The sequence below is a fragment of the Streptococcus marmotae genome (assembly GCF_001623565.1).
Taxonomy (GTDB): Bacteria; Bacillota; Bacilli; order Lactobacillales; family Streptococcaceae; genus Streptococcus; species Streptococcus marmotae.
On sequence record NZ_CP015196.1, the window covers coordinates 403699 to 459988 of the forward strand.

Annotated in this window: 65 protein-coding genes and 3 pseudogenes (1 of these 68 cut by a window edge); 15 read left to right on the plus strand and 53 right to left on the minus strand. The window is 41.4% G+C overall.

Features of this window, described 5'->3' with window-relative positions; all coding sequences use genetic code 11:
• From A4H00_RS02035 to truA, 5 genes are all read right to left on the minus strand, one after another.
• Window positions 1–860: the 5' portion of an ATP-binding cassette domain-containing protein gene (locus tag A4H00_RS02035; protein ID WP_067086685.1), read on the minus strand. Its footprint begins 757 nt before the window's first position; the window shows 860 of its 1617 coding nt (coding positions 1–860); it begins with the start codon at window positions 858–860; the stop codon falls past the left edge of the window.
• 238 nt (window positions 861–1098) lie between these two features.
• Window positions 1099–1662 carry a TIGR01440 family protein gene (locus A4H00_RS02040; protein ID WP_067091388.1) on the minus strand — a complete coding sequence of 188 codons (564 nt, stop codon included), beginning with the start codon at window positions 1660–1662 and terminating at the stop codon, window positions 1099–1101.
• Between the two features lie 3 nt (window positions 1663–1665).
• Window positions 1666–2136 (minus strand): ECF transporter S component, encoded by a 471-nt coding sequence (locus tag A4H00_RS02045; protein WP_067086688.1) that lies wholly within the window; start codon window positions 2134–2136, stop codon window positions 1666–1668.
• The gene (locus A4H00_RS02050; RefSeq protein WP_067086691.1) at window positions 2126–2887 is read right to left on the minus strand and encodes a bifunctional hydroxymethylpyrimidine kinase/phosphomethylpyrimidine kinase; all 762 of its coding nucleotides are present in this window, start codon (window positions 2885–2887) and stop codon (window positions 2126–2128) included. The genes A4H00_RS02045 and A4H00_RS02050 overlap by 11 nt, the downstream gene beginning before the upstream one ends.
• Entirely contained in the window at window positions 2877–3626 is a 750-nt protein-coding gene (gene truA, locus A4H00_RS02055) for a tRNA pseudouridine(38-40) synthase TruA (protein ID WP_067086693.1), read from the minus strand. Before truA ends, A4H00_RS02050 begins: the two co-directional genes overlap by 11 nt.
• Before the next feature lie 145 nt (window positions 3627–3771).
• Here truA and A4H00_RS02060 point away from each other — a divergent pair, with 145 nt between their 5' ends.
• The gene (locus tag A4H00_RS02060) at window positions 3772–4221 is read left to right on the plus strand and encodes a Fur family transcriptional regulator (RefSeq protein WP_067086696.1); all 450 of its coding nucleotides are present in this window, start codon (window positions 3772–3774) and stop codon (window positions 4219–4221) included.
• A 48-nt stretch (window positions 4222–4269) separates the two neighbouring features.
• Here the strand turns inward: A4H00_RS02060 and A4H00_RS02065 are convergent, their stop codons facing one another.
• The 4 genes from A4H00_RS02065 to A4H00_RS02085 all read right to left on the minus strand — a co-directional run bounded on the left by A4H00_RS02065 (window position 4270) and on the right by A4H00_RS02085 (window position 8601).
• Window positions 4270–4578 carry a hypothetical protein gene (locus tag A4H00_RS02065; RefSeq protein ID WP_067086698.1) on the minus strand — a complete coding sequence of 103 codons (309 nt, stop codon included), beginning with the start codon at window positions 4576–4578 and terminating at the stop codon, window positions 4270–4272.
• A gap of 824 nt (window positions 4579–5402) precedes the next feature.
• Window positions 5403–6068 (minus strand): amino acid ABC transporter permease, encoded by a 666-nt coding sequence (locus A4H00_RS02075; protein ID WP_067086704.1) that lies wholly within the window; start codon window positions 6066–6068, stop codon window positions 5403–5405.
• 92 nt (window positions 6069–6160) lie between these two features.
• On the minus strand, window positions 6161–7039 hold the full coding sequence (locus A4H00_RS02080; RefSeq protein WP_067086708.1) for a transporter substrate-binding domain-containing protein: 879 nt from the start codon (window positions 7037–7039) through the stop codon (window positions 6161–6163).
• Window positions 7040–7146: 107 nt separating this feature from the next.
• Window positions 7147–8601, minus strand: a complete 1455-nt coding sequence (locus A4H00_RS02085) for an amidase (protein WP_067086710.1) — start codon at window positions 8599–8601, stop codon at window positions 7147–7149.
• A 687-nt stretch (window positions 8602–9288) separates the two neighbouring features.
• Between A4H00_RS02085 and A4H00_RS02090 the strand changes: the two genes are divergently transcribed.
• Together A4H00_RS02090 and A4H00_RS11375 are read left to right on the plus strand one after the other, a co-directional pair.
• Entirely contained in the window at window positions 9289–9498 is a 210-nt protein-coding gene (locus A4H00_RS02090; RefSeq protein ID WP_067086713.1) for a helix-turn-helix domain-containing protein, read from the plus strand.
• A gap of 104 nt (window positions 9499–9602) precedes the next feature.
• A pseudogene (locus A4H00_RS11375) lies at window positions 9603–9791 on the plus strand (IS30 family transposase); the annotation flags it as partial.
• A gap of 129 nt (window positions 9792–9920) precedes the next feature.
• Here the strand turns inward: A4H00_RS11375 and A4H00_RS02095 are convergent.
• The 15 genes and pseudogenes from A4H00_RS02095 to A4H00_RS02170 form a co-directional block, all read right to left on the minus strand.
• Window positions 9921–10181 carry a hypothetical protein gene (locus A4H00_RS02095; protein ID WP_067086715.1) on the minus strand — a complete coding sequence of 87 codons (261 nt, stop codon included), beginning with the start codon at window positions 10179–10181 and terminating at the stop codon, window positions 9921–9923.
• An 18-nt stretch (window positions 10182–10199) separates the two neighbouring features.
• A complete protein-coding gene (locus A4H00_RS02100; RefSeq protein WP_067086718.1) occupies window positions 10200–10568 on the minus strand; it encodes a hypothetical protein in 369 nt (122 codons plus the stop codon).
• 1243 nt (window positions 10569–11811) lie between these two features.
• Window positions 11812–12942, minus strand: coding sequence for a molecular chaperone DnaJ (gene dnaJ / locus A4H00_RS02110; protein WP_067086723.1), 1131 nt, complete (start codon window positions 12940–12942; stop codon window positions 11812–11814).
• Window positions 12943–13612: 670 nt separating this feature from the next.
• A complete protein-coding gene (dnaK, locus tag A4H00_RS02115) occupies window positions 13613–15436 on the minus strand; it encodes a molecular chaperone DnaK (RefSeq protein WP_067086726.1) in 1824 nt (607 codons plus the stop codon).
• 361 nt (window positions 15437–15797) lie between these two features.
• Window positions 15798–16182 (minus strand): annotated as a pseudogene (gene grpE, locus A4H00_RS02120) (nucleotide exchange factor GrpE); the annotation flags it as partial.
• A complete protein-coding gene (hrcA, locus tag A4H00_RS02125) occupies window positions 16173–17156 on the minus strand; it encodes a heat-inducible transcriptional repressor HrcA (protein WP_067086728.1) in 984 nt (327 codons plus the stop codon). The pseudogene grpE and the gene hrcA, both read right to left, overlap by 10 nt.
• A gap of 185 nt (window positions 17157–17341) precedes the next feature.
• On the minus strand, window positions 17342–17542 hold the full coding sequence (locus A4H00_RS02130) for a hypothetical protein (protein WP_067086731.1): 201 nt from the start codon (window positions 17540–17542) through the stop codon (window positions 17342–17344).
• Complete coding sequence (locus tag A4H00_RS02135) at window positions 17539–18072, minus strand: DUF2812 domain-containing protein (RefSeq protein WP_067086734.1); 534 nt, start codon at window positions 18070–18072, stop codon at window positions 17539–17541. Before A4H00_RS02135 ends, A4H00_RS02130 begins: the two co-directional genes overlap by 4 nt.
• A gap of 131 nt (window positions 18073–18203) precedes the next feature.
• Window positions 18204–18620, minus strand: coding sequence for a DUF2812 domain-containing protein (locus tag A4H00_RS02140; RefSeq protein WP_067086737.1), 417 nt, complete (start codon window positions 18618–18620; stop codon window positions 18204–18206).
• The gene (locus tag A4H00_RS02145; RefSeq protein ID WP_067086740.1) at window positions 18601–18933 is read right to left on the minus strand and encodes a PadR family transcriptional regulator; all 333 of its coding nucleotides are present in this window, start codon (window positions 18931–18933) and stop codon (window positions 18601–18603) included. The genes A4H00_RS02140 and A4H00_RS02145 overlap by 20 nt, the downstream gene beginning before the upstream one ends.
• Window positions 18934–19101: 168 nt before the next feature.
• Entirely contained in the window at window positions 19102–19797 is a 696-nt protein-coding gene (locus A4H00_RS02150) for a histidine phosphatase family protein (protein ID WP_067086742.1), read from the minus strand.
• A 72-nt stretch (window positions 19798–19869) separates the two neighbouring features.
• A pseudogene (locus A4H00_RS02155) lies at window positions 19870–21206 on the minus strand (PFL family protein).
• 11 nt (window positions 21207–21217) lie between these two features.
• Window positions 21218–21484, minus strand: a complete 267-nt coding sequence (locus tag A4H00_RS02160) for an ACT domain-containing protein (protein WP_067086745.1) — start codon at window positions 21482–21484, stop codon at window positions 21218–21220.
• A gap of 23 nt (window positions 21485–21507) precedes the next feature.
• Window positions 21508–21774 carry a hypothetical protein gene (locus tag A4H00_RS02165; protein WP_067086748.1) on the minus strand — a complete coding sequence of 89 codons (267 nt, stop codon included), beginning with the start codon at window positions 21772–21774 and terminating at the stop codon, window positions 21508–21510.
• Between the two features lie 189 nt (window positions 21775–21963).
• Window positions 21964–22998, minus strand: coding sequence for an NAD(P)H-dependent amine dehydrogenase family protein (locus A4H00_RS02170; RefSeq protein ID WP_067086751.1), 1035 nt, complete (start codon window positions 22996–22998; stop codon window positions 21964–21966).
• A gap of 90 nt (window positions 22999–23088) precedes the next feature.
• Between A4H00_RS02170 and A4H00_RS02175 the strand changes: the two genes are divergently transcribed.
• The gene (locus A4H00_RS02175) at window positions 23089–23925 is read left to right on the plus strand and encodes a MerR family transcriptional regulator (protein WP_067086753.1); all 837 of its coding nucleotides are present in this window, start codon (window positions 23089–23091) and stop codon (window positions 23923–23925) included.
• 198 nt (window positions 23926–24123) lie between these two features.
• On the opposite strand, the gene fni is transcribed toward A4H00_RS02175, so the two are convergent.
• The 4 genes from fni to mvk are packed head-to-tail and all read right to left on the minus strand — an operon-like array spanning window position 24124 to window position 28256.
• The gene (gene fni / locus A4H00_RS02180) at window positions 24124–25215 is read right to left on the minus strand and encodes a type 2 isopentenyl-diphosphate Delta-isomerase (protein ID WP_067086756.1); all 1092 of its coding nucleotides are present in this window, start codon (window positions 25213–25215) and stop codon (window positions 24124–24126) included.
• A gap of 9 nt (window positions 25216–25224) precedes the next feature.
• Window positions 25225–26301 carry a phosphomevalonate kinase gene (locus A4H00_RS02185; protein WP_067086759.1) on the minus strand — a complete coding sequence of 359 codons (1077 nt, stop codon included), beginning with the start codon at window positions 26299–26301 and terminating at the stop codon, window positions 25225–25227.
• The gene (gene mvaD, locus A4H00_RS02190; RefSeq protein ID WP_067086761.1) at window positions 26294–27328 is read right to left on the minus strand and encodes a diphosphomevalonate decarboxylase; all 1035 of its coding nucleotides are present in this window, start codon (window positions 27326–27328) and stop codon (window positions 26294–26296) included. The genes A4H00_RS02185 and mvaD overlap by 8 nt, the downstream gene beginning before the upstream one ends.
• Window positions 27321–28256, minus strand: coding sequence for a mevalonate kinase (mvk, locus tag A4H00_RS02195; RefSeq protein ID WP_067086764.1), 936 nt, complete (start codon window positions 28254–28256; stop codon window positions 27321–27323). The genes mvaD and mvk overlap by 8 nt, the downstream gene beginning before the upstream one ends.
• Window positions 28257–28416: 160 nt before the next feature.
• Between mvk and gshAB the strand changes: the two genes are divergently transcribed.
• From gshAB to dusB, 3 genes are all read left to right on the plus strand, one after another.
• Entirely contained in the window at window positions 28417–30672 is a 2256-nt protein-coding gene (gshAB, locus tag A4H00_RS02200) for a bifunctional glutamate--cysteine ligase GshA/glutathione synthetase GshB (RefSeq protein WP_067086767.1), read from the plus strand.
• Between the two features lie 84 nt (window positions 30673–30756).
• Complete coding sequence (hslO, locus tag A4H00_RS02205) at window positions 30757–31623, plus strand: Hsp33 family molecular chaperone HslO (RefSeq protein ID WP_067086770.1); 867 nt, start codon at window positions 30757–30759, stop codon at window positions 31621–31623.
• Entirely contained in the window at window positions 31616–32608 is a 993-nt protein-coding gene (gene dusB / locus A4H00_RS02210) for a tRNA dihydrouridine synthase DusB (RefSeq protein WP_067086772.1), read from the plus strand. The genes hslO and dusB overlap by 8 nt, the downstream gene beginning before the upstream one ends.
• Window positions 32609–32809: 201 nt before the next feature.
• Here the strand turns inward: dusB and A4H00_RS02215 are convergent, their stop codons facing one another.
• From A4H00_RS02215 to A4H00_RS02310, 20 genes are all read right to left on the minus strand, one after another.
• The gene (locus A4H00_RS02215; protein ID WP_067086775.1) at window positions 32810–35260 is read right to left on the minus strand and encodes an ATP-dependent Clp protease ATP-binding subunit; all 2451 of its coding nucleotides are present in this window, start codon (window positions 35258–35260) and stop codon (window positions 32810–32812) included.
• Window position 35261: 1 nt separating this feature from the next.
• Entirely contained in the window at window positions 35262–35720 is a 459-nt protein-coding gene (locus A4H00_RS02220) for a CtsR family transcriptional regulator (RefSeq protein ID WP_067086778.1), read from the minus strand.
• Between the two features lie 278 nt (window positions 35721–35998).
• The gene (locus tag A4H00_RS02225) at window positions 35999–36376 is read right to left on the minus strand and encodes a type II toxin-antitoxin system HicB family antitoxin (protein ID WP_067086781.1); all 378 of its coding nucleotides are present in this window, start codon (window positions 36374–36376) and stop codon (window positions 35999–36001) included.
• Between the two features lie 34 nt (window positions 36377–36410).
• Entirely contained in the window at window positions 36411–36602 is a 192-nt protein-coding gene (locus A4H00_RS02230) for a type II toxin-antitoxin system HicA family toxin (RefSeq protein ID WP_067086783.1), read from the minus strand.
• 184 nt (window positions 36603–36786) lie between these two features.
• Window positions 36787–37200: an ArpU family phage packaging/lysis transcriptional regulator gene (locus A4H00_RS02235; protein ID WP_067086786.1), complete on the minus strand. Its 414-nt coding sequence runs from the start codon at window positions 37198–37200 to the stop codon at window positions 36787–36789.
• Window positions 37193–37504: a hypothetical protein gene (locus tag A4H00_RS02240; protein ID WP_067086789.1), complete on the minus strand. Its 312-nt coding sequence runs from the start codon at window positions 37502–37504 to the stop codon at window positions 37193–37195. The genes A4H00_RS02235 and A4H00_RS02240 overlap by 8 nt, the downstream gene beginning before the upstream one ends.
• 134 nt (window positions 37505–37638) lie before the next feature.
• Window positions 37639–37992: a replication protein gene (locus A4H00_RS02245; RefSeq protein ID WP_067086791.1), complete on the minus strand. Its 354-nt coding sequence runs from the start codon at window positions 37990–37992 to the stop codon at window positions 37639–37641.
• A 54-nt stretch (window positions 37993–38046) separates the two neighbouring features.
• Complete coding sequence (locus A4H00_RS02250) at window positions 38047–38667, minus strand: hypothetical protein (protein ID WP_067086793.1); 621 nt, start codon at window positions 38665–38667, stop codon at window positions 38047–38049.
• A gap of 40 nt (window positions 38668–38707) precedes the next feature.
• Entirely contained in the window at window positions 38708–39064 is a 357-nt protein-coding gene (locus A4H00_RS02255) for a minor capsid protein (RefSeq protein ID WP_067086796.1), read from the minus strand.
• A gap of 86 nt (window positions 39065–39150) precedes the next feature.
• Window positions 39151–39318 carry a DUF2292 domain-containing protein gene (locus A4H00_RS02260; RefSeq protein ID WP_082815654.1) on the minus strand — a complete coding sequence of 56 codons (168 nt, stop codon included), beginning with the start codon at window positions 39316–39318 and terminating at the stop codon, window positions 39151–39153.
• A gap of 8 nt (window positions 39319–39326) precedes the next feature.
• The gene (locus A4H00_RS02265) at window positions 39327–39578 is read right to left on the minus strand and encodes a hypothetical protein (RefSeq protein ID WP_067086800.1); all 252 of its coding nucleotides are present in this window, start codon (window positions 39576–39578) and stop codon (window positions 39327–39329) included.
• Complete coding sequence (locus tag A4H00_RS02270) at window positions 39575–39826, minus strand: hypothetical protein (protein ID WP_067086803.1); 252 nt, start codon at window positions 39824–39826, stop codon at window positions 39575–39577. The genes A4H00_RS02265 and A4H00_RS02270 overlap by 4 nt, the downstream gene beginning before the upstream one ends.
• A gap of 306 nt (window positions 39827–40132) precedes the next feature.
• Entirely contained in the window at window positions 40133–41557 is a 1425-nt protein-coding gene (locus A4H00_RS02275) for a virulence-associated E family protein (protein WP_237334203.1), read from the minus strand.
• Entirely contained in the window at window positions 41550–42065 is a 516-nt protein-coding gene (locus tag A4H00_RS02280; RefSeq protein ID WP_067085974.1) for a hypothetical protein, read from the minus strand. The genes A4H00_RS02275 and A4H00_RS02280 overlap by 8 nt, the downstream gene beginning before the upstream one ends.
• Window positions 42058–42339, minus strand: coding sequence for a MerR family transcriptional regulator (locus A4H00_RS02285; protein WP_067085977.1), 282 nt, complete (start codon window positions 42337–42339; stop codon window positions 42058–42060). The genes A4H00_RS02280 and A4H00_RS02285 overlap by 8 nt, the downstream gene beginning before the upstream one ends.
• Window positions 42340–42348: 9 nt before the next feature.
• Complete coding sequence (locus tag A4H00_RS02290) at window positions 42349–42567, minus strand: hypothetical protein (RefSeq protein WP_067085980.1); 219 nt, start codon at window positions 42565–42567, stop codon at window positions 42349–42351.
• Between the two features lie 174 nt (window positions 42568–42741).
• Complete coding sequence (locus A4H00_RS02300; RefSeq protein ID WP_067085985.1) at window positions 42742–42981, minus strand: hypothetical protein; 240 nt, start codon at window positions 42979–42981, stop codon at window positions 42742–42744.
• 255 nt (window positions 42982–43236) lie between these two features.
• Window positions 43237–43401: a hypothetical protein gene (locus A4H00_RS11780; RefSeq protein ID WP_157770961.1), complete on the minus strand. Its 165-nt coding sequence runs from the start codon at window positions 43399–43401 to the stop codon at window positions 43237–43239.
• Window positions 43394–43858: a hypothetical protein gene (locus A4H00_RS02305; RefSeq protein ID WP_067085987.1), complete on the minus strand. Its 465-nt coding sequence runs from the start codon at window positions 43856–43858 to the stop codon at window positions 43394–43396. Before A4H00_RS02305 ends, A4H00_RS11780 begins: the two co-directional genes overlap by 8 nt.
• 59 nt (window positions 43859–43917) lie before the next feature.
• The gene (locus A4H00_RS02310; RefSeq protein WP_067085989.1) at window positions 43918–44118 is read right to left on the minus strand and encodes a helix-turn-helix transcriptional regulator; all 201 of its coding nucleotides are present in this window, start codon (window positions 44116–44118) and stop codon (window positions 43918–43920) included.
• A 156-nt stretch (window positions 44119–44274) separates the two neighbouring features.
• Between A4H00_RS02310 and A4H00_RS02315 the strand changes: the two genes are divergently transcribed.
• The 4 genes from A4H00_RS02315 to A4H00_RS02330 all read left to right on the plus strand — a co-directional run bounded on the left by A4H00_RS02315 (window position 44275) and on the right by A4H00_RS02330 (window position 47334).
• A complete protein-coding gene (locus A4H00_RS02315; RefSeq protein WP_067085991.1) occupies window positions 44275–45039 on the plus strand; it encodes an XRE family transcriptional regulator in 765 nt (254 codons plus the stop codon).
• Window positions 45040–45081: 42 nt separating this feature from the next.
• Window positions 45082–45903, plus strand: a complete 822-nt coding sequence (locus A4H00_RS02320; protein WP_067085994.1) for an EbhA — start codon at window positions 45082–45084, stop codon at window positions 45901–45903.
• Window positions 45904–45945: 42 nt separating this feature from the next.
• The gene (locus A4H00_RS02325; protein WP_067085997.1) at window positions 45946–46503 is read left to right on the plus strand and encodes a nucleotidyltransferase family protein; all 558 of its coding nucleotides are present in this window, start codon (window positions 45946–45948) and stop codon (window positions 46501–46503) included.
• Between the two features lie 162 nt (window positions 46504–46665).
• Window positions 46666–47334 carry a Fic family protein gene (locus A4H00_RS02330; protein WP_067086806.1) on the plus strand — a complete coding sequence of 223 codons (669 nt, stop codon included), beginning with the start codon at window positions 46666–46668 and terminating at the stop codon, window positions 47332–47334.
• Window positions 47335–48013: 679 nt separating this feature from the next.
• Here the strand turns inward: A4H00_RS02330 and A4H00_RS12410 are convergent.
• The gene (locus tag A4H00_RS12410) at window positions 48014–48106 is read right to left on the minus strand and encodes a type I toxin-antitoxin system Fst family toxin (RefSeq protein ID WP_157770972.1); all 93 of its coding nucleotides are present in this window, start codon (window positions 48104–48106) and stop codon (window positions 48014–48016) included.
• Between the two features lie 231 nt (window positions 48107–48337).
• Here A4H00_RS12410 and A4H00_RS02335 point away from each other — a divergent pair, with 231 nt between their 5' ends.
• The 3 genes from A4H00_RS02335 (at window position 48338) to A4H00_RS02345 (ending at window position 50838) form a co-directional block, all read left to right on the plus strand.
• A complete protein-coding gene (locus A4H00_RS02335; protein WP_067086808.1) occupies window positions 48338–49504 on the plus strand; it encodes a tyrosine-type recombinase/integrase in 1167 nt (388 codons plus the stop codon).
• A 265-nt stretch (window positions 49505–49769) separates the two neighbouring features.
• Window positions 49770–50120, plus strand: coding sequence for a DUF6568 family protein (locus A4H00_RS02340; RefSeq protein ID WP_067086811.1), 351 nt, complete (start codon window positions 49770–49772; stop codon window positions 50118–50120).
• Window position 50121: 1 nt separating this feature from the next.
• Window positions 50122–50838 (plus strand): hypothetical protein, encoded by a 717-nt coding sequence (locus A4H00_RS02345; protein WP_067086814.1) that lies wholly within the window; start codon window positions 50122–50124, stop codon window positions 50836–50838.
• A gap of 43 nt (window positions 50839–50881) precedes the next feature.
• Here the strand turns inward: A4H00_RS02345 and tsf are convergent, their stop codons facing one another.
• Together tsf and rpsB are read right to left on the minus strand one after the other, a co-directional pair.
• The gene (gene tsf, locus A4H00_RS02350) at window positions 50882–51922 is read right to left on the minus strand and encodes a translation elongation factor Ts (protein ID WP_067086816.1); all 1041 of its coding nucleotides are present in this window, start codon (window positions 51920–51922) and stop codon (window positions 50882–50884) included.
• A gap of 82 nt (window positions 51923–52004) precedes the next feature.
• Entirely contained in the window at window positions 52005–52787 is a 783-nt protein-coding gene (gene rpsB, locus A4H00_RS02355) for a 30S ribosomal protein S2 (RefSeq protein WP_067086819.1), read from the minus strand.
• Between the two features lie 292 nt (window positions 52788–53079).
• Here rpsB and A4H00_RS02360 point away from each other — a divergent pair, with 292 nt between their 5' ends.
• A complete protein-coding gene (locus tag A4H00_RS02360; RefSeq protein WP_067086822.1) occupies window positions 53080–54033 on the plus strand; it encodes an IS30 family transposase in 954 nt (317 codons plus the stop codon).
• A 442-nt stretch (window positions 54034–54475) separates the two neighbouring features.
• Here A4H00_RS02360 and A4H00_RS02365 read toward each other — a convergent pair whose 3' ends face one another.
• Entirely contained in the window at window positions 54476–55339 is an 864-nt protein-coding gene (locus tag A4H00_RS02365) for a DegV family protein (protein WP_067086824.1), read from the minus strand.
• Window positions 55340–55369: 30 nt separating this feature from the next.
• Window positions 55370–56107: a 23S rRNA (guanosine(2251)-2'-O)-methyltransferase RlmB gene (rlmB, locus tag A4H00_RS02370; RefSeq protein ID WP_067086825.1), complete on the minus strand. Its 738-nt coding sequence runs from the start codon at window positions 56105–56107 to the stop codon at window positions 55370–55372.
• Between the last annotated feature and the right edge of the window lie 183 nt (window positions 56108–56290).

A 56290-nucleotide genomic window follows, 5' to 3' on the forward strand; every position in this document is an offset into this window, starting at 1 on the left:
ACCGACACATTCCGGAAAGGGTAAATCACACGGTCACTCGCTAGAAAGAGAGCAATGATAACCGTGATGGTCAATTGACCGTTTAGTACAAAGAAAAGACCGACTGCTGTTGGAATAATATAGCCAACCCATGAAGCCATTGCTCCGATAAACATAACCATCGCATGTTTATTATTGAGATTCAATCCCCTTGTTTCCATTTGCGCAAGGCTCTTATCCGAACGTGTAAAGAAAGTTGAAAAAGCCTGATAGGTCGATACAACTGCATAACCTTGAAAAAAATCCTTGGTATTTTTTATAAAGGCTTCATTTGCCTTCGTAAACTGCTCCGTTGCCCGCCCTAGCATATTGGCAAAAAGCATGGACGGTAGCATGGCTAAAAGAGCAAATACCAAATAAACCATTGAAATAAAGGGATTTAAATAGATGAGGTAAACGAGGGAAATCAACCCCATCACACCATGAAAGATACACTCAAAAATAACTCTAAAATACTTATCTTCAATCAGTTTTAAATCAACGGTTAGTAGAGAAATGGTGTTGCCAACATCAGATTGATCTTCCTTAGCCAAGGCTAAGGAGCGAATCAATTCTTGCTTATAATGCTGATTGAGACCTTTTATCAACTGATTTTTCAGATAATCTTGTAACCAAGTAGCTAACTGGATCATCAATACTCCACCCAGACCAACTCCCACAAAGAGAAGTAAATCCTCTACAGTTGAGCTTTTTGAAAAGAGCGTTACGCGAGATACAATCTGAGACAATACAATCCCATCAAAACTAGATACCAACATAGCTAAGCCACAAACAAGGACAATTCCTTTCGGTAAAACTTTCCATAACTGATGTATATTCATCTTTAGTTCCTCCTTTTATCTACCCTTAGTTTAGCAAGATACAAGGAAAAAACAAGGGTATTTCAGTAAGAGGACAGCCGTGAGCTGTAAGTGGTAAAAATCTGGATGTAAGATACAAAGGAAGTGACTGCTGATATTCAAAAAACAAGGATAAGCTAGTGGATTAGTTTAGCCTGAGTCTAAAAATAAAAGAGTGAACTCAATCGGTTTCTGAAAAATCACGATTGAGTCCTACTCCCTATCTCTTGCGAATGCTATCTTCTTGATACAAAGCCCTAGCTCCGCCAATCAATTTTGGCCGACTAGCAAGCGCTGTGACATGAGCCTGTCCAATCTGGCGTAAGGTCGGTCGCAGAGGCACCTGAACATGTTTGACATGCATACCAATCGAGGTATCTCCGATGTCAAGACCCGCATAGGCTGTGACAAATTCAACTTCAATAGGATCTGTCATATACTCAAAAGCTGCTAACTGACCTGAACCCCCTGCATGTAAGCTCGGTAGTACATTCACCATTTCTAAATCCTTAGCAAGCGCAAATTCTCTTTCCACTACCAAGGCGCGATTTAAATGTTCACAACCTTGAACGGCAAGGTATATTCCTTTCTCCGTAAGAGTGTCTAATATAGTCTTAACAATCACTTGGCCGACTTCAAGACTAGAGTGCTTGCCGATAGAACCTCCCAAAACCTCACTGGAAGAAAGACCCAAGACAAACAACTGCCCTTTTTGAATTTGGCTGAGTTCTAGCACCTCTTCTAAGACCGTCAAGGTTTCCTGTCTGATTATTTCCATATCCATCATCTACGCTGCCACCTTTCTGACCTTGGTCATTGCAGCTGCAAGGATTGACCCAAGAATGATTCCGACTGCATTTTGAATGAGATTTCCGGCAAGACCATCTAAGGCACTGGCAGCGTTATACAAGAACACACTCGCTATAAAATAGCCACCAACCATGGCAATTGAAGCCAGAAATAAGCCGAGAATCCGACCCTTTCCTGACCAACCAGCTGCATAACCTTGCAGACCATGAAAGAGCAGACTGAAGAAGGCCCATTGTGGATAACCTAGTAAGAGATCAAGCAACAGACCCGATAAACCACCAACAATTGCTCCCTCTTTTGCTCCAAGATAAAAGGCTGTAAAGAAGATTCCGACATCTAATAATGTAATAAAGCCTGTTAAAGTAGGAACGTGTATGTAGCCCAAAACAACTGTCAAAGCCGTCAAAATGGACAATAACACGATTCGTTGCGTTTGATTAATTTTCATATTGTACTACTCCATATTCGTCTGCTGCTTGAATGGCACGGTAGACAAAATCCTTAGCTTCTGTCACCGCCTCTGCTACCTTGCTGCCTAGAACCAAATGACTGGCAATGCTTGAGGCAAATGTACAACCAGCACCTGTATTATTATTGTTCAAAACCTGCGAATCTAGCACTTGAACCGTCTTTCCGTCATAGTAAACATCTAGTGCATGTTCGTGATTGAGGCGATTACCACCTTTGATAACCACATGTCTAGCTCCTAAATCGTATAAAGCCTGAGCAGCTTCTTTCATCTCATCAAGCGTTTGGATTTTTCTTTGGGTCAATAGCTCCGCTTCTGCCACATTCGGAGTGACAATCGTAACATAGGGGAAAAATGCTAGCAACTCCTCACGCAGATTACTCACTTCTACATCATGTGTTTCCTTACAAACTAAGACCGGATCAAGGACAATCGGAATGTCTTGGTGAGAACGCACAAAGGCGAGTACCTGCTTAGCAATGGCTACATTGGGTAGTAATCCTAATTTTATGCCCGCAAAAGGAATATCTTTTAAACTAGCCAACTGTTTCGCAAAGACTGCTTCATCAGTCGGTATAACTTCAAATCCTTTTTCTGTCATAGCAGTTAAACAAGTCACCGCCACAAAACCATGCAAGCCATTGACCGTATAGGTTGTCAAGTCTGCATGCAGTCCACCACCACTAAAAATATCATTCCCTGAAAGGGCTACGATGTATTTACTCTTCATACCAAATCTCCTTTAAGTATAGACCATTGGGTGCAGCTGTAGGACCTGCTAACTGCCTGTCTTTTTCTTTCAAAATGCGCTCTATCTGCTCAATCGGCATTCGATGATTGCCAATTTTCAACAAGGTCCCCACCATATTGCGCACCTGTTTATAGAGAAAGCCATTTCCTGTAAAGGTGAAGACCAGTAAATTCCGATCTGTGTCTACTTCCACACGAGCTTCTGTAATCGTCCGTACCTTGTCCTCTACTGCTGTACCAGAGGCTGTAAAACCTGTGAAATCATGAGTCCCAACTAAAGACCGAATCGCTTCTGTCATACGGGACAACTCCAAATCATAGGGAAAATGAGTCGCATAGCGCCGCATCATCGGATTCTTCGGCCGACCAATATCCACTAAAAACTCATAGGTTTTCTGGTGTTTAGCATAACGGCAATGAAAATCGTCTGCCACTTGCGCAACAGCTACTACATCAATATCTTCCGGACTTTGGGTATCCAATGCAAACCGCAACTTTTCAACATCACGGGTGCCTGGCAAGTCAAAATGAATGACTTGTCCATAAGCATGTACCCCACTGTCTGTCCGCCCCGCTCCGTGTACCACTACTTCTTGTCCTCTATTTAAACGCCGCAAGGTCTTTTCCAATTCCTCCTGAACGGTCCGTGCATGGGGTTGGCGCTGAAAACCTGAAAAGTCGTGTCCATCATAGGAAATTATCGCTTTATATCTTGTCATAGCATGATTGTACCACAGTCCAAAACTCTCTTGCAAGATTGTCAAATCCCATCTGTCCTATGACAGATCGAGAGAGGGAATTTTATTCGCTCTTTTGCCCTAAATAAGGTATAATAAAGAAAACGATTAGAAAGAGAGGCGTGCCATGTCTATCCCTATCCACCATACTGATCACCAAGAAGCCTATGCGCACGTCGTCAATCACCTAAAAGAAAAAGGAGTACGGATGACTGAAACCAGAAAAGCAGTCATTCGCTATCTTATTGACAGCTCCGAACATCCAAGCGCCGAGATGATTTACAAAGACCTACGCCCAGCTTATCCCAATATGAGCTTGGCCACTGTCTATAACAATCTCAAGGTCTTAGTCGAAGAAGGATTCGTCACTGAATTAAAACGCAATAACGATACAACCACCTACTACGACTTCATGGGCCACGATCATTTAAATGTCATCTGTGAACGCTGCGGAAAAATCACTGATTTGATCGCTGAAAATATGCCCAGCCTCGAACATCAGGTAGAGGCTCAGACAGGCTATCAAATTACAAAAGAACTCTTAACCGTTTATGGTATTTGTCCAGATTGCCAGTAAATAAAAAGAACTATCCTAACTAGGATAAGTCCTTTTGTGATTAAAAAATCAATTTCTTTCTTCTCCAAGAGGGCTTTTTGCTTTTTCTAATTTCACTAACTTCTCTGTATGGTGCGATTTTGCCCAATCCAACTTTTCTTGAAGTGTGGTTTCTCGCCAATAAAAAGCAGTTTCTCCCATGATTGGAAGCATTCCCTCTTGAAAAACCTCCCAGGATTTCTGATATTCTTCTTGGCTGACGAACTCCCTCTCATGATTGATATTATATTCAGGAGCTTGAAAGTTTTTAATGAGCCTCGCATATAATTCTCGTTCTAGCTCTTTTGTTTCGCTAACAAGTCTTTTATATTCGCGCATGTCTTCGATGCCATTAGTGCCTACTAATTTTCGCTCGCTCTGAAGATCTTGCAGAAAGTCAATATAGACAAAAAACTTTTAGTATAGTAAATCATTTTCCACAGAATTGATATATTTTTGTATATCATATTCCCCATAGAATATATACCTATTCTTCATTTATTAATAAATGATTGATATAGAGATTTACCTAAAAAGAATAACTGTCCTAAAATATAAAAAACTAAAAGAAAAAATGAGAACCAGAAAATCCATACAATAAGTGATACATTCCAAATTAGAGGTTGTACTATGAAATTGAGTATGAGCACTACTATCCAACGTTGGCCCCAGGTCATTTTTCTTTGGATGAACCAATATAAAAAGTCCTCTCCTGGATGAAGTCTCGTTTCTAAATATTCATCTCGTAATCTTTTTATCCATACCGGCATTGCAACTATTTCCTTGTTGAACTTAAATTAATTAGAATGCTTATAAATAAAAAGGCGATTAAGCGCCTTTTTATTTACCAAAAACGATAGTAAAGAAGATACTGAATAAGTGCATTCATTATGAGTTCTCTGCTTTATTCTTGATTAGATATATTATACAATAAATACTGGGTAAAGTCAATAAAATTCTGAAAATTGTGTATTTTTCGACTTTTATCTAACCTGAACAATTAGATTATAACAGGAAAAAGAAATGGAAGCTCAAAACCTTGTCAGCCACCAGCATAGCTGGTGGTTTTCTTTTTTTCTCTTCGAGAAAAACTGGCTCGAAGCCATAATATAAAAAAGCCTAAAACAGAAATGATCGTTCCTGTTCTAGGCTTTTTTCGTTTTTCAATAGGTTGCCAAGCGTTTTTCCAGATGAACTTGTCCTAGTGCATAGAGGGTACAAATCATCCAGTAAATCAAGGCTACACAGATATAGACTGTCATATAATCTGACTTAGCTCCACCGATAATTTTAGCCTTATTAAATAATTCTGGCACAGTAATCATAGCAGTCAGCGAGGTACTTTTTACCATATCTAACAAAACATTGCTAAGCGGTGGCACTGCAATCCGAAAGGCTTGGGGAATAATCACTTTCCGATAGATAATCGAGGTCTTTAATCCAAGAGAACGAGCCGCCTCCCATTGCCCATGATCAATCGCAGAAAGCGATGAACGAATAATCTCTGAAATATAAGCACTTGACATGAGGGTAAACGCAATGATACTAGCACTAATCGCATCTAACTCCAATCCCATAAAAGGTAAGCCAAAATAGATAAAAAAGAGCAAGACCATCAGCGGAATCCCCCGCATCAAGGAAATATGAAGCATGGCTAAATGACGAAAAACAGCTAGGCGTGACATCCGACAAAGGGCTACAAAAAAGCCAAAAACAGTTCCCAAGGCAAAACCAATGAGGGATAAGGAAAGAGTATAAGGCAAACCTTCTAAAATCTTAGGAATCGCCTCTCTTGCTAGCTCTAGATTAAAAATAGCCTGCCAATTCATGTTTTCTCCTCCACCATCGAAAAGGGAGCAGAAGTTCCCAGTACAACTCAAACTGGTTCTTCGTCACTCCCATTTATTCTCTTGCTATAAAGCTATTTAACATCTGATGTATCAATAACTGGTAAGCTTTCTACTCCTTTTTCAGGCTCTGTCAAGTCTTGTCCAGCATAGTATTTTTCAGAAATTGCCTTGAGCGTTCCATCTTCTTTCATCGCTTTAAGGGCTTCATCTAGCTTTTCTTTTAGGCTCGTATCAATCTTACTCATCACAATTCCTTGCTCAGTCGGATTGTATTTAGCCGTTCCCATTTTTACCTTAATATCTGGGAATTGTTGCGTAATGTATTTCACCGCAATCACTTGAGTATAATAATCATTTGGAATAAAGTCTGTGCGACCTGTGGACACATCGCGCAAGTAGACATCATTCGTAACATTATCATAGATTACAGGCTCTGCACCTAATTTCTCTGCGATTTTCATGTACTGAGTACCAGCACCGCCTCCAGCTTTTTTACCTTTCCAATCGCTCAAATCAGCCGCTTCAATACCTGATGAACCATCTTCACGAACAATCATACCGCCAATAGAGTATTTATATGGAATAGAGAAATTGTATTTTTCTAACCGTTCTTTTGTCGTATCAAAGTTATTCACAGCGATATCAACTTTTCCACTATCGACAGATGTAAAGGCTTCCGCAACACCAATTTCTTGGTATTCAACTTTAATGTCTAATCGCTTGCCAATTTCATTGAGCATATCAATTTCATATCCAACTAACTCATTGTCATCATTATGATAAGACGTTGGATAAAGCGTTCCTGGGGTTGCAACTTTCAACACTCCTGCCTCTTTAATACGATCCCACTCTGTCTGATTTGCAGAAGATGTTTTTTCTGTATTTCCAGAACACGCAGCTAATGCCAACGAGGATACTAGTAGGGCTGAGGCAAGTAATTTTTTCAACATAAAAATCTCCTTTTTATTGCTTGAATAACCTCTATCTCAAGGTCAAAAAACAGACAAGAAAATGGTAACACAACAGCATATTTTTAGCAATTATTTTAACCGAAAATTTAAAGCGCTTTACCAAAGCATGTTCCCTCATTTTCAAGTTCTTCTGCTAGTGACAAAAGAATATCCTCACGCCCTTTAGTGGCTGTTAGTTGGACGCCAATAGGTAGACCTTGAGCTGTTTGATAGACCGGTAAACTGATAGAGGGTTGACCTGTCAAATTTGCCTGTGCAGTAAATGGGGTCCAAGCCAAAGCATCTTCAAACATTTGCCAAATCAATTCTTGCTGCTCCTCCATCTCATAGTCATCCATATTCCGTAGCTTTTCTTCTATGTCTTTGCCTAATGCAAATTGACCATGTTTGGGAGCAGCATTTGCTACCGTAGGAGTCAACAAGACATCATACTGTTGATGAAAAGCTGCCATTTTGGCACTGTATTGATCCCAGTCCTGTAAAATCTGACTATAACGATAGGCTGGAATCGTTAATCCACTACGATAAATCGCCCAGGTCATCAACTCCATGTCATCAATTGTCGCCTTACGCCCCAAACTACGTTCAATTTCCACAAACATCTGTGCCGTTTCAACACTATTCATCATGTAATACGAACGCATCGCTTCTATCCCATCTAGCGGATCTCTCGTCAATTCAACCACTTGATGCCCCAGTTGCTCCAAGAGGGGCAATATACTTAAAACAGCCTCCTGCGCTTCTTTTTCTACCTGTGTTCCAATGGGGGATTTGAGCGAAAAGGCAATTTTGAGCGATCTTTTTTCTGGAGCGAACAGACAATCCCAAGATAGGGTTTGCAAAGGGAAAGGTGCCTCCACTTGATAGGTCTGCAAATGATAGAGTAGTCGCTTGGTATCTCGAATTGATTTGGTCAAGGCAAAATGGACAGAAGCCCCTTGCCAACCGCGGTAAGAGGAAGGTCCAACTGGTATCCGTCCTCGACTAGTCTTTAAACCAATTAAACCATTGAAACTAGCAGGAATACGGATAGAACCACCACCATCTGAGGCACCCGCTAGAGGCACCATACCAGAAGCGACAGCAGCTGCCGAACCACCACTTGATCCACCTGCATTTCGCGTCACATCCATCGGTAAATTCACAGGCCCATGCAATTGGCTATCTGAAATGTTCTTAAAACCGAATTCTGGAGTATTAGTCCGCCCTAAGACGATAAATCCCAGCGCTTCCATCCGCTGCGTATAAAGGTCACTCTTTTGTGCCCTATAACGAGCGAACAAGCGAGAGCCAGATGTCGATAATTCCCCTGCCTGTTCTTGGCCTAAATCTTTTAACAGAATCGGAACACCTGCAAAGGGCTGACTATCTTTTTTCACATTTCTAGCTTGCTCCAACGCTCGCTCATATTGAGTGCTTACTACTGCATTCAGAACTGGGTTCAATTCCTCAATCTTATCAATACTTGCTTTAACACATTCTTCCGCTGACACCACGCCGCTTCTAATAGCCTCTGCCATAGCTGTCGCATCTTGGTACATTTCTCTTCTCCTTTTTAAACCTCATTTAGCCATTCTGTCCTTTGAATGCTAGCCTATCACGAAATAGAAAATTCAGCAAGTCCGACTTGCTGAATAAAAAAGAAATAAACTATAGTGAATCGAATAAAAATTAGGAGATCGTTATACTCTATAAAAATCAACATCTGACTAGGCAACAAAATCGTAGCTAGAACTGAAGTTCAGCAAGGTGAGTTAACGACGTCAGACTTTGATTTTTGACGAGTATAAGTCGCTTTGCTTCAATAGTCCAGTGGACTGTTGAAGGTTGGAAATAGGGATTATGGAGTAATCCTCAATTAATGCCTAGTTCTATCTGCAGCTCCTTGCCTTATCCTATTCCTTCATAAGATACAAAGGACGTCAAGAGCAAAGTATACCCATAGGGCATCCGTATCTGTAGAACGAGCAGGCTCGTAACAGCTACGGTAAGATAGGAGATTGACGATGTGTTCGATGAACACAAGGAAATCTATCCCTAAAGGGAGCCTCAACTGTAACCAGCTAAAGCTGGAACATCTGCGTCTCTTTTTTACACAGCTCTTAGTCCGTGTTCAGTTCTCAATCCACTATATGTTTAAAAACGTTTAAGTTGCATCTACAATAATTCCTACACGTTAAAATTTTGGTATAATGAAAAATATACTAAATACAGGAGAAGCCTTAATAATGAGTGATATTAAGATTGAAATCGGAAAAAGAATCCGTTCGGCACGACTAAACAAAGGTCTTACGCAAATAGATATTTGTGATGACGAATCAGAGTTAACCATACGACAATTGGCTCGGATAGAGAACGGCCAAGCAATGGTAACGTTACCTAAAATAATTTTTCTATCCTTGAATTTACAATATGAGTGCACAATAAAAAAAACATAAGATTTTCTCGTAAAATAGGCGTTTACAAGGCATGAAATCATATGTTTATAGGTGGTTCTGCCTTTTTATGTTGACTATGATTTGTCGTGGTTACACTAATGATACTCAATGAACACTCAAATGGCCTACTACGAAGACACGGACTTCCGAAGCAGACAGACTTCAATGAGATTTCCCAAGAAGTGTTATCAGCTATCGCTGATAAAAGAAACAACATTCCTCGCAAGTCATTAAACTACCAAACTCCCCTCCAAGTTTTTCTGAGTTATGTTAAAGTGTCTAACTTAATTTGACAAATAGGGGACATAAAAAGAATCGGATACTTAAATATAAAAAGCGAACAAAACTAGTTTTCTGCCCTCAGAATTCTGTCTTGTTCGTTTTTTATGGATAATTATAATTAGTATGTTGAGGTTAAATTTCTAGAAATCCAAATAAGAAGTTTTGGTTTCTACGTAACCGGTATAATCTGAATTTTTGCACCATTCAGTTACAAATTTCCATTTTCTTTGTGCTACATGAATATAAGTTGTCGTAATATAGTATGGATATGGTGATTGACTTTGTAGCCAGCTGCTATAAGCTTGAATAGCACTGAAAGAAAATCCAATAACCGCCCCCCAAGATCCACCTAAAGCAGCTCCTATACGACCAAGTATTCCTCCTATCTCCCAATTTATCATTGTATTTCTAAAGTCATCCTATAATACATTTCCTCGTACTGTTTGAACGTAATTCCAAACATTAGGGTTATAGCGAAAACCCGAACCATGTTCTAGATGAGTATATTCACTAAAAAATTCTCCATTAAGATAACTTCCATCGGGGCGTTGTTCTAATAGTTCGGCATGTCCGTCAGGATATTGAATTTCTAATATCTGATCACTAATTATGTTAAAGTTTACATTTGCCATTTGGGATTTTAAGCTAGTCAGTTCTTCTTGAGATAAAGCTATTATCTCAGAAGAATCGCCAATTTCATTTGCATAAGCTATAACAGAGGGAAGGAAACAAGTAGTTGTTATCATTGCCAAGGCTATAACTGAGTATACTTTTTTTCGATTTAACATAAGACCAACTCCTTTTTGCTTTATTCATAATTTTATTATACAATGACTAGTAAACAAAGGAAAGCGGTTATACAAAATGAAAAAAAATCTCTTTTAGTATAGTTTTTATCTTTTTAATGGTTAGTGAATCTTTGTTACTTATGACGTTTAAAAAGGGGCTGCAACAGAATGTCCTACAAATTGATGATATAAATAAAATAATCGGATTCTTTATCTTTATTAATATTATAAGTGCTACGACTTTATATACATTGTTATATAAAAATTTTAGAAAAGAGGAATAGGCTATAATCCCTTAGATGTGTCCCTTTACCAAACCACTACAAAGACTGATTTTTAGGCGTTATCATGGTATAAGAAAAACATAAAGACATGTTTCATTTGACATTTCAATAATTAAATGTCATCTGTCCTTATCCCTCCCATTATTGTTACAATTGTTACTATGATTGTGTTTCCCATTTTAACAGAATCAAATATGGACGGGTTGTATGTAACGTATTCCGTAGTCATATTGTTAACTTCTGTAGCAGTGATGTTGCTGAACATGTGTATCGGATTGCTGTCAGCTACTCAATCACAAGCCCAAATCAATGGATTACCGATCACGTTTATTGTAGCATTATTACCAATGTTTTCAGGCATAAAAGATAGCTTAAAAAAGGTTGTAGATTGCAGCTTCATGGGAGCCTACACGAACTTTTTCACCGATTCAGAATTTTCAATTAGCGATACTTCTATTAAAATCTTACTTATTTGGAATATCGGCTTAAGTCTACTTGCTTTCTTAGCAATAAAGAAAAGTAAATCTATAGAATTAAAACGAAAATATACTTTATCTAGTTTAAAGTTTTTTCTCGTAAAATAGGCGTTTACTAGGCATAAAACCATATGTTTATAGGTGGTTCTGCCTTTTTATGTTGCTTGTGATTTGTCGCAGTTGCACCAATCAATGTATTCCTTAATTTGATACTTACACCTCTCTCGCTTAATAAAATGCCCGTATTTACATTATTGTAACTAACTCCCCTCGTCCGAACAAAAAAGAGGTTGGAACAAAAGTCCCTGACCTCATTATTTTTGTAGATTTAACAGTTTAGCGCCGTAGTTGTCTGGTTTGTAAAACGTTGATAAATCAACATTCTAAAAACCTAGTCAACCTTGCGGGGGTGGAACGACAAAATCGATTTCTACGAAATCACGATTGAGTCCCACTCCCTGCATCATATCTCAAATTCGTTTTTTATAAATCATCAAAGGCGTCCTTGACCTTATCAAAAAATCCTTTTTTCTGTGGATGAACAGAGATATTTCCTGCTACCGCAAATTCTTTCAAAGCTGCTTTTTGCTTTTCATTGAGATTAGTTGGCGTGACGATATTGACAGTCACGTATTGATCACCAACAACACCTCCACGCAGACTCGGTGCCCCTTTTCCTTTTAAGCGGAATTTCTTGCCCGTTTGCGTGCCCTCAGGAATCACCAAATCGACATCTCCATGGACTGTCGGTACATGTACCGTATCCCCCAATGCAGCCTGAACAAAGTTTAGATTTAATTTATAGTGAATGGTCGTACCATCACGCTCAAACTTGTCTGAAGACTGGACTTGAATGACAACAAAGAGATCACCGTAAGGGCCTCCATTAAAGCCTGCTTCTCCTTGACCTGCAAGACGAATTTTCTGTCCTGTTTCCACGCCAGCTGGAACCTTTACAGTAACTGTATGAGCCTGCTTTTCGTGACCTGTACCGTGACACGTATGACAGGGATCTTTGATTTCTTTTCCACGACCATGACAGACATCACAGGTTACCTGGCGGCGCATCATACCAAGCGGCGTTTGGGTATCAACGTTAATAACTCCAGCACCATGACAACGACCACAAGTGACCGGACTGGTGCCTGGCTTTGCACCAGAACCTGTACAAGTTCGGCAGGTCGCCTCACGATTGTAGCTAACTTCTTTTTCTGCCCCAAAAATCGCTTCTTCAAATTTCAAATGGATCCGGTATTGAAGATCGTCTCCTTGACGCGGCGCATTTGGATTACGGCTTGCTCCACCACCTCCAAAGAAGCTAGAGAAAATATCTTCAAATCCTCCAAAACCGGCACCGTCAAAGCCACTAAAGCCTCCGCCTCCGAAACCACCTTGGGCACCAGCAGCCCCAAATTGATCATAGCTAGCACGTTTTTGGGCATCACTAAGCGTTTCATAAGCCTCTTGAATGTCCTTGTATTTTTGCTCCGCACCAGATTCTTTGTTGATATCTGGATGGTACTTCTTGGACATTTTCCGATAAGCCTTTTTGATTTCATCCTGAGACGCATCCTTTGACACCCCCAGACGATCGTAAAATTCTGTATTATTCATTTAAGATACCAAGCCCGTAAACGGCAAAGTCAAAATAGCAAATGTGACGAAGACGCTTGCGTCTAGGAAACATTTGTCTTTTTGACACAGACGTTAGGGCGGGTTCATTTCCTTTCTGTTAAGATACTAAGGGCGTTAAATGGACAAAGTCAAAATAGAAGATTTGACAACGGACCTTTACGTCCTAGGAAAATCTATACCTAAAGGTAGCCATATCTGTAAGCCAGCTATGCTGGAACAGCTATGTCTCTTTTTGGCACCGTCCGTAGCCCGTGTTCAATTCAGAACACTTGTATTCCTTTCTATTAAAAATGTAGATTGAGCAAAATGAAAATAAGAAATCGTCAGAAACTCCTGATTTGCGAGACGATTTATCTTTTTCACTAGCTTTTTAGCCTATATCAAGGCTTTAAACACAAGCACTCTTGCCATTTCCTACTAGAAAAGCAGGAGCCAAGAAATCCTCCCTAGCTCCTTGCTATGTGTATCTCGCGATACTTGTTTTCATTTGTTATACATAGACCTGCTCTTTTCAAATCACATTAGCTGAATTGAGTTCCGATTAGTTGAACTCGGACTAAAAGCTCAGGAAAAAGATAGATACTCTTAGAAGCATCGCTCCTGCGTCATATCTCCTATTTTCCTGTCGCTTTTTACACGTCCTCGTATCCTACTTTTCCGTAAACTCTCCGTCTACTACGTCATCGCCTGCTTGGCCTGGGTTGGTTGCTGCTTCTGCGCCCCCTGCTGCTTGTTGGGCAGCGGCAGCTTGTTCGTACATCTTAACAGCTAGGCCTTGGGCTTTTTCATTCAAGTTTTCCAATTTCGCCTTCATGTCGTCCAAGTTATTCGCTTCTTGAGCGGCTTTCAATTCGTCAAGAGCTGCTTGAGCCGCATCACGTTCTGCGTCAAAACCTTTGCCTTCTGTTTCTTTGATTGTTTTTTCAGTCGCAAAGATTGCCTGGTCAACTTCATTACGAAGGTCAACTTCTTCTTTACGTTTTTTATCTGCTTCTGCGTTTGCTTCTGCATCTTTCATCATGCGGTCAATTTCTTCATCTGTCAAACCTGAATTTGATTGAATAACGATGGTTTGCTCTTTTTGAGTTCCAAGGTCTTTAGCCTTAACAGATACGATACCGTTTTTGTCAATATCAAAGGTTACTTCGATTTGAGGGATACCACGAGGTGCAGCTGGAATATCTGTCAATTGGAAACGACCAAGTGTCTTGTTATCCGCTGCCATTGGACGCTCACCTTGAAGAACGTGAATATCTACCGCTGGTTGATTGTCTGCTGCCGTTGAGAAGACTTGTGATTTAGAAGTTGGAATGGTTGTGTTGCGGTCAATGAGTTTTGTAAAGACACCCCCCATTGTTTCGATACCAAGTGACAATGGTGTTACGTCAAGAAGAACAACGTCTTTGACATCACCAGAGATAACCCCACCTTGAATTGCAGCACCCATAGCGACAACTTCGTCTGGGTTTACAGATTTGTTTGGCTCTTTACCAGTTTCAGCTTTCACCGCTTCAACAACCGCTGGAATACGAGTTGAACCACCGACAAGGATAACCTCGTCAATTTCTGAAATAGAAAGTCCTGCGTCAGACAAAGCACGGCGAACTGGCTCTTTTGTGCGTTCTACAAGGTCACGTGTCAAATCATCGAATTTCGCACGAGTAAGCGTCATTTCCAAGTGTAGAGGTCCTGCTTCTCCTGCGGTGATAAATGGCAAGCTGATTTGAGTTGAAGTGACACCTGAAAGGTCTTTCTTAGCTTTTTCAGCCGCATCTTTCAAACGTTGCACAGCCATTTTATCTGCTGACAAGTCAATGCCGTTTTCTTTCTTGAACTCTGTAACCATGTGGTCGATGATTTTTTGGTCAAAGTCATCTCCACCAAGTTTGTTATCCCCAGCAGTCGCAAGAACATCAAAGACACCGTCACCTAACTCAAGGATTGAAACGTCAAATGTTCCTCCACCAAGGTCAAATACCAAGATTTTTTCTTCTTTGTCTGTCTTGTCAAGACCGTAAGCAAGAGCCGCTGCTGTTGGTTCGTTAACGATACGTTCTACTTCAAGACCTGCAATTTTACCAGCATCTTTTGTTGCTTGACGTTGTGCGTCGTTGAAGTAAGCTGGAACTGTAATAACTGCTTTGGTTACTTTTTCACCAAGGTATTCTTCTGCATAGCCTTTCAAGTATTGAAGAATCATCGCAGAGATTTCTTGTGGTGTGTATTCTTTGCCGTTTGCAGCAACTTTTTCAGTAGTTCCCATTTTTGATTTGATAGAGATAATCGTATCTGGATTTGTTACAGCTTGGCGTTTTGCTGCATCACCAACGATGATTTCACCATTTTTGAATGATACAACAGATGGCGTTGTACGATTTCCTTCTGGGTTTGCAATGATTTTACTTTCTGTTCCTTCAAGAACAGCGACTGCAGAGTTTGTAGTTCCTAAGTCAATACCAATAATTTTAGACATAATATAAGATACCAAGAACGCCGAGAATGCGACAAGAATTTTAGGAAATCAACGATGTGTGCTGGCACACGAGGCGATTTATCTAAATTCCGAGCTTTCCGTTCGGGTTCCATTCCTTTCCTAATGTTTATTTTTTCTAATTTACTTTAGTTATCAATTTACAAATAGTTTACGGACATCTCGGTCCAGAATAACTCTATTTTTTACCCAGCCATAACTAGCCTGTCATTTGTTTTAGACCTAGGCAATGCGGTATACACCAACTAGGCTAGATAGTTTTCTTTTAATCTAGGCAAGGCGCTGACGGCTATACTGAGGTATGCCGATGCGACTTAACGACGAGTAAAAGGAAAATAGCAGACTAGTTGTACACGACCACCATAGCAGGGCGAAGCACCCTTTCATGCAGTTTATAGCCTTTTTGGAAGACTTGTGCAATCGTATCAGCTGGATGTTCGTCATCTGCTGGCATGGTTTGGATAGCCATGTGGAAGTTAGGGTCAAATGCCCCGTCCACTGCTACTTCTTCAATCCCTTCATCCTTTAGCGCTTGAATTAGGCTTTCTTGAACCATTTCAAGACCTTTTTTTACATCATCTGTTAGTCCTTCTACGGCTAACGCACGTTCGAGGTTATCAAGCGACGGCAAAATTGCCTTAGCCAAATCCTGACTGCGATAGCGTTGCAAGGTTTGACGTTCTTCGCTGCTACGGCGTTGAATATTTTTGCATTTCAGCTACGGCACGAGAACTCGGTTCACGAGATTGATAAGGCTCATCATGCGGTTGTAATCCACATTGATTGGACCGATGACGGCTAAGATCCCAAAGCCACGATAAGGGATGAGAAACTTAGTTGTCACTACGGTCAGATGAGCAAGCGATGGTTCTCGACTGTCTGCCACCTTGACACTCTGCATTTCATCTTCAGCTAGATTGCTTCGCATTTCAAGAGCTACTTGTTGCGGAAATTCAAAGAACTGGTAAGCCCCAATATCCGCAAAATCAAGCAAGCGAATCTTTCCAGCCGTCACCACATTCTCGGTAAAAAGATCCGAGAAAATGTGTTCAAATAGATGCAAGACATTATCTGTCGTGACAAAATGCCGTTGGATAATCTGCGGAATTTCGGTCCTGAGTTTGTAATGAATATCTAGTACCGTTTTCCCCAGCAATCGTTCTAAGACCAGATTCCTGACTTCCCTTAAATCTTCACGGAGAAAATTCTTAGGAATGGCAAATTGTCTGGTCAGCGTTTTTGACTCATCTAAGGTCATCACAGCCAAAGCTGCATGCTGACTGAGAATGACGATGTCAAACGCTGTGAGTTTCTGCTGACTAGGCTCAACATCAAGCACCGCCACCGTACAGGACGTTAAATCCGACAAGATGGTCGCTGCTGTCTGCAAAATATCATCCAGTCGGAAAAATTCTTGATCGAAACTCCTGACAACCTGATACATATCTTCTTCAGCTAGACTATCAAACGTTAGGGAATGCTCCACAAAGTATTTGAAACCTTCTACACTAGGCATCCGACCGCTCGAGGTATGAGCTTTTTCAAGCAAGCCTTTTTTCTCCAACGCCGCCATATCATTTCGAATGGTCGCACTACTTGAGGCAATACTGTCTTGGAGAGCTTTCGATCCGACTGGCTCGTGCGTTTTCGTAAAGATTTCAACGATCAAATTTAGAATTTCATGTTGGCGTTCTGTTACCAAAACCTCACCTCCATTCGGAATTCCAGCATTAGCACTCTATCCTTTCGAGTGCTAACTCATGATTCTATTATACACCGATTATTCTTAAAGTCAAGGTAGAAAACCAAAAAATTAGCACTCTTTTTGTAAGAGTGCTAAAAATCAGTCTGAAGACCTAGACGCGCCATAGTTAACCAATTACCTGTCTAGTCCTGTTCTGTGTTCTTCCATTTCCAGAAGCGATACAGGATAATCCCTATCAAAACAGGGTGAATCAGGACAATCGTATCCGTCACGATTTTAGAAACAGTCAACTGCTCAAACTGTAAACGAGGCAGATTGAGGAAAAAATTAATACATAAAATAGGTATGGCTGCAATTGCCACTTTCGGACACTGTTTTTTCATTTTAATCCCCTTTCAGCGTAACGTTTTCTCAATTTGTAAAAACCAATCCCGCAATAGAAAAAGACAAAAAGGTAGGCAAGAGACAAAACTCTCCACATCCACAAGGACCAAGCATCCACATCTCGCGGATAAAATGCCTGCCCAAAGACAGCTAGTCCGATTAGAACGAGAGCCAAAAATCGCCACTTGAAGATTTGTCCAATCATGTCAAGTTTGCTTTGACGGTCGCTATAAATAGTTACTTCTTCACCTACTGTCACAGGTTTGCGAAAATAGACAAAATTATTACAAGTTCCGAGATTCTCCCAGCCATAGTCCTCATACATTTGGTAATAGACTTCCTGATCCTCTCCCAATCTCGGCTTGAAATCAAGACGATAGACCACTTCTTCCGGTTGGCATTTCTCAAAAATGAATAGACAGAAGAAGCGTACTTCTTTTAACTTCCAACCCTTACGGTGCATGTCGGTTAAGTACTCTTCTTCCTTTTCAAAATCTGTAATGAAGAACAACTTCCATTCTTTTTTCATCTTACAGCTCCTTTTTCAAGCGATGCAATGTCCACAGTTGATAGGCTACTAAACTGAGCCAGATAAGCAACATCATGCAATTCCAGGCAAACTGCTGCCATTTCCACTCCGCAATGCGCCAAATCGAGCTATTAGCTAGCGCAATCCAAGGCAAAATTGCAGTGGATAAAATCCGATTCGTCACAATTTTCTTTTGATAAATATATGCTACTACGATCATTGTAGAGGAGCGCTTCATCTGGAGTGCCTACCGCAGCTACAGGCTTGCACCAGATAACATAGGGTGACACACCACAGACCATTTCCCAGCCTGCATCTTGAAAGAAACTCAGATAATGGGTATCGTATTCTGGAAAAAAACCAGTTTCTTTCTTACTAGGCTGATACACATCAATCTGATAGTGCATTTCTTCAGAAGGGCAGGCTACAAATTCCATCTTCCCACTCCAAGACGATACCTGCTGTAAAGCCTGACCTGCTAGGTGCATCTGACCTAAATACTCTTCCATTTGATTCAGCTGAAAAGCCTTAAATCTCTGCTGTTTCATATCTCACACCTCGGCTATTTCGATAAAGGCGCTCAATCCTAGCTAATTCAATGCCCAAAACCTCTCGTCCTAACTTCGTTATCAGATAGATCTTACGCTTTTCTTCCTCGCGGACAAAGGCAATCAGACCGTCTTTTTCCATCTTAGAAAGAGTACCATACATAGTTCCTGGGCTAATCACAACTTGTCCACTCGTTAATTCCTTGGTCTTTTGGGTGATCTCATAACCATGCCGCTCTTCCTGTAAGGCAAATAAAATATAAAATGCTGTTTCCGTCATTGGAAGATAGACCCGTCTGATTTTTTCTTCCATTTTATTACCCCTTGTAGTTCGATATATCGTACTTCGATACACGAAGTATATCGCATCTCGATGTAATTGTCAAGGAAAAATAAAAAAGTGGGACTCAATCGTGATTTCTTAGAAACCGAGCTCCCCACTCTCATATTCTGAACTAACGTGCCAATCTACTCTTTTTCTTTACATATGTCGTTTGAGCAACTCAGCGCCAGTCTGGCGATACGACATATCTCCTACTGCTTCTATGCTAAATTGTCCATTTTCGTATCTCAAAACAGTTATCGAACCATTATCTAGTGCTAGATTGGTTGGACGTTCTGGTTCTAGTAGATTCACCAAGGTTGCAATCGTCATACCGTGACTAACAACCAAGGCATTTCCCCCACCTTGTTTTTCAAGGTCTTTAGCAATACGTTCAAAGCCATTAAAAATGCGCTCTTTTAACACTTCCCAAGGTTCAGACCAATTGGCCGAGTCAGCTTCATGTACCCCATTGGCAATTTCTTCGAAAGTCATCGTATTGGCATCGACAACTCCGCTAATGCGTGGCAATACACCACTAAACAATTCTGCATCATACATCCCTTCAAAGCTCCCAAAACACCATTCACGAATACGTTTATCTTGATAGTAAGGAATCTTACCAAGAATGCCCAATTCTCTTTGAGCAATGGTAATCGTCTGAACTGTCCGACCTAAATCACTGGATACGGCAACCTTAAATTCCAAACCAGCTTCCTTCAAACCAAGACCTAATTCGCGAATACCCGTTTCGCCTATTGTCGTCAAGGGAGTATCACACCAGCCTTGCACCCGACCAATAGTATTAAACATGGTCTTACCATGGCGCGCAATATATAATCTAGTTTCTGCCATTGTTGTTCCTCCTTGTCTTCCTCATCCTATTATATCAAAAAACGACTGTCTAAGACAATCGTTTCCTATTCTCTAATTTTTAAAGCTATGGATTGGTGCTGGAATTTGTCCACCACGCGCAATAAAATCAGCAGATGAAGCTTGATTGACTTTCATAACAGGAGCCGTTCCTAATAGGCCACCAAATTCAATCAGGTCCCCTTCTTTGCCTTTTGGAATAATCCGTACAGCAGTTGTTTTCTGATTGATTACTCCAATTGCTGCTTCATCCGCAATCATGGCAGCAATGGTCTCTGCAGGTGTTTCTTCTGGAATGGCAATCATATCTAATCCAACTGAACAAATGGCTGTCATCGCTTCTAATTTTTCCAAATTCAGCGAACCAGATTGAACAGCTGCAATCATCCCCTCATCTTCAGAAACAGGAATAAAGGCACCAGACAGGCCACCAACTTGATTACAGGCCATCACACCGCCCTTTTTCACTTGGTCATTGAGGAGAGCAAGCGCTGCTGTCGTCCCATGCGTTCCAACCGTTTCAAGACCCATTTCTTCTAAAACACGGGCTACCGAATCACCAACAGCAGGGGTTGGAGCAAGACTTAAATCCACAATCCCAAACTTCACACCCAGACGTTCACTCGCCATTTGACCGACCAACTGACCAATACGGGTAATCTTAAAGGCTGTCTTTTTAACTGTCTCAGCCACAACATCAAAGCTCTCTCCACGAACTTTTTCTAAAGCACGCTTAACTACCCAGGACCTGATACGCCAACATTGATGACCACATCAGCTTCGCCAACTCCATGAAAGGCTCCAGCCATGAAGGGATTATCTTCTACTGCATTCGCAAAAACAACTAATTTTGCAGCTCCCATTTCAGACAAAGTCGCTGTTTCCTTGATAATCCGTCCCATATCACGGACAGCTGTCATATTGATTCCTGTCTTGGTTGAACCGATATTGACAGACGAGCAGACCTTGTCTGTTTCAGCTAAAGCACGAGGAATGGAGTTGATTAAGATTTCATCCCCTTTTTGATAACCTTTTTGCACTAAGGCAGAAAATCCACCAATAAAATCAACCCCGATTTCCTTGGCTGCTCGGTCTAGCGCTTTGGCTAGGGGAAGATAATCCGTCGCATCTGTCGCTGCTCCAACCAGAGCAATGGGTGTCACACTCACCCGTTTATTGACAATAGGAATCCCTAATTCCGCTGCAATCTCATCACCGACCGCGACCAAATCACGTGCCTTGGTCGTAATTTTTTCGTAAATCTTCTCAGCTGCACGGTCGATGTCCGTATCAATACAATCCAGAAGCGAAATTCCCATCGTGATGGTCCGAATATCGAAATTCTGCTCCTCAATCATAGCAATGGTTTCAGTTACTTGTCTAATATCCATTCCGCTACCTCTTAGATGTTATACATGGCTTCAAAAATGGCGGCGCTTTGAATGTTAATTTTAACATTCAAGCTCTCACCAAAGGCGTCAAATTCCTGACGTAAGACCGCAAAATCTTTTTTATCATCGCTTGAAACAACTGCCATCATCGTGAAAAATTCATCTAAAACGGTTTGTGAAATATCATCAATATTCAATCCTAATTCCGCAATCTTAGCAGAAACTCCCGCTACAATACCGGTTCTATCTTTCCCAACAACTGTAATAATCGCTTTCATCTTAGCCCTCTTTCCTTTTTATCTCATGATGAATGACCCAAAAAGTCTTTGACCTCAGAAAGATCTAAAAAGACCTCTTCTCCAATTTGCAACGCTGGCATTCCCACATAACCATTTTCTTTTGCTTGCTGAAAAGCTGGATGCTGATCTCGCAAACGGATAAAACGCTTAAAATTAGCCAAATTAGCCGTAATCTCAACAGCTTCATAGTCGAAGGACAATTCTTTTAAACCAGCCACAAACGGAGCTGTATCTGGACATTCTGTCACAAAAAATAGGGTTGCAGTCATCTTCTACCTCGCTTCTTCTACTTTCTGATTTCCATTGTACCACAAAAGCAAACCAAGCCCTAAGCGTCATCTATATTTTTTAAAAAATATTCGGAAAAAATGAAAGAAGACCTGCCTCCCGTATATACAGGAAACAAGCCCTCCACAATTCTCTTTTGCCACTAGATACGACAGATACAGTTTACTACCTTATTTCCCTACATAGGTGTGCATTGGATACGTCAAATACTCTACATCACGTGCTTTTTCACATGTCACAAATCCAGCTGGTGCATCCATAACAGTTGGGATACGGTTTACGACAGTTGCACAAGTATGCGCTACTGTATCTGGTTTTTTGACAGAGAATATCAAATCAGGTTCGCCAAAGATTTCCCAATCGCACATATCTCCGTCATCTTCACGGTAAACTTTTCCGATACATTCTACTTCTAATTCAATACCTTGGTTCGTATGAATAGTTGTAACGGCTGACATTCCTGTTACCTCTCCTGCTGGAATAGTCCGGCCAAGTGTTTCAGAATAAATGTCTTCATCAAGAATGTATGGTACACTCTTTTGGGAAATATCTTTGATGGTCAAGTTCATTTTCGCACAGATACCTTCTGCAGAATTCCACATGTAAGAAGGGAAGCTTTCAGCAGAAGCAATTTCTTTTTCAAATCGTTCTACATCGTAGCCAGCACCATGTGCTTCAGCAAGTGCTAGACCGTAATCTTCTACGTTATAGCTGACAGCACCTTTAATCTTAGTGATTTTATTCATCCCTGCCATCATAAGACATGGCATATTAATCCAGTAAATATCCTGCATACCAGATCCCATAATAGTCACACCATGTTCTTTCGCCAATTTATCGAGACGATTTGTTTCTGATGGAGAAGTTGTCCAAGGATAAATTGCTTCCTCACAGGTTGAAATCACATTCACCCCATGTTTAATCGCTGTTTCATAGAAATTGTACATTTCAGGCATGTAAGAGAAAATGGTGACAATGGCAATATCTGCATCGCAGCTTGAAAATACTGCATCTGCATCATTTGAGATAATAACCCCTGTCTTATATCCGAGCTCTGCAAAATCACCAACATCTTGACCAACAACTGCTGGATTATTATCAATCGCCCCAACAATTTCTACCCCATGCTCTACCAAATAGCGGAACAATACCTTAGACATCTTGCCGCAGCCGTATTGGACTGCACGTACTTTTGAAGTTCTCATTATGAACTCCTCCTTTTTATTGTTATTTCTTTCACAATTATAGTATAATGTCTCCAGTAACTAGAGAGTCAATAGAGAGTTTTAAAAAATATGAAAAATATTTTACGAATCGGTGAATTTTCCAGAATAAACAGTATTTCTATCCGCACCCTGCGCTTTTATGACCAAATTGGTCTCCTCCACCCCTATCATATTGATTCAGAAACCAATTACCGCTACTACCATATTAAGCAATCTTCCATTGTCGACTCGATTCAATACCTACGGCAGCTTGATTTTTCACTGGAAGACATCAAAGCAATTCTGTCAGACAAGAGCAATCCTCACCTTCATCAGCTCATCGAAGATCGCTATCAAGGTTTGATTCGAGAAAAGGAGGCTTTGGAACACCGGATTGCAGAAATTGATGCCTTTCGCTCAGGCGCACTACTCTATACTGAACGAAAAACCAGCAAGGAACTTGAGATAGAAACCTTGCCTGAACGAACAATTTGGACCTTCGAACTTCCTAAAAACATCTACCAGATGAATCAGGAAGAGTACGAATTGCATCTGCGTTATCTAAAGCAAGAAATCTTCATGCAAAATCCTTTTTACGAACACTTCGGCAAGGTCGGCTCACTCATGCAAGTGGAAGATTTTAAGAAACAGCAATGGATTTCTACCCAATTTGCCCTCCTTCACAACCCCTATCTTCAATCTCCTCTGGTCAAGGAAGTCACACTAGCTGCTGGATTATATGCCGTTAGCTATTGTTCCTCCTTTGAGGAAGAAATTGACCGCCTCCCTCTCTTTTTCAAATCACTAGTAGCAGAGCAGTTAACCCCCGTTGGGCCGTATATCTGCGAAGTCATTCACGAACAACCAAACTTATTAGAACAAGAACGCGATATGTTCATCAAAATGCAGGTTGCAGTTCAAAAATAGCAAGAAACAAGGGCTCGTTGACATGGTTGTCCAACATTCACAAATCACTCTGTCGTGTCCTTCTCCTCATATTTCAAAAAATCAACAAAAAAACAAGAGATTGACATCTGTTAGACTCCCTAGCCGTTCCGTGAAACAACACATTCACGGCGATTACTAGAGAGACTAACTGATAGCCCAATCTCTTTTCTTTATTTTTTACAGATATTTCATAGAGCGGTTGGCATACTGTTTCCAGTCAATTTCTCTAGCAGTACACCAAGCCTGTACATCCGGTCCTAAGATGAGGTCTTTCTGACGCAACTCTGCTATATTCTTCGCACCAACTAGTACCATCATCTCTGCAACCCGTTCCTCTAGGCGTCTCACCTCATAGATAGCACGGTCGATATTTTGGTTATTTTGAACCAATTGCAGGATTCGATTTGAAATTCCTACAAGCTCTGCTCCAAGCGCCAAGGATTTAATAATATCTAGTTCGTTTTTGATACCGCCAGAAGCGATTATTTCTGGACGTCCTTCTGCTGGCAAGCTCATTGCTTCCACAAGAGAGATGACGGTCGATTGCCCCCAACCATTTAACAACGGATAGCCATCTCCGCCGCGACGGATATTTTCAATCAAGACGAAATCCGTTCCACCTGTACCTGAGATGTCCACGGTCTTCACACCTACGGAAGCTAAGCGTGCAACCGTCTCACGACTCATCCCAAAACCAACTTCTTTCACAATAACAGGAACTTCAATCCCACGAACGATAGCTTCAATATTTTTCAACCACATTGAAAAATCACGATCACCTTCTCGCATCACCAGTTCTTGCGGTGCATTGAGGTGAAGTTGCAAACCATCTGCCTCCAGCAAATCAACTGCTCGCTTGGCATTCTCAAGATCATGGTGCGCACCGAGGTTCGCAAAAATAATACCATGTGGATTTTCCCCACGTAAGATACGGAAACTATCTGCCACACTTGGATCTTTTAAGGCCGCACTCACAGACCCTGAAGCTATCGGAACCTTTGTTAAATGCCCAATAATCCCAAGCAATTGGTTGATTAACTTCGTGCGTTCACTACCACCTGTCATGGCGTTAATAAAGAAAGGCATTTCCATTGTCAAACCAGCTACTGAGGTCTGTAAACAAACATCTCCTACCTGTAACTCAGGTAAGGATTGGTGTACAAAACGTGTTTGTACAAAATCTTTTGCCGACTCCATACTAAATTGCTGATTGGCTAATGCCACGTGTTGGTCTTTTCGATTTAGACTTACAACTTCTTTTTCAAACATGGTTTCTCCTTATTCTCTACAGGCAATGGACAGCGGTAATGGCTTAATCCCTGCTCCTTCCCAAGCTCTGCAAATTGTTTCTTTTTGATCCCGCGATCTAACGAAGCAAATACCACAATCGCCACCTCCGGCTCCTGAGGATTTAGCAACAGCTCCTTGCTCTTTAGCCAGTTGGCATAATTGTGTCAGTTGAGAGGTTTCAATGACAATTCCCATATTGGCCGAAAAGTCTCGTAGTTGTTGACGATTGACTGCAATCGCTGCTTCAAAAGCGGCTGCATCATTTTCTTTACAAGCCTGAATCAATTTTTCCATACAGAGCCTATTTTCAGCCAAAAATTGCTGGTGATAAACCTCTTTTTCTTTTTGATCCAGCTGACGGTGCATGGTTGCCACTAAGCGATCCGTTGAGGCTGCCGACCCAGTCCAACCGACTAGTAATTCCAAGCCATCTGGCAATTCAAGCAACTTGATAGCTAGACCATTCCAATCTTGCTCTACCACATCACGAACTGAAAAGCGCTTTATTGCTGATTTGAGCCAGATGCGATCAACAGAATGATAAGAGATAACTCCACCAAAACTAGATGCCGCCAAATCTCCAAAAGAGCCAGTCAGATTGATTTTTATTTGCGAAATTGCTGCCAGTCTATAGACTAGCATCGGCTCTACTTCCTGCTGATAGTAGGCTAATAAAGCCCGAACCATCGCAACCGTCACAGCACCTGACGAGCCCAGTCCATACTTGGCCCCCGACTCTTGATCATCCAAATCCGATCGAACCGCAACACGATAAGGTGTAGACACCTCTACTCCAAACGTACGCACATAGTCTTCAACGACCTGCATACTACTGATAATCAGCTGATAGGGATTAGACGAATTTGCGTAAATCTGATGCTCTCGACGAGACCAAGACACTTCCAGTTCAGGATGTTGAGTAGAATGAATCGTCCCTTTCTCTGCCTGTTGTAAAGAGACAAACAAGCGCTGTTCAACCGCTGCAATAACTGCTGGGTAACCAGCTTCAACAACTGCATATTCTCCTGCTAAATACAACTTTCCTGATGCACTTGCCTCAATCATGCTCCACACCTCTAGAAAAGCTACGCTCAGATTTCTGCCAATCTGCCTCCGATAAGACGTAGGCACCCCTTCCCGGAAGACTGGTTAAAATTTGCTCTGCTGGCAAATATTCTTTCAAGGCAGCGACGAGACAATCCATATCACTAGCTCTACACAGCACTTTGACATTCGGCCCGGCATCCATGGTCATATAGGCTGGGATCTGCAAGTCAGCTCTTACTTGGCGGACAGCCTCCTGCGCTTTCAAACTATCTGCCGTCCAATAGGTAAACGGAGGATTTGCAGATAGGGTGGTCGCATGCATTTTCATGCCATTATGCTCTGTCAGTTGTCCTACTCGCTCAAAATCTCGTTGTGCAATGGCAGCCTTGATGTCTTGTAAATCTCGAGCAGCTGTTTCGACCCACATCGGATAAAATGACGAAGTCTGAACGGTATGCTCCATGCCCTCACGACTAGCAATCTTTTTCTTCCCAGTATCCACCGCAAGGACAATCATCCCAATGTCCCAATCAGCATCGTCAATCGGATGTGCCATGGAATCTTCTGATCCTGTCCCCATATCCCATTCGACAAATCCGCCAAACAGACTACGGGTACTAGAGCCTGACCCACGTCTGGCAAAGGTTGACAATTCCTCACGAGACAACTTCAAATCTAAGGCCGTTGCAGTAGCCAGTGCCAAAGCTGCAAAAGCAGAAGCTGAGCTTGCAAGTCCTGCAGCAGTTGGAACAAAATTCAAACTTTCTACACGAGCAAACTTGCCCTCACTTATATATTCGCGAAATAAATTTAAAAAGTGCGAAATTTTTTTTATTTCTTTTTCGGATTGTTTTTGGCCGTTCAAAAAAAACGCATCTGCCGTCAAGGAATCATCAAAGATAACCTTGGTATCTGTGTAAAAAGCATCCAATGTCAAGGATAAACTAGAATTCATTGGTAAAAATAAATCCTTATCCCGTTTTCCCCAATATTTAATTAACGCAATATTGGTATGGGCACGCGCAATCCCTACTTTCTTACTCATGTCCTTCTCCTAAAAACTGTATCCATGTTTGGCGAGCACCAGCTGATGTGAGAGCTTGAGCAATAGCTTGCGCTTCTTCTTGCGTTTTAGCAAGAGCAATCATGCAACCTCCCCGGCCACCACCTGTTAATTTGGCACCCAATGCCCCCTTTTGACGAGCAATCGCAACCAATCTATCTAAACTTTCATCTGATACACTCAACTTCTGTAAATAGTCGTGCGCTTGATCCATAATCTGACCAAGTTCAGCAGCTTGATTCTGTGCCAAATAAGCCTTCGCTTGATTAGTCAAGTCTCCTAAGGCCTCAATCCAATGGACAGCTTCTGCCTGCTCTTGATAAAGGCTTGCTACATCAGTAATCGCTTCTAAGGTATTTCCTGTCTTTCCTGTATCAGCAACAACAAGATAGGCGTTCAAGGAAAGAGCCATTGGCTCAATCGCTTGACCTTTCACAAAAAAGATAGGTGACGTCCCTGTCACCGTTGTCGCATCAATCCCTGACGGATTTCCGTGCGCAATCTTTTCAGACGACTGGACGATTTCCCACAATTCTTCGTCTGACAAGGTCTTTTGATAAAAGGAAAATAAGCCTCGTGCCACCGCTGTAGCTACTGCCGCGCTCGATCCCATCCCTCTTTCTGCCGGAATGGTCGATTGAATCTCAATATGAATAGCAGGATCAGTCGGTGCCCCAATCCGATAAAGTGAAAAGCGGATTGCATGTTTCAAACTTTCCCAAATTTTGGGCATTTCATGAACCAGACCTTGATAAAAATCACAACTAACAGAGAGTGCTTGACCTTCAGCTCGAACTTCAGCCGTAATGTGAACAGCAGAAAAAGGCATGGCAATAGCTGGCTGGCCATAAACTACTGCATGCTCTCCCATTAAAATAATCTTTCCTGTTGATATTCCTCTTGCAACCATGATTTCTCCTTATGCAGCTTATATTATACCACGTTTCAGAAAAAACCTTCTACTATTTTCTATTTCAGAAAAAGGAAAGCTCGGAAAATGGAGCAAAAAGTTGTTTTTCACTAGTAAAATCGCTACAATATTACTATCAGATACAACAAGGAATACAGCTATGAATATGAACCATATACTGCAACAAGCGCCGAAAAATCTCCCTATTTTACAGGCTCGTTTTGGTCTAGAACGTGAGTCACTACGCATGAATACCGAGCATCGTATCGCACAAACTGCTCATCCTGAAAAACTAGGCTCTAGGGAATTTCATCCTTATATACAGACCGATTATAGCGAATCACAAGTGGAATTGATTACTCCTGTTAGCAGTTCAACCAAGGAGGCAAGACGGATCTTAGGAGCCATTACAGAAGTCGCATACCGCTCCATGAATCCATATGAATACCTTTGGCCACTGTCTATGCCTCCTCAGGCAAGAGAAGATGAAATCCGAATTGCCCAACTAAAAAATGACTATGAGTACCAGTACCGACAAGGACTTGGAAAACGCTATGGAAAATTACTCCAATCCATGTCCGGTATCCACTACAACCTAGAATTAGGGGCAGGCTTAATCACACACTTATTCGAAGCGAGCAACTACGACTCCCAGCTTGCTTTTACCAATGATCTCTATCTCAAGTTAGCACAGCAATTTTTACGTTATCGCTGGTTTTTAACGTATTTATACGGTGCTAGTGTGGTAGCTGAAAAAGGATTTTTACAAGAAAAATTAAACCACCCTGTTCGTTCCTTGCGCAACAGCTCCTATGGCTATGTTAATTCTTCGGATATTCATGTTTCCTTTGCTGATTTGGAAACCTATGTCCAGGATATTGAACGCTATGTTAAGACAGGACAGCTTTCTGCGGAAAAAGAATTTTACTCCGCCGTCCGCTTGCGGGGCCATAAGCACAATCGGGATTATCTCACAAAAGGGATTCGCTACCTCGAATTTCGCTGCTTTGACCTAAATCCCTTTGATTTTCTTGCTATTAGCCAAGAAACTTTGGATACTGTCCATCTCTTTGCGCTTGCCCTCCTGTGGATTGATCGCCCTGAACATGTCGATGAAACCTTAACAAAAGCAGCTGAGCTGAACAACCAGATTGCCCTTGCTCATCCGCTCACTCCCCTGCCAAAAGAGGCTGATACGCAAACCATTCTTGACGCTATGGAAGCTGTCGTCGATCATTTCCAATTGGATGAAACCTATAAAAATTTAGTAGAAACTGTCAGACAGCAAGTCGCTAATCCTCAACTGACCCTATCAGGACAGTTAGCTGAACGCCTAGAAGGACATTCCTTAGAAGAATTTGGGCGTAAGCAAGGACAAGCCTTCCATGAGTACGCTTGGAGTGCCCCCTACGCCCTTAAAGGCTATGAAAATATGGAACTCTCTACTCAGATGCTGATGTTTGATGCTCTGCAAAAAGGAGTTAACCTTGAGATTCTCGATGAAGACGATCAATTTCTCAAACTCTGGCACAAAGACCATGTTGAATATGTCAAAAATGGCAATATGACCTCTAAAGATACCTATGTTGTCCCTCTTGCTATGGCGAATAAAACGGTCACCAAAAAAATTCTTGCAACAGCAGGATTTCCTGTCCCAGCAGGTGCAGAATTTTCAAGCAAGACAGAGGCGCTACGCTACTATGCGCAGATTGAAAAAAGCGCTATTGTTGTTAAGCCAAAATCCACTAACTTTGGCCTGGGTATTTCCATTTTCCAAGATGGTGCTAGCCTAGAAGATTATGAAAAAGCCCTTGACATCGCCTTTGCCGAAGACAAACAAGTTTTGATAGAAGAATTCATTGCAGGTACTGAGTATCGCTTCTTTGTCCTAGACGGAAAATGCGAGGCTGTATTACTACGTGTTGCTGCAAATGTGGTAGGAGATGGCATCCATACAATTGCAGAGTTGGTTGACATCAAAAACCAAGATCCGCTACGTGGGCGTGACCACCGTTCACCACTTGAAATCATTCAGTTAGGAGACATTGAAAAGCTCATGATGAATCAGCAGGGTTATCAGCCAGATACCGTTTTAGAAGCTGGGCAAAAGGCTGAACTACGAGGCAATTCCAATATCTCAACAGGTGGTGACTCGATTGATGTGACAGAGCAAATGGACGAGAGCTACAAACAGCTAGCAGCTGATATGGCTACAGCTATCGGCGCTTGGGTATGCGGTGTTGACTTGATTATTCCAGACTCAACCCTCGCCTCTACTAAAGACGAGCCCAACTGTACCTGTATTGAACTCAATTTCAATCCGTCCATGTATATGCACACCTACTGCTACGACGGACCGGGGCAAGAACTAACACCCAAGATTATCGCAAAATTATTTCCTGAGATAATTTCATAAGACTGAAGTAGTTTTCAGTCTTTTTTATATTCTCCTAAACCCCACCGACTGGCATTTTATCGCTCTTATGCTATAATAATTCTTATGGACAAAATGATTAAAACAATTTCAGAAAATGGGCACTTTCGTGCCTTTGTATTAGATAGCACAGAAACGGTTCAAACTGCTCAAGAAAAACATGATACCATGGCTTCGTCAACTGTCGCCTTGGGGCGTACCTTGATTGCCAATCAGATGCTGGCCGCAAATGAAAAGGGCAATACTAAAATGACCCTTAAAATCCTTGGAAACAGCTCTCTTGGCGCCATTATCAGCGTGGCAGATACAAATGGTCATGTCAAGGGATATATTCAAAACCCAGACATTGACTTGAAAAAAACAGCGACGGGCGAAGTCATCGTAGGGCCGCTTGTGGGCCAAGGACAATTTTTAGTGATTACCGACTATGGTATGGGACATCCCTACCACTCGATGACACCGCTAATTTCAGGAGAAATTGGTGAAGATTTTGCCTATTTTTTGACTGAAAGTCAACAAACACCGTCAGCAGTTGGGCTCAATGTCTTACTTGATGAAGAAGACAAGGTCAAGGTGGCAGGTGGTTTTCTAGTTCAAGTCTTACCAGATGCCACAGAAGTAGAAATTGCACAATTTGAACAACGGATTCAGCATATGCCTGCTATTTCTAGCCTGCTTGAGTCTGACAATCATATCGAGGCTCTGCTGGAAGCTATTTACGGTGAGCAACCTTTTAAACGCTTATCCGAAGACACACTCAGCTTTAGCTGTGATTGCTCAAAAGAACGCTTCTTACAGGCTCTTGCTAGCCTCCCAAAAACAGATTTAATAGAAATGAAAGAAGAAGACAAGGGAGCAGCCATTACCTGTCAATTCTGCCAGACCCATTACCAATTTGACGAACATGACTTGGAGGAACTCATCAATGACTAATCTCAACACCCCTTTTATGATTGGAAATGTCGAAATCCCCAATCGTACAGTCCTAGCTCCCATGGCTGGTGTTACTAATTCCGCCTTTCGTACCATTGCAAAAGAAATGGGGGCAGGACTGGTTGTCATGGAAATGATTTCTGAAAAAGGACTGCTTTATAATAACGAAAAGACCCTGCATATGTTGCACATCGAAGAAAACGAAGCTCCAATGTCTATCCAACTCTTCGGTGGAGATGCTGACGGATTATCACGCGCTGCGGAATTTATCCAAAAAAATACCAAGGCCAACATTGTCGACATCAATATGGGCTGCCCCGTGAACAAGGTCATCAAAAATGAAGCAGGTGCCAAATGGCTCAAAGACCCTGATAAAATTTACCATATTATCAAGCAAGTAACCTCTGTCCTTGACATTCCCTTAACCGTCAAAATGCGGACTGGTTGGGCTGATTCTGGCCTAGCTATTGAAAATGCCCTCGCTGCAGAAAGTGCTGGAGTGGCTGCTCTTGCCATGCACGGTCGCACTCGGGAACAAATGTATACTGGAACCGTTGACCTTGAAACCCTCAGCAATGTCGCAAAGGCCCTCACCAAAATCCCATTCATCGCAAATGGAGATATTCGAACTGTCCAAGATGCTCGCCAACGGATTGAAGAAGTTGGTGCAGATGCTGTTATGGTCGGACGAACGGCTATGGGAAATCCTTACATCTTTGAACAAATCAATCATTATCTCGAGACAGGGGAAATCTTGCCCGATTTGAGTTTTGAAGATAAGCTCAAGATTGCCTTTGAACACCTTACTCGCTTGGTCAACCTCAAGGGAGAGAACATTGCCGTCCGTGAATTCCGTGGGTTAGCTCCTCATTATCTACGCGGAACAGCTGGTGCCGCTAAAATCCGTGGTACCGTTGCCCGTGCCGAAACTGTTGCAGAAGTTGAAGCACTCTTTAACCAAGCACGTGAAGCCTATAAAAAATAAAATAACAGACAGAAGGTTTGATTCACAGAAATCAACTTCTCCTTATTCCTAGATTTTGGACAGCTGGACTTGTATCCAGCTTTTTATATGCACTCTGTAGAATCTGTGGTTGATATTCCTAAAAATTACACAAATGACTAAAAGCTTGAAGTCGCTAACATAAAAGCAGCTGAATCCTTTGACCCAACTGCTTATGTTGCCTTATCGGCTACTATCGAATTTCAATTCGCCAGCTTTTACACCAATTTTTAGTGTACTGCCGCTCTGTAATTCCCCACGTAGCAACATTTCTGCTAGTGGATCTTCGACTTTCTTTTGGATGACACGACGGAGTGGTCGCGCGCCCATTTCTCTATCATAACCTTCTTTTGCTAGTAATTTTAGCGCAGAAGGTTGAATCTTAAACTGAATACCTTTTTCATCCATCACCGCTTGAAGGGGCTGAATCATCACTTTCACCACTTCTTGCATATCGTGATCACTCAGACTATGGAAGACAATCTTCTCATCAATTCGGTTGATAAATTCTGGTCGGTACGCTTTTTTCAACTCTTCAAAAATACGTTTTTCAACGTGCTCTTGACTCTGAGACAAATCAAGTGCCCCAAAACCAACTGTCTTATCATCACGCAAAGCTGTTGCCCCAAGGTTAGATGTCATAATGATGAGGGTATTCGAAAAATCAACCTTTCGTCCCTTACTATCTGTCAAGACACCATCATCTAATACCTGCAGCAAAAGATTAAAGGTGTCTGGATGTGCTTTTTCAACCTCATCAAATAACAGAACGGCATAAGGTTTGTTGCGGACTTTTTCGGTTAGCTCACCACCTTCTTCGTAGCCAACGTAACCAGGAGGAGCACCATTTAAGCGACTAGCCGCAAATTTTTCCATATACTCACTCATATCAAAACGAATGAGAGCCGATTCGTCGTCGAATAATACTTCAGCCAAAGCCTTTGCCAACTCTGTTTTTCCGACCCCCGTAGGTCCTAAGAACATAAAGGAACCAATAGGGCGCTTGCCTGTCCGAATACCAGATTGATTGCGTCGAATCGCCCGACTAACTGCAGAAATAGCAGCATCTTGGCCAATCACACGCTTGTGCAATTCAGCTTCTAAATTCAAATATTTTTTCACATCTGTCTGACTCAACTTTGCAACTGGAATACCAGATAAGCGACTAAGGGTTAACAAGACATCTTCTTCTGTCACTTGGGCATCTCCCAGTATTTCTCGGTTTTCTTCCTCCAATTCCTTAACTAACAGTTGACTGACTGTCTTGTGTTTTCCATCCATCAATGCCTGATCAGCCGCAGACAATTCAGACTGTTTGCCGCTAACTTTTTGCTGATTTTGCACCGTTGCACTCGCTTCATCAAGCAAATCAATCGCTGAGTCTGGCAAATTTTTGCTAGTCAAGTACCGTTTAGCAAACAGCACAGCCGTACGAACAGCTTCCTCTGTAATCTGAATGTTATGGTGGCGTTCATAAGCCTGTTTTAAGCCTTGTAAAATAGCAATGCTATCTGCCACACTTGGTTCATCTACTGTCACCTTCGCAAATCGACGAGACAGGGCTGCATCTTTTTCAATATGCTTTTGGTATTCATCTTGGGTCGTTGCACCAACTGTTCGCAAGGTTCCCCGTGCAAGAGCTGGTTTTAGAATATTGGCTGCATCTAAGGTCGAATCAATTCCGCTACCTGACCCCATAATCGTATGTAGCTCATCAATAAAGAGGATAACATTCCCATCTTCTTCAATATCGTTGATGATATTGTTCATCCGTTCCTCAAAATCACCACGAAAACGTGTTCCTGCAATCACATTCATCAAGTCCAATTCCAAGACCCGCATTTTGCTTAGACTAGCTGGCACTGCTCCATCTGCCACTCGCTGCGCCAACCCCGATGCCAAAGCTGTTTTCCCAACCCCTGCTTCTCCTACTAAGACAGGATTATTCTTGGTCTTACGAGACAGGACTTGAATCATTCGAGAAATTTCTGATTCCCGACCAATGACTGGCTCAATCTGTCCTGCACGAGCTAAGGAAGTCAAATCTCGTGTATAGTCTTCTAAACCACCCGTCTGCGGTGCTGGCGGCATGCCCATCATATTGGCCATAGTTGGACGATTCGCACGACCACCTTTCATCATACTACGAATGGCTTTTAAATCTTCCTTTGAAAATCCAGCCTTTGCCTCCAAATTTTTCCGCAAATCGATAAAGCGAATCTTGTCATCCGAATCCTCAAAATGAAAACCAGCCCTATCCAAAATCTGTGAGGCAACTGAGCGTTTATCAAGCAAAATCGCCATGAAGATATGCTCGGTTCCTACCTGCTTAGCCTTTACAACTTCCGCAATCTTATGGGCAAACTGAACCACCTCACCTAAGCGTTTTGATGTTCGCAACAAGGTAAACTCTTCTAGTTCTTCACGATAGCTACGCTCTGTTACCAAGCGAGTCGCTTGCTCATAGTCTGCAACATCCGCAGGGTATTCTGCCAAAACAGCTCCTGCAATCGTATCTGGATTAATGACAAAAGCCAATAATAGATGCCAAGTTTCTAAGTAGTCACACATGTAGCGTTGTCCAATGAACTGTGCATCCTCATAGGCACGTTGTAATCCTTTTGAAAATTCCATCCTAATCCTCTTTCCTATCCAATCGTTGTAGCAGTTGTCGTAGCATCCTTGCACGAATAGGAGCCGCATCTATTCCTAATACTTCATCACTACCAATTGACAACAAGAGATTGCCTTCTCGCTCCGTCATCAACTGCTCTTCAAATAACAGCTGTAAAATATCCGCAAAAACAGTCCCAGATACTTCTTTCCCCATATTATGTAGCAAATCGTGAACTAACTCATGCTTGTCTGAGAAAGTAACACGACCAATCCGGATGTAACCACCGCCACCACGCTTACTTTCGACAATATAGCCACGACTAGCCGTAAAGCGTGTCTTAATCACATAATTAATCTGACTTGGTACGACTTCAAACCGACTGGCCAATTCACTCCTACGCAACTCCGCCACACTTACTTGTTCCAAAATCGCCTTGATATGCTCTTCAATATAATCAGATGTATTTTTCATCGCCATAGAATCCACCTCTTTCTCTGACTATCTTTGACTATCGTACCATTTTTACAAAATAAAATAAAGCAAAAGACTTAAAAAGGCTTTAAATCAACGTTTTAAGAAAATAGTTTGCAAAGTATTCTAAAGTAGATTGTAATTATTGGGGTAGTAAAAAAGGTAGTAAATTTTCACACAAAAAAGGGCTTAAAAAGCCCAATATCTAACGAGTTCAGCAGGCAAGACTAGCGTAGTTAATCGACTGCGCTTTTTTTGATTGCTGATAGGTCTATTATATCAGATTATACTTGCAAACGTGTTTCTAATGCTTTTGTTAGTACCTCAGAATAGTTCAACCCCTCACGGTCAGCGAGTCTAGTCAACCATTCGGGCACCGTGACATTCTTTCGAATCGCTTTATTATTCTTAATGAAAGGTGTTGGATCAGCTTGTATCATTGTGACAAAGCCATCGGGGGCGCTCAAGTCTTCTATATTGCTCACTTTTGGCAATTCCAACCCCTCATCAATATAAAGAGCGATAGAACTTTCTAAAAACTCGCGGGCGTTATACATAGCTTCTTCTAGGTTGTCACCCCTAGTACCTCCGCCAAATTCTGGAAACTCCACCCAGTAGCCTGTATCTTCTTTATGAAAAATAGCTGGATAAGATTTCAACATTTTTTTTACCTCCAAAAATGAAAGAGAAGGGGCGCTATAATAGCCCCAAATCTTTCAGGATTTTCTTCTCTAGTCCTTTCCCTAAGTCCTTATTTCCATGGACTGGAATTGTAACTATTTTCGAACATCCTTCTTTTTTGAAATGGTGATGACTTCCATTAGTTCGGATTTCTTTCCACCCGTTGGCCTCTGCAAGTTTTACCATTTCTTTGCCTGTAAGTGGCATAGCGCTCTACCTCCTTACATTATTTATTATATGCGTATTATGCGTATTTGTCAAGTAGAAAACAAGATTTTTTTCTAAAAAGTTAATCAGTAAAAAGCCCCTAAAATCGCTTCTACGGGCTTTTAATCTCTATACGGTTAATTTATCGAACAAGCCAAAACAATAGCTAAAACCTAGCAAAATTTCAATCTAGTAACGTCTCAAGCACTCCATTTCTGTATTGCTTGGCAAAGGCAAGTAAAGCAAGGTTCTTTAAATTGTGATACTGCCTTTCTTTGATAGGCTCAAAAGGCCTGTACTTGCTTTTTATACTCTGGCGTACCTGTTCAATCGGCTTTCCTTCCAGATAGTTCAAAATGAGTACTTGGCGTTGTCTGATGTCGCTAATAGCGTTGATAGCTGACTTAATGGCGTTCAGCTCTTGCCGTGCTGTCTCTTGGTTCATCTCCAATCGCTCCACGGGTTGAAAGTCGTTGCCGTCTGCCTGTAAAATATAATCATCAGAATAGACCACGCTTCCATCCCTTGCGATTCTCTGCCACCGCCCGAACTCTTTTAGTTTTCGGTTGGCGTATATTCTAATTTGTTTTTTATCCATGCCTTCTCACGTCATCAAAGCTAGAACAGTCTATATAATTCTTTTTCGCTCTAGCAACGGCCTTTCTATGTTTTGCTAGTAAGTCCTTTTCTATCACTGCATACTTATCTAAAATAGCTAGCCAATTTTCAATATCAATCGCCCTTAATTTTCCACCTTCTAAAATGATATGATGATACAACTGTTTTTCAGGTTCCGACAACTCATCAAGCAACCGCTTGACTGTTTTATCTTCCAGGCTGGTAGCTTGTAACTGCTCAGCTAGTAAAACCCTTAAATGTCCTAAATGCCTAACCTGTTTCATCTTTTTTTCCCTCGTTTGTGATATAATATTAATGAACTTATTATTCACAAGGGTCAGCAATTGCTGGCTTTTTTGCGTCTAAAAATAACCCTGCCATGGCAAGGTCACCTCAATAATAAAAGCCGTTTAGTCATTTAAGTTCTTTCTGATGTCGCTTCATCTTCAAACCTCGCTTCTAGCTCCTCAATCACTTCCAGAATATTCTCATTCTCATGTGCCTTGTAGCCAAATTCTAAAATAGTCCGCGCTGACTGCTGGCGGGCGTAGGGGCTAACAGATTCATCCAGCATAATCTCCCGCAAAACCTCAACTGCTTCAGTGCTTGCGGACTGTAAAAGCGCCGTAGCCTGTTGCATAACATTGTTTCTAGCTTCACGGTAAGCCCTGCGAAAAGTAAGAGACTTTAGATAACCATGCCCCGTTGTCCGTCCGATTCCAGCTTTTTTTGCCGCTTCCTCAACGCTTTTAGATTCCAACAAAGCTAGCATGAATCTATGTTGTCTTGGCGTTAGTTTATCCGTCACTCAATCGGTACTCCCAGCTTATTCCAAATTCAAAGCGGTATCAAAATGATTCACATAGCTATCTACCGCTTGGGCTATACCCTCATCAGCAATCACCAAAGTAAAGGCCAAATCGCTTGCGCTACCTAAACTATCAGCAATTTCGGCCGCTTGATAATAATCTGCATATTGCTTAAGCGTTTCTATCGTATTGGATAACCTGTCTTCCTTCAAGATATATTGGGGGAGTTCAATTTTGTTTTCAGTTGCTATTTCATGAATTTTTTTAACCGCTAACGGATTCTTTTTATACCGCTCTAAATAACCTTTAATTTCTCCCTCGTTAACCGCCATTGTACCCAACAAGGTTAATTCAGCTACATTATCGGCTGTAACTGTTTCATATTCCGCTTTGATTTTCTCTTTTTCGGATTGCTCAAAAGCTGATAACTTATTTTTGATTGAATTATACTCCGCCGTGCTATATGCTTCAGCTTCTTTTCTAAAATTTGATAAACGTAAATCTGCTTCTGATTGATACATCGTCTGTTCTCGAACTTTTTTATATAAATCAGTTTTTAAACTCTGATACGCTTCGATTTGTTGCTGTTTATAAACGCCTAATTTTGCAATCTGCGCTTGGATTTGTTGTAGTGTCATTGTCTTGTACCTCCATTTTACAATTTTAAGCAAGAATAAATTAAAGCCCTGCTTCTTCGATAAATATATCTTTCCAATGATTCATGTGGATATCCTTTGCTTTCTCATCCCAACGTTTCCCAGTTCCAGGCGTTGAGTAATGTTGAAAAGTTACAATCCCATTCGTGCCATAAAATTGCGCTCTAGCATACGGTGGAGTCCATTCAATGGCACGACCTCCTTCAACAACATGCCCAGAAGCACGCAAATGCCCATCAGAATACGGATCAGATGACGGCACAAAGTAATTCATATCCGCTAGCATTTGTTTTGCCATTTCCGTCCGAGCCTTCACAAAGTTTTTTTCACTTAATTTGGCTGTAACACCATCTAAATCAACCTTAATACGTATTGACATTGTCTTCCTCTCTTGAATAAAAAATAAAGAGGCATGACAAAGAGTGCTAAACTCTAATATCATGCCTCTAGTTTTCTAGTCAGCAATTAAATTTTTTCTTTTCGCCTTGTTTCCACCTGTATAGGTTGGCTATCCTGCATTGTAATAATTAAACTCCCATACGCTGGCAACCTTGCTGATTTTATTATACCATCTTTTTGGTATAATACGCAACCATTATTCAGTAATTTTCTTAAATCATCAATAGTGCTCATTTGTATCTTCACCCCCTCCCATCTGTTCCATTTTGTTTAATTTTGTTCGCTTTTGCTGTGTCGCATGCTTCGGCTATTCGCTCAAAAACGCTGTTCAAGTTTCGGCTGTGCTGATAGGTTACACAAAGCTCTCCCTTGCGATAGTCAATTCGATAGTGTGGACGCTTAAACGTGCCAACTAAGTAGCCAATAATGGCGTGCTTACACGCTAACATATCCGCCACGAATTGAAAATGTCTATAATAGTGCCGTACGGTCATACTGCTCCTTTCTTATATGTATTTGCGATCCGCTCTAGGTTCTCAGTCAAATCCCTATCCGCTTCATACTCTGCCACCAGTCGCCAACCTGTCTCTAATTTGGTCAAGCTGGTTTCGATGTCTGGTTGGGCATACAAGCCAATGATATAGCCCTGTATCCCTAACTTGATTCTATCAATTGTGTCAAAGCATGTCGCTCCTGTTTGATAGTGGTAACGGTTCATTAAAACATGCTCAAATTGTTTCATATGTCTCCTTCTAGGTTATTTTTCTCCTTTTTGTAGCTTTGGAGCATTAAGTGTGCATTAGAAGCGGGGAATTGCTACAGCGTCTCCGCCTTACTCTCCCAAGGGTTTAGGGCATTTTTGTAGCTATTGTAGCATGAAATTCAGTAAAAAACTTTTTATAGATATATCCCCACTTCTAGCCCCCTTCTCTTATATATTATTTATATTATTATATTGCTACAAATAGCTACAATAGGGTTAAACCCTTGATATACCTGACTTTTTCGCTGTAGCATATCTGTAGCATCTCTGTAGCAATTAGTAGCATTAACGCCTTATTTTAAAATAGTAGTGAGTTGGTTTCCCATTCTTCCATAGTCTTTTTTTGGCTTCTGACCGTTCCCAGTCCTTGTGATTATCTAGTACATCCCTCGCTTTTTGGCTATAGCGTCCCCCTCGTCCCTTGGTTGGATTTTCGTTAAAGACAACATAGGCAACTTCGTTAGGCGTTGTCAGCTCAAGCTGAGCAGACCCAAATGCAAGCGGGTATTCCTTGTATTGCTGGTTATCGTCTAAAGGCTCTTGCAGATGTTTTAGAAAATACTGACGGCGTTCATGTGGTGATAGCTCGTACCAGTCTATCGGCGGATAAAAATAGCCCAAATACTCTAAAATCGCTTCTTTTTCTGGATCTTCCACCTTGTAAGCTTCTTGAATTTGCTCTAGCTCCTTATCTAGTTCCGTTGAGACGGTCAGGGGTTGCCCTTTATCGTACCACGCTTTAGCCTCTGCCAACACTTGCAAGAAGTAGCCTTCTTCCTTCTCCATCGGGTGACAAGCGACATCATTAACTCCGCATTGGAGAGGATAAAAACGTCGCTCCTTGCCCTCGTCCTTTAGAAAGCCTTTGGCGTTTGATGTCCCGATGAAAACGCAATGGCGCTCCACCTTTTCAGGCTTTCTGCCATATAGCGCCCGAATATCATCACTAGAAGCGCTGATGAAGTTCTTAACAGCTTCAATAGCCGTCTTTTTAAAGCCCTTCAGCTCTCCGAATTCAATCACCGCATTTGTCTGTAAAATACGATAGTCTTCTGTATGGTCGCCAAATTTCCGGACGCTATCCGAATGAAAGTCAGGCAACAAGCGCTTGGTAGCTGTACTTTTCCCCAAACCTTGCCCGCCGGTCAAAATCGGCACAATTTCAAACTTAATTCCAGGCTGATAAATGCGGGCAACTAAACCCGTCAACCATAATCTTGTGACCTCACGGGCGTAGCTTGTATCGGGACAACCTAGCAAGTCTATAAAATACCGTTCCGCCCGTTCTACTCCGTCCCATCGTTGCGACTCTATACGGTCTTTTACGGGGTGATAAGTGTTTTCTTTTGCGACTTTCAAAATCGCTATTTCTACATTCTCCCTAGTTGGCGCAAAGCCGTATTTTTCATCGATGAAAGCAATGGCTAATTTTGTATCCTCGTCACTCCATAAGCCCTTGTTTGTCCCCCACGGGGTTAACTCAGTCTTTTCAATTGCCTTTGAAAAATCGTTGTATCTAACGCCCTTGAAAATACTTTTATGCTGTTCAAAAACCAAAATAACATTATAGGGGCTTCTGGCTGGTATCTTTGATTTTCCATACGTCCGAAAGGCGGGGATCACTTCTTGATAGGCTGTTTCTGTTTCGCCTTGTGTCGTTTCCTTTTCGTCTTGCTGGATAATAGTGTCTACGATTTCTTTTTTATCCAAACTCTACCCCCTTATAGATTTTTCTTGCGGTTGTTAGAAAATAGCTTGCCAATTCTATCCGCTTCACAATAGCGCTAAATAAGCTGGTCAACTGCTCAAAATCGTAACCATGTAGAAACATCAGGCGGATAAAATAGGCCGTGTCCTGCTCTGTATATAAGCCGTTTGCGATGGTGTCAAATATCCACCCGCCAAGCTCCAGCCCAAGGCCCTGCCGTGCTTGCTCCAGTCTATGGCGTTCCAAATCCTCCAACACCTCTACAAGGTCAGCACCTGCCATAGCAAGCGGTAGATCTCTGACCAGTTGCCAATGGTTTTCTGTGACCGCGTCCGCTAGGTGAACGATAATACCCTTATAACTAAAATCCATCAGCCCAACGCCTGACGGCAACAAGTATACAAATTTATAATAGTTCCCCTTTTTTAATGCTCTGGTCGGATTCTTCTTCAAAAAGCCAAAAAATGATAACTTGTCACGGTGTAAGGTTAATTCTAGTAAGTCATACATTATCTACCCCCAAAAAAATCAAAACATCAGCGATTTTATAGAATACCTTACGTGTATCATCTATCGGCGGTTCATAGCGTTTTAAGCCTGCGCGTTCCCAACGTTGCAAGGTTTTCCATTTTATCCCTAATTCGTCCTGCACCTCTTGGGCTGTCATCAATCCCAATATTTTAGGCTTTGGCTTGTTGTAGTGTTCCAGAAAGGCACTAACGGCCTTTAGGTTCTGTTCTAGTAGTCTTTGTTCATAGCCTGTACTAAAAATACCTTCGTCCATGTTACCCCCCTAGTTGTATCTTTTACCCGCTAATTGAATATACGCCCCATAGTTGGGATTTTGTAGCTTCCTAGTATCTTTAGCGTCTTCTTCCACCGGCTTCTTTTTAGGCTCTACATCAATCTCAAAATGCCCCAAATCACGCCATAAAAAGATGTTCACAATACCTAGGATAATCACAAGGGCTAATAGTTGTTCGATCGGCAAATCAAGCTCATATATTATCATTTTTACGTTTCCTTTCTTGTCTGATTCCTGCTAGCTTTCCCATCTGGAAAACATGCAAGACGGCGAACGCTACACTATTTGTTCGCTTGCGGCATTCGTGGTAGAAGTCTATAACTTCAAAGTCTTCGGTGTTTACTTCTTGTCTATCTGCTATATCATTCAACTCTTGAAAATTCATTCTTTTATCACCTCTTCAATAATTTTATAGTGTTCACTGGCCAACCGTTGCAAGTCGTTCATGGCTAGATTGATAATATTCGCATAACTCTCTTTTAAGGCGATAAAACCATAATAGCCTTCATCGCTCTTCTTGGCGTTTTCTAGCCAACGTCTGACAATATCCAAGGCACTGACCGCCGTCATCATGTCACTTGTTAAACTTTCATAGTTGTCTGCAATTTGTTCTGTTGTCATTTTGCTTTTTCCCTCTCTTTTCGACATTCTTGTCGTAAAGTCGCTAAACAAGGCCGTAGAATGGCAATGTCAGCGTCTGTTTTTTCCGTTTTTTTACTGTTTACTATCCGATTTTTTTACCGCCGTTTTTAAGGTTGGCGCTCCCTGTATTTTTGTGATATAATGGAAATACTAAAACCCCTTTAACAACGGCTTGCCTGCTGTGTTAAATTGTATTTTAGTTAGTTCCTGAAGGCTAGTAAGTTTGGTCGCTCGCTAGGCCTTTTTTTGTTGCCAATTTTTTACGGCTACTTCGTGATGTATTCTGTTTTCTAAGCGGTGAAAATCCTTGATAAACGTTTCTTTGTCTAGCTCTCCGTGCCAATATTTGCTAATAAGCATCACTGACCGCTGATATAGTCTTGGTAGATGTTCAACCATTGCTACTTACCTCCTGCCATGGTAGTGTAAAGCCTATTTGTTCCTCGTAAAGTTTGGCAAAATTAACAGCAGACTTTTGTAGACTGTTCAAAATCTTATAGCGCAATTGCCTAGCCTTTACTTTGTCGCTTGCCTTGAGTTGTCCAGACTGTAGATCATCTTCTAAGCCGTACAAGTCACGAACCAAAAACCATGACTGTAAGCGCCCTAGCTCGTTATCTTTAATAACAACATCGTTTTTTATCGTCCTAGGGGCTAAGATTTTGATATTTGTATATTTTTTTCCATAGTAGATTTGACCGGCTCGCCGTTTTTGGTTTAGCTTTTGCGTGATGTCTCGTCTGGATAAAAAATCAAACTCCTCCATAATGGCCGAAAGTGTCAGCTCGCCATGAATATCTTGGATCTCGTAAAGACGGTCAATCGTGAAAAATCTTTCTCTGTGTTTTTTCGTCATCTGTTTCCCTCCTGTTTGTTTGGTCGCTCGTGGTGGTTTATATTCGCCTTAAGTCTCTTTTAAAGCGACTTTCTAGGTAAAAAAATATCGTTTATAGGTTTATCAAACAATTGTCCAAGTAAAAACATTTCATCTTGAGTGAATTCTTTTTTACTTCGTTCTTTATCACCATACGAAGTTACAGAAATTCCTAAATATTTGGCTACTTGGTTTTGTGATAAACCTTTTTCTTTTCTTAATACCAAAAGTTTTCCCTGCATTCGGTGCCCTCCTTTATTTTCTAGTCGCTTATCAGGCGACAAAATATAATATCGCTTTTTAAGCGACTTGTCAACAACTTTTTTTGACAAAAAGCAAAAAAAGTTGCTTTTTAGGCAACTTCTGTTATAATTGGATTATAGAAAGGCGGTGTTTTTATGGAGCATTTAGCGTTATTCATCGGCTCAAAAATAAGACAATACAGAAAACAAAGCGGCATGACTCAAACGGATCTCGCTGACAAATTGCACACAAGTAAACAAACTATCAGCAAATATGAAAAAGGGATAATAAAAGCTAATCAAGATGTACTTTTTAAATTAGTGACTATATTCAATGTATCCGTTGATGATTTTTTTCCAACAGAAACATCTTTAGCCACCACCTCACCAGACGCAAAAAATGGCACCGTACAAGCGATAAATGATAAGGTAGTACAATTACACCCCGAACGCCAAGAAATCGTTCTGGAGGTCGCCACGGAGCAACTAAAGGAGCAAGAAGAGGAAGCAAGAGAAATACATGAACCCCTTGCCCTGTATTCAACCAAGGCAATAACCGAACTAGCGGCGGGGCTTGGCTATTCCTACGATGACAACGATATAAGGACGGTACAAGTAGAAGAGGAACCCCCGCGACATGACATCGCTAGCATCGTCAACGGTGATAGCATGTTACCAGATTATGAAAATGGCGACATTGTCTATTTAAAAGATACGGGCTTTTCTAGCTACTCTGGCCAAGTCTGCGCCGTAGCGATTAATGATAAGTCTTATCTAAAAAAAGTCTATACAGAAGATAATTGCTTGCGCTTAGTTTCCATCAATCCAAAATATGATGATATTATTATTGATTTTCCACCATCAGCAGATACCCATATCAAAATATATGCCGTCGTTGGATCTGGTAAGGTGGTAGACTGACCAAGTGCAACCATTTAAATATACAAAAAAGGAGAAAAAACAATGAAAAATAAAAAAATCTGGCTTGTTGCCACATCAGTGATTATAGTCTTAGCTGCAGTTGCTTATTATTTATATATCTTTACCCCTCACCAGAATGCGGTAAACACTTTTGAAGTAGCTAAAGAAATGGTTAGCAATAAAAACAAAAAACTAGAAAGCTCAATTGCCGAAGCTCAAGAACTCGTAAAAGCTGACGAAAAGCCGTTAGAGGATAAGACCCTAGACAATTTAAAAGCAACCTTGGAAGCAGCAAACAAAGAAAAAAGAAAAATCCCTGAAATAGCAAAGAAAACAGAAGATATTTTAGAGCAAGCAAAGGAACTAGAACAGCCGTTAGACTATACGGAAACCGAAACCAAAATCACTGACGCTATAAAAGAATACCAGAACAGCATTACCCAACTAAAACAAATTACAAATCCTTCCCAAGCGTTCATCGAAGAGCGCTTAAAAGAAGTTGATACCGTTACAGAAGTTCAATCTGTTACAGAAGCCAATGATCCAAACGGTAAATTAAATAAACAAGGAGGATATACAGCTTCCGTTTATTTTGCAGATAACCAAGTCAACATACCTGTTGATGGCGCTGATATTGTAGCTAAAGGAAATGACGTTGGAGGGAATATTGAAGTTTACAACACAACCGAAGACGCCGAAAAACGTAACACATATCTCAGTGCTTTTGACGGTCAAGGATTTTTAGATCCAGGTTCGCATTATGTTTACGGCTCTATTATAATTCGTACATCAAGGCACCTAACAGCAAGTCAACAAAAAGAACTAACGGACAAAATTTATAACAAACTAATTGAACTGAAATAAACTTTTCCACCTGCCATAACCCACGAAAAAGGAAAGACCAGCATGCTAGAAAAAGTAGAACGCTTAATCGCTGAAATTAACCGAATCCATCTCGCTTACTCGCAAGATTATTTTGAGACGGGAAAAGTTGAAAAAGTAAATTTAAAACACACCTTTTCAAAAGTACCAGTAAAGGCAATTCTGGATTATCGCCTAAACCTACACGAATCCATCAATGACTATTTAATGAAAGCAGATGTAAAAGATATCGCCTATGTTTACCGCGTCAAGACCTCCGAAAGTATCGTAGACAAGATAGAACGCTTTTCAGAAAGACAAGACGGCTACCCAGTCAACTCCATTCTCAACGATATTTTCGGCGCTCGTATCATTCTTTCATCGGCAGATATTGCGCTAGTCATGGAAAAGCTAGACGACTGGAAAGAACAGTTCGGGCTAAAAAATTGGTACTTACGGGACAAAGACAACTATACTGGTATCCACGTCTACTTCAAAAATAAAAGCAATCACTATTACCCGTGGGAGTTACAAATTTGGGACGAAAAAGACGTTGATAGAAACATTGAAAGCCATAGACTATATAAACGCAATTTTGTATAACCTATTAGCCCGTTGTGCATAGACAACACAAAAAGGCGTAGCAAACGCCACGCCTTCGGTATAGTAGAAAAACCAATCATCGGAATTGCTCCCAATAACTATAGTATAGCATAAATTTTTAAACTGTACCAGTACAGAAGACGCAAACAGAAAGAAAAAAACATGACGTATAAACCCGATTATCTAGACGACATACTTGTCCGCATGGCTTATCACTCAAGCGGTATAGAAGGGAATACCATCTCACTCCCTGAAACGGTCAGCATCATCATTGAAAATAGCCTACCAGGCAACCATAAAAGCATTCGGGAGTTCTATGAGATTGAAAATCACAAGCAAGCATTTAACTTTCTTCTGGATCAGCTAGACGTCCTACCACCGCTTACCGTTGGCTTGATACAAGACTTTCATGCACTTCTAACAGATAGGCTACAGCATGACCGCGGACGCTTTAAAACGGCGCAAAACGCCATTATCGGGGCAGAATTTAAGACCGCAACCCCAGCAGAAACACCCTACTTGATGACCCAGTGGGCAGACAATACAAGCTACCGCCTAGAAAGCGCCAAAAGTATCCCCGAATTGCTCAACGTGCTAGCAGATACCCATATCCAGCTGGAGCGTATCCACCCATTTTCAGACGGAAACGGACGAACAGGGCGCCTAATTCTGATGTATCTGGCCATGAGATACTTAAAAGCTCCCATAATCATCAGCAAAGACGACCGCGCAAAGTATATGGAACTTCTAGCCAATCAAGACACCGCTGGACTAGCTGACCTGCTCAAACAGTCGCTAGACTATGAGAAAGAAAGAATGAACCAGTTTTAATAGATATAGTTATACACTATATAAGCTGCGGTTTTGCTGTTCAAAAGGGGTGCTTTTGCTAAAACAAAAGAAAATCAAACGTGACTAAAAACTGCGATTTTCCCCGTTTTCTTGATTCTAAGAAACTCAAACAGCATCCAAAACATATTGTTTTTAACTATACCCATTTGACATTTTTATAAAATACCGTTATACTTGGAGGGAAAAGAGTAAAAACTTTTGACGCTAACCGTCTACGGTTGTGCCAAAACAAAAAAAAGCCCTCAAGTATCCTACCACTTGGGGGCTTCGTGCTGTTCAAGCGCTACCTAGGTTATTCCTTACCTAGCCATTCATCAAGCAATCTGACAACAATGTAGCCGATGACTGATTCGAATAGCGTAGCAAGAAAAAGAGTAAAAAAATCTGACACTTTCCGCCTCACCTCCTTTCTAAGGCGGTGCCGCTTGTGCCATCGGTTATTATATCAAATCAACCGACATCTTACAAGCTCACAGAAAGCCCTCTACAGCGCTTTAACGGTTTACGGTACAATCAGCTAATAAAAAATTGACAACCTAACAGGGTTTTATGTTATAATGACTATAACAGTAAGAAATGTATGCTATAAGCATGCAAAAAGCCCCCAACGGTTGCGACGTTGAGGGTTTTATTTTTGGCTCCAAAAAGCCCTAAAGGGTTATTTATTGCGTGAGTGGAGCCAATACTCAAACAATGCTGTCAGGATAGCAACAAGCAAAGGTGCAATAAACACGGTAAGAAATGTAGCCATAAGCACTTCACCCCCCCTCTATCCCAAGAGGGCAACAATAGTATAACAAAATGTAGCGCCTCAAGCAACACATTTTCAAGCCCTCTACAGCATTTTAACGATTTACGGTACAATCTACCACCCGACACAAAACAAACGAAAATAGGGGCTGTTTTTTAAGCCCTCGCATGATAATCCACACCTTTCTTAAACTAATCTAGCTTGCCTGCTGATGAAAGAAAGGAAACCATCATGAACATCAAAGAAGTCAAGAAAAAGAACGGCAGTATCGTTTACCGTGCTAGCATTTATCTAGGTATTGATAGCCTGACAGGGAAGAAAGTTCGTACCACCGTCACCGCTCCAACTAAGAAAGGAGTCCAGAAAAAAACTAAGCTAGCAATACATAACTTCCTAACCAACGGGGCTACAGTGGCCGAAACGGTCAGTATTGAAACCTACGATGAATTGGTCAGTCTCTGGTGGGATAGCTACAAGTACACCGTCAAAGAAAATACACGTCAAGACATGAAAGGGTATCTAAAAAAACATATCCGCCCAGCCTTCGGCAAGTACAAACTCAAAAAAATCACCACCCCTATTATACAAAGGCAAGTTAATCAGTGGGCGAACGCGGCCAACAAAGGAGAGGCGGGCGCTTTTGCTGATTATCACTTTCTACATGCCGTAAACCGCCGTATTCTCCAGTACGGGGTAGCAATGCAAGCACTCCCAAGTAACCCCGCTAGGGATGTTCTCGTCCCTCGCAAAGCACCAAGGGACAAAGAGCCTATCAAGTACCTAGATGATGAGAATCTAAAGAAGTTTCTAGTTTATCTTGATAGCTTACCCAATACCTATCAAAATAATTTTGATACTGTATTGTACAAGTTACTTCTAGCAACTGGACTAAGAATCAGCGAAGCCCTAGCCCTTGAATGGTCAGACATTGACTTGCAACAAGCAACCTTGGAGGTTAATAAAACACTGACCCGCTCAAGAAGCGTCAATAGCCCCAAGAGTAAGACAAGTAACCGTATTTTAGACTTGGACAAAAAGACCGTCCTCATGCTCCGATTATATAAAAATCGGCAACAAGAAAAAGCACGGGAGATAGGCGCGACCCCTACAGTAGTATTTAGCAAGCTTACCTCTAAATACATGCCACAAAATACCGCCCTACTTCGCCTAAAACAACATATCAAATCGGCAGGCGTAACAGATATAGCCTTTCATGGATTCCGACATACACATGCTAGTTTGCTTTTAAATGCTGGCTTACCCTACAAAGAGTTGCAACATCGTCTAGGACATGCTTCTATCTCAATGACGATGGACATCTATAGCCACCTATCAAAAGAAAACATGAAAAAAGCCGCCTCAGTCTTCGAAACGGCCTTGGATTCTCTAACGGGGTAACAAACGGGGTAGTAAAAAATATAAAAAGAGGCTGAAACCGCATAAAATCAAGGTTTTAAGCCCCTATATATTATCTTTGACTATTATATCGTAAATCATAAACTTTGAAAAGCAAAAGCCACGCTGTTCTGTTTGTTCAAGGGATGTAGATTGCAACATCTTAGGGAGCATCGCTTCCTTTTTTTTTGCTAACAGATTGAACTGTACTTCTTTATCTCTTGCCTTTCTTCCTCATTTTTCCTATACTAAGAGATAGAAAGGAGTTATGATGTTTACCAATTCATTTCAAGAACTCGTACAAGATTTTACAGCAATTTCTATCGAAGAAGCTGAACGTTTACTCACGCAGGAAGAACAAGCCATTCTCTTTTTAGGACGTGCGACCTGCCCTTATTGCCAACGCTTTGTACCAAAACTCCATAGCGTTGCACAAGCTGCCGGATTAACCGTCTATTTTATTGATAGCTCTAATCCTGACCCACAACTCCAAGAACTTCGTCAGCGCTACCAAGCCGTTACGGTTCCAGCCCTCTTATATGCAGGTGCAACAGGTGTTCAGGTTCGCTGTGACAGTTCCATGACGGAAGAAGAAATCCGTCACTTTTTAGCAGGCTAATATGACAGCTCTACAATTCCAGTTTCAGACCGATTCTGTGACCCTCTACCACAAAAATCAATCGATTGGCACAATCCATTTCAAGGAAAATCCTTATCACAACCAAAATATTTATCTAAATTTTCAGTTGAAGCAGTACGATATAAGCCTTGCTCCTTCACTTTTTCAAGCCATTCTCCAGCATACTAAGCGCCCTTTACAGGTCATGCTTGATTCTACAGACCAGACCCTCATCGCCTTTTTAGAGGCGGGAGGTTTTAAGTGCTTGCGGAAATGCCATGAAATGGAAGTTAGCATGCAAGATTACCTTGGAAATCCTGCCCCCATTCAATTTCAAATGGCAGAACAGTCGAGCAGCACCTATTATCGTTGCTGCAATCTATTGCTGAATCATTATCAGGAAAGGCATAAGACAATCAGTCCATTTACAGGAGAGAAAGACGAGTTTTTCAAGGAACTTCCTTCCACTGTTTACTATCACATTGAAAAAGACGATATCACTTGTCTCACTTTTCTTGACGGAAATGAAATTGCTTATCTTTGGGGAAAGAGCACAGACTGCCTCCAACCCTTTCTCAATCAACTGATTCCCTATCTCTTTCAGCAATATAGCTCCATTACCTTTGAAGCAGATGATGTGGATCCCTGTGCAATGACACTTAAATCACTCTTTACAGATATCACAGATGAACATTGGGATACTTATATCCTACGATAAACACTAAAAAAGGGAAAACATTCGTTTCCCTTTTTATCTATTCTTATTTACCAAGAGCCGCAGCCATTGTAGCAGCAACTTCTGATTCAAAGTCGTTCGCTGCTTTTTCAATTCCTTCACCCACTTCGAAACGAGCAAATGTTACAACGCTAGCGTTTACTGAGTCAAGGTAGGCTTCAACTGTCTTGCTATCATCCATGATGTAAACTTGTGCAAGGAGTGTGTATGCTTGGTCAACTTTTGTATTGTCAAGCATGAAGCGATCCATTTTACCTGGAAGGATTTTATCCCAGATTTTTTCTGGTTTGCCTTCAGCAGCAAGTTCTGCTTTGATGTCTTCTTCTGCTTGAGCAATTACATCGTCAGACAATTGTGCTTTTGATCCATATTTCAAGAATGGAAGGGCTGGTTTACCAACCATTGCACGGCTTTCGTTGTCTTGTTCAATTTTGTGGTTCAATTGTGCCAATTCATCTTTCACGAATTGCTCATCCAATTCTTTGTATGAAAGAACAGTTGGTTTCATCGCAGCGATGTGCATTGATACTTGTTTTGCAAGTGTTTCGTCGCCACCTTCGATGACAGAGATAACACCGATACGTCCGCCATTATGTTGGTAAGCACCAAATGCTTGTGCATCTGTTTTTTCAATTAAGGCAAAACGACGGAATGAGATTTTTTCTCCGATTGTCGCAGTTGCGTTTACGTAAGCTGCTTCAAGCGTTTCACCTGAAGGCATTGTAAGAGCAAGTGCTTCTTCGTTGTTAGCTGGTTTTCCTTCTGCGATTACTTTAGCTGTTTCGTTTACCAATTCAACGAATTGAGCGTTTTTCGCAACGAAGTCAGTTTCAGCGTTGACCTCAACAACTGCTGCTACATTTCCATCCACGTAAACACCAGTCAAACCTTCTGCCGCTACACGATCAGCTTTCTTAGCTGCTTTTGCCATCCCTTTTTCACGAAGCAATTCAATCGCTTTTTCGATGTCACCATCTACTTCAACAAGGGCTTTCTTCGCGTCCATGACACCAGCACCAGATTTTTCACGCAAGTCTTTTACAAGCTTAGCTGTAATTTCTGCCATTATTCGATCTCCTATTTTAGTTTAATATATTTAGAAAAAAGGGGAGGGCTGAGCCCCGCCCCTTAGGATGTTTTACGATTTATTAATTGTTGTCGCCTTCTACAACTTCAACGATTTCTTCGATAGATGTTGCTTCTGTTTCAGTAGCTGCCAATTCTGCTTCTACTGATTCAACGCTGTCTTCACCTTGACGACCTTCGATAATTGCATCAGCCATTTTCGCAGTGATCAATTTAACAGCGCGGATTGCATCGTCGTTTGCTGGGATGATAACATCGATATCATCTGGATCTGTGTTTGTGTCGACCATCGCAACAACTGGGATACCCAATTTTTTCGCTTCTTTAACAGCGATTTGCTCTTTATGTGGGTCAACAACGAACATAACATCTGGAATACGTGGCATATCTGCGATACCACCCAAGAATTTTTCAAGACGAGCACGTTGTTTATTCAACAATGCTACTTCTTTCTTAGGAAGAACGTCAAATGTTCCTTCTTCTTCCATACGGTTGATTTCTTTCAAACGAGCAATACGTTTTTGAATTGTTCCCCAGTTTGTAAGAGTTCCACCCAACCAACGGTGGTTGATGAAGTATTGACCAGAACGGATAGCTTCGTCTTTCACTGCTTCTGCAGCTTGTTTTTTCGTACCAACGAACAAGATAACTGCATCGTTTGCTGCTGCATCACGGATAAAATCGTATGCTTGATCAGCTAATTTTACAGTTTGTTGAAGGTCGATAACGTGGATCCCGTTACGCTCTGTAAAGATGTATTTTGCCATCTTAGGGTTCCAGCGACGAGTTTGGTGACCAAAGTGAACACCAGCCTCAAGAAGTTGTTTCATTGAAATTACTGCCATGAGTAATGTCTCCTTTTTGTTTATTCTCCTCTCTCAAACGTCAACTTGCAGTCCAACCTTACGGCAACAGGCCCACAATGGATTTGAGATGAGTATTTATTGCTTTTCACAACTCTATTATCTTACCAAATTTAACAGGATTTGGCAAGGGATTTGGTGCTTTTAATGAGAATAAATGCAAATGGTAATTTCCAAAAAGTTCTAAAATGAAGTTAGCCACTCAATGGTATGAAAAAACATCTCAGAAAGATATAATTGTAATCACCACAACAACAATTAGAAAGACTCTGAGATGCAACACTATTATACACCAAAAAGAAGACATTTGACACTAGCTGAACGTAGAATGATTGAACGTTGGCTTCAAGAAGGGTTCTCAAATCGTGAAATCGCTAGGAGATTGGCTAAAGCTCCTCAAACTATTCACAACGAAGTCAAACGTGGTCAGGTTAGACAACAAGTGCGTAAAGGAAAATTTGAAATAATCTACTCAGCTGACTTCGCTCAAGAAGCCTATCAAAACAATCGTAAACATTCTGTGAAGCAGGCTTCCCTAACCAAGGAACTCAAAGAAAAGATTCTTCACTACATCAAACAGAAATACTCTCCTGAGATGATGGTAAAAGCAAAAGGGATACCTGTCTCCGTCTCCACCATTTACTACTGGATTCATCATGGACACTTAGGATTGACCAAGGATGACATGCTTTATCCTCGAAAAGAGAAAACGAAGAAAAAGCAAGCGAGTCCCAACTTTAAGCCGGCTGGAAAATCGATTGAGGAACGGCCAAAAAGCATTAATCAGCGTGAGAATGTTGGTGATGTTGAAATTGATACGGTTATTCAAACACGGGCAAAAAACGAGTGTCTGTTGACTCTAACTGATAGAAAGAGTCGTTATCAAATCATCCGACTTATTCCCGATAAGTCCGCGTCTTCAGTCAATCAAGCTCTGAAAATGATCCTCAGAGAGTATCAAATTAACTCAATCACAGCTGATAACGGGCCTGAATTCAGTCGCTTGGCAGATGTTTTTGATCCTGAGAACATTTATTATGCCCATCCTTATTCCTCTTGGGAGAGAGGAACTAATGAGAATCATAATAGACTCATCCGGCGTTGGTTGCCTAAGGGAAGCAAAACTGCGACGCAGCAACAAGTCGCATTTATTGAAAACTGGATTAATAACTATCCAAAGAAGATATTGGGTTACAAATCTCCTAAAGAATTTTTACAGACCGGCTAACTTGAACTTGAAATTTAGCATACTTTGTTTTAAATCCGACTTAGTCATGGCCATGACGTCGCTTGCATAGGCAGATAATAGCCGTTTCATTTCTTTCTCCTTGGTAAACGCTTTCTTTTTTCTTTCAAAGAAAAGCGGATCACCGCTTCAGCTTGAAGAAAAAGTCTTTTTATTGCCACCATTCTTATGTGCTTCCGGACATCAGCGACTTCCTCCGGAGTAAAATAATCCAGTGGATTATTTTAGCCCGAGCCCAAAAACAAAGGAGCGAGGATAATCGATTTCAACGAAATCACGACTTCTCTCCCCACTTTTAGCACGGCGGAGGTGGCGGTATTATGCTCGCTACGCTCGCAAATTTTCTAACCTTGAAACTACAGAAAATTAAATATCATTGTAATATTTTTCTGAATTATGAGGTTTGTCTACATTCTAAAGCGGATTACCGCTTGTCTTTGCTAATAGATAGAATCGCAATTGCACCAGTTCCTGTATGGCTGGCAATAATCGGTCCTAATGGCTCTAAGATAACCTGCTCTACCTGTGATTCTGCTAGTAAGGTAGCTTTCAATTGCTCGGCTGTTTCAACATCGCCAGTATAAGCTACCATGACACAAGAATCATCTAACTGTTGCAAGGTTAAAGAGAGCATTTCCTTAATCCCCTTCTTCTTGCCTCTTAGTTTGGCAATGGGAACCAAGCTACCTTCTGCATCAATCGAAAGCAAGGGTTTAATATTGACCAATCCGCCAATCAAAGCTGCTGCTTTAGAGAGTCTACCACCACGTACCAAATGCTGCAAGTCATCTACCAACAGATAGGTCCGTAAGCGTGGTGCTAAGTCTTCAATCAGCGCTACTGTCTCAGCAAGTGAGCTACCTGCTTCCCGTGCTTGTGCTGCTTTGAGGACCAAGTAGCCTTCTCCAATGGTTGCTGCCTTAGTATTGATGATTTCAATGACAGCTGTTGGATACGCTTCTAGAACCATGTCACGCGCCATGACCGCACTTTGGTAAGTTCCTGATAAAGCAGCTGAAAATGCGAGGTACAATACTGCTTCGCCTGCCTTAGCTGCTTCTGCAAAAACCGCTTCAAACTGCCCCACATTGACCTGACTAGTTGTCGGTTGGCCACCTGCTAGCATTTTTTCCAATAACACATCACTGGTTAAGCGATTCTCGCCAACTGTTTCATAAACGACACCATCTAACTCAACTGTCAATCCCATAATGGTGAGCCCATATTGTTCTATCCACTCTAGCGGCACATCTGCCGTCGAATCCGTCATAATTTTAAATGCGACCATAAATCTCCTTTTCTGCTTTCTCTTACAGCCTTATACTTTGTTGCGAAATACTTCATACATCAAGACAGCTGCTGCCACGCTGGCATTTAAACTTTGGACATGCCCTTTCATTGGAATGGTAATCATCTCATCGACCTGCTTTTTAATATTAGCAGAAATCCCCTTGCCTTCATTGCCAATAATGAGAGCGAGCTTTCCTTGTGTATTCCATTTGTGACTAGGAGTCCCATTCATATCTGTTCCAAAAATCCAGAACCCAGCTTCTTTTAATATGTCCAAGGTCTGGCTTAGATTGGTCACACGGGCAATGGGAACATGGGCGACCGCACCTGTCGAGGTTTTCGCAACTACTGGGGTCACACCAACCGCACGGTGTTTGGGAATGATAATTCCAGCCACCTGTGTTGCATCTGCCGTTCGTAAGATAGACCCAAAATTATGCGGATCTGTCAGACCATCCAAAATCAGAATTAGGGGATTGGCTTCCTGCTCTGCTTTGGCTAAAATATCTCCTAACTCTGCATAGGCAAATGCGGACACTCGCAAAACAAATCCTTGATGAACAGCCCCTGAAGTCATATCTGTCAAACTCTTCTTAGAAGTCCAAGAAATCGAGACTTTTTTTTCAGCGGCTAGCGCCTTGATTTTTTCAACATTTTTTCCCCGCAAATCATCCTGCAGATAGAGTTTATTGCCAAGATTGGCTTCCAAACTTTCCACCACTGCATGTACGCCATATACAATATCATTTTCTTCTACTCGTTTCATAGCTTTATTATAACAGTTTCAACTGGCATTTGCTAGTCAATGGATAGCAGATTTCCCGCAAATCTCTATTCTTTTTCTCATTATTTGTCTGGATAATGTGCAAACGAGTACACCCACTTCTTTTTACCATTCATTTGGTGCTCACTACACATCAAAAAAATCCACAAAGGCAGGATAATCCTA

Coding starts and splice junctions, on each gene's coding strand:
- A4H00_RS02040 (WP_067091388.1), bottom strand. CDS start 1,662: ATGGATATGGAAATAATCAGACAGGAAACCTTGACGGTCTTAGAAGAG.
- A4H00_RS02045 (WP_067086688.1), bottom strand. CDS start 2,136: ATGAAAATTAATCAAACGCAACGAATCGTGTTATTGTCCATTTTGACG.
- A4H00_RS02050 (WP_067086691.1), bottom strand. CDS start 2,887: ATGAAGAGTAAATACATCGTAGCCCTTTCAGGGAATGATATTTTTAGT.
- truA (WP_067086693.1), bottom strand. CDS start 3,626: ATGACAAGATATAAAGCGATAATTTCCTATGATGGACACGACTTTTCA.
- A4H00_RS02060 (WP_067086696.1), top strand. CDS start 3,772: ATGTCTATCCCTATCCACCATACTGATCACCAAGAAGCCTATGCGCAC.
- A4H00_RS02065 (WP_067086698.1), bottom strand. CDS start 4,578: ATGCGCGAATATAAAAGACTTGTTAGCGAAACAAAAGAGCTAGAACGA.
- A4H00_RS02075 (WP_067086704.1), bottom strand. CDS start 6,068: ATGAATTGGCAGGCTATTTTTAATCTAGAGCTAGCAAGAGAGGCGATT.
- A4H00_RS02080 (WP_067086708.1), bottom strand. CDS start 7,039: ATGTTGAAAAAATTACTTGCCTCAGCCCTACTAGTATCCTCGTTGGCA.
- A4H00_RS02085 (WP_067086710.1), bottom strand. CDS start 8,601: ATGTACCAAGATGCGACAGCTATGGCAGAGGCTATTAGAAGCGGCGTG.
- A4H00_RS02090 (WP_067086713.1), top strand. CDS start 9,289: ATGAGTGATATTAAGATTGAAATCGGAAAAAGAATCCGTTCGGCACGA.
- A4H00_RS02095 (WP_067086715.1), bottom strand. CDS start 10,181: ATGATAAATTGGGAGATAGGAGGAATACTTGGTCGTATAGGAGCTGCT.
- A4H00_RS02100 (WP_067086718.1), bottom strand. CDS start 10,568: ATGTTAAATCGAAAAAAAGTATACTCAGTTATAGCCTTGGCAATGATA.
- dnaJ (WP_067086723.1), bottom strand. CDS start 12,942: ATGAATAATACAGAATTTTACGATCGTCTGGGGGTGTCAAAGGATGCG.
- dnaK (WP_067086726.1), bottom strand. CDS start 15,436: ATGTCTAAAATTATTGGTATTGACTTAGGAACTACAAACTCTGCAGTC.
- A4H00_RS02130 (WP_067086731.1), bottom strand. CDS start 17,542: ATGAAAAAACAGTGTCCGAAAGTGGCAATTGCAGCCATACCTATTTTA.
- A4H00_RS02135 (WP_067086734.1), bottom strand. CDS start 18,072: ATGAAAAAAGAATGGAAGTTGTTCTTCATTACAGATTTTGAAAAGGAA.
- A4H00_RS02140 (WP_067086737.1), bottom strand. CDS start 18,620: ATGAAACAGCAGAGATTTAAGGCTTTTCAGCTGAATCAAATGGAAGAG.
- A4H00_RS02145 (WP_067086740.1), bottom strand. CDS start 18,933: ATGGAAGAAAAAATCAGACGGGTCTATCTTCCAATGACGGAAACAGCA.
- A4H00_RS02150 (WP_067086742.1), bottom strand. CDS start 19,797: ATGGCAGAAACTAGATTATATATTGCGCGCCATGGTAAGACCATGTTT.
- A4H00_RS02160 (WP_067086745.1), bottom strand. CDS start 21,484: ATGAAAGCGATTATTACAGTTGTTGGGAAAGATAGAACCGGTATTGTA.
- A4H00_RS02165 (WP_067086748.1), bottom strand. CDS start 21,774: ATGACTGCAACCCTATTTTTTGTGACAGAATGTCCAGATACAGCTCCG.
- A4H00_RS02170 (WP_067086751.1), bottom strand. CDS start 22,998: ATGAGAACTTCAAAAGTACGTGCAGTCCAATACGGCTGCGGCAAGATG.
- A4H00_RS02175 (WP_067086753.1), top strand. CDS start 23,089: ATGAAAAATATTTTACGAATCGGTGAATTTTCCAGAATAAACAGTATT.
- fni (WP_067086756.1), bottom strand. CDS start 25,215: ATGTTTGAAAAAGAAGTTGTAAGTCTAAATCGAAAAGACCAACACGTG.
- A4H00_RS02185 (WP_067086759.1), bottom strand. CDS start 26,301: ATGATTGAGGCAAGTGCATCAGGAAAGTTGTATTTAGCAGGAGAATAT.
- mvaD (WP_067086761.1), bottom strand. CDS start 27,328: ATGAGTAAGAAAGTAGGGATTGCGCGTGCCCATACCAATATTGCGTTA.
- mvk (WP_067086764.1), bottom strand. CDS start 28,256: ATGGTTGCAAGAGGAATATCAACAGGAAAGATTATTTTAATGGGAGAG.
- gshAB (WP_067086767.1), top strand. CDS start 28,417: ATGAATATGAACCATATACTGCAACAAGCGCCGAAAAATCTCCCTATT.
- hslO (WP_067086770.1), top strand. CDS start 30,757: ATGGACAAAATGATTAAAACAATTTCAGAAAATGGGCACTTTCGTGCC.
- dusB (WP_067086772.1), top strand. CDS start 31,616: ATGACTAATCTCAACACCCCTTTTATGATTGGAAATGTCGAAATCCCC.
- A4H00_RS02215 (WP_067086775.1), bottom strand. CDS start 35,260: ATGGAATTTTCAAAAGGATTACAACGTGCCTATGAGGATGCACAGTTC.
- A4H00_RS02220 (WP_067086778.1), bottom strand. CDS start 35,720: ATGGCGATGAAAAATACATCTGATTATATTGAAGAGCATATCAAGGCG.
- A4H00_RS02225 (WP_067086781.1), bottom strand. CDS start 36,376: ATGTTGAAATCTTATCCAGCTATTTTTCATAAAGAAGATACAGGCTAC.
- A4H00_RS02230 (WP_067086783.1), bottom strand. CDS start 36,602: ATGCCACTTACAGGCAAAGAAATGGTAAAACTTGCAGAGGCCAACGGG.
- A4H00_RS02235 (WP_067086786.1), bottom strand. CDS start 37,200: ATGGATAAAAAACAAATTAGAATATACGCCAACCGAAAACTAAAAGAG.
- A4H00_RS02240 (WP_067086789.1), bottom strand. CDS start 37,504: ATGAAACAGGTTAGGCATTTAGGACATTTAAGGGTTTTACTAGCTGAG.
- A4H00_RS02245 (WP_067086791.1), bottom strand. CDS start 37,992: ATGCTAGCTTTGTTGGAATCTAAAAGCGTTGAGGAAGCGGCAAAAAAA.
- A4H00_RS02250 (WP_067086793.1), bottom strand. CDS start 38,667: ATGACACTACAACAAATCCAAGCGCAGATTGCAAAATTAGGCGTTTAT.
- A4H00_RS02255 (WP_067086796.1), bottom strand. CDS start 39,064: ATGTCAATACGTATTAAGGTTGATTTAGATGGTGTTACAGCCAAATTA.
- A4H00_RS02260 (WP_082815654.1), bottom strand. CDS start 39,318: ATGAGCACTATTGATGATTTAAGAAAATTACTGAATAATGGTTGCGTA.
- A4H00_RS02265 (WP_067086800.1), bottom strand. CDS start 39,578: ATGACCGTACGGCACTATTATAGACATTTTCAATTCGTGGCGGATATG.
- A4H00_RS02270 (WP_067086803.1), bottom strand. CDS start 39,826: ATGAAACAATTTGAGCATGTTTTAATGAACCGTTACCACTATCAAACA.
- A4H00_RS02280 (WP_067085974.1), bottom strand. CDS start 42,065: ATGTATGACTTACTAGAATTAACCTTACACCGTGACAAGTTATCATTT.
- A4H00_RS02285 (WP_067085977.1), bottom strand. CDS start 42,339: ATGGACGAAGGTATTTTTAGTACAGGCTATGAACAAAGACTACTAGAA.
- A4H00_RS02290 (WP_067085980.1), bottom strand. CDS start 42,567: ATGATAATATATGAGCTTGATTTGCCGATCGAACAACTATTAGCCCTT.
- A4H00_RS02300 (WP_067085985.1), bottom strand. CDS start 42,981: ATGACAACAGAACAAATTGCAGACAACTATGAAAGTTTAACAAGTGAC.
- A4H00_RS11780 (WP_157770961.1), bottom strand. CDS start 43,401: ATGGTTGAACATCTACCAAGACTATATCAGCGGTCAGTGATGCTTATT.
- A4H00_RS02305 (WP_067085987.1), bottom strand. CDS start 43,858: ATGACGAAAAAACACAGAGAAAGATTTTTCACGATTGACCGTCTTTAC.
- A4H00_RS02310 (WP_067085989.1), bottom strand. CDS start 44,118: ATGCAGGGAAAACTTTTGGTATTAAGAAAAGAAAAAGGTTTATCACAA.
- A4H00_RS02315 (WP_067085991.1), top strand. CDS start 44,275: ATGGAGCATTTAGCGTTATTCATCGGCTCAAAAATAAGACAATACAGA.
- A4H00_RS02320 (WP_067085994.1), top strand. CDS start 45,082: ATGAAAAATAAAAAAATCTGGCTTGTTGCCACATCAGTGATTATAGTC.
- A4H00_RS02325 (WP_067085997.1), top strand. CDS start 45,946: ATGCTAGAAAAAGTAGAACGCTTAATCGCTGAAATTAACCGAATCCAT.
- A4H00_RS02330 (WP_067086806.1), top strand. CDS start 46,666: ATGACGTATAAACCCGATTATCTAGACGACATACTTGTCCGCATGGCT.
- A4H00_RS12410 (WP_157770972.1), bottom strand. CDS start 48,106: ATGGCTACATTTCTTACCGTGTTTATTGCACCTTTGCTTGTTGCTATC.
- A4H00_RS02335 (WP_067086808.1), top strand. CDS start 48,338: ATGAACATCAAAGAAGTCAAGAAAAAGAACGGCAGTATCGTTTACCGT.
- A4H00_RS02340 (WP_067086811.1), top strand. CDS start 49,770: ATGATGTTTACCAATTCATTTCAAGAACTCGTACAAGATTTTACAGCA.
- A4H00_RS02345 (WP_067086814.1), top strand. CDS start 50,122: ATGACAGCTCTACAATTCCAGTTTCAGACCGATTCTGTGACCCTCTAC.
- tsf (WP_067086816.1), bottom strand. CDS start 51,922: ATGGCAGAAATTACAGCTAAGCTTGTAAAAGACTTGCGTGAAAAATCT.
- rpsB (WP_067086819.1), bottom strand. CDS start 52,787: ATGGCAGTAATTTCAATGAAACAACTTCTTGAGGCTGGTGTTCACTTT.
- A4H00_RS02360 (WP_067086822.1), top strand. CDS start 53,080: ATGCAACACTATTATACACCAAAAAGAAGACATTTGACACTAGCTGAA.
- A4H00_RS02365 (WP_067086824.1), bottom strand. CDS start 55,339: ATGGTCGCATTTAAAATTATGACGGATTCGACGGCAGATGTGCCGCTA.
- rlmB (WP_067086825.1), bottom strand. CDS start 56,107: ATGAAACGAGTAGAAGAAAATGATATTGTATATGGCGTACATGCAGTG.